Annotated in this window: 53 protein-coding genes and 1 riboswitch (2 of these 54 cut by a window edge); of the genes, 11 read left to right on the top strand and 42 right to left on the bottom strand. The window is 44.9% G+C overall.

Annotated elements, in window-relative coordinates; genetic code table 11:
• The 13 genes from guaA to ilvD form a co-directional block, all read right to left on the bottom strand.
• Nucleotides 1–814 carry the 5' portion of a glutamine-hydrolyzing GMP synthase gene (guaA, locus tag QOZ98_RS07955; RefSeq protein ID WP_308786950.1) on the bottom strand. Its footprint begins 725 nt before the window's first position, so the window shows 814 of its 1,539 coding nt (coding positions 1–814); its start codon is at nucleotides 812–814; the stop codon falls past the left edge of the window.
• A gap of 126 nt (nucleotides 815–940) precedes the next feature.
• Nucleotides 941–1,042, bottom strand: a riboswitch (purine riboswitch).
• A 32-nt stretch (nucleotides 1,043–1,074) separates the two neighbouring features.
• Nucleotides 1,075–3,261: a transglutaminase domain-containing protein gene (locus tag QOZ98_RS07950; RefSeq protein WP_308786938.1), complete on the bottom strand. Its 2,187-nt coding sequence runs from the start codon at nucleotides 3,259–3,261 to the stop codon at nucleotides 1,075–1,077.
• Nucleotides 3,258–4,472, bottom strand: coding sequence for a DUF58 domain-containing protein (locus QOZ98_RS07945; protein WP_308786937.1), 1,215 nt, complete (start codon nucleotides 4,470–4,472; stop codon nucleotides 3,258–3,260). Before QOZ98_RS07945 ends, QOZ98_RS07950 begins: the two co-directional genes overlap by 4 nt.
• The gene (locus QOZ98_RS07940) at nucleotides 4,469–5,419 is read right to left on the bottom strand and encodes an AAA family ATPase (RefSeq protein ID WP_142828420.1); all 951 of its coding nucleotides are present in this window, start codon (nucleotides 5,417–5,419) and stop codon (nucleotides 4,469–4,471) included. The genes QOZ98_RS07945 and QOZ98_RS07940 overlap by 4 nt, the downstream gene beginning before the upstream one ends.
• Before the next feature lie 161 nt (nucleotides 5,420–5,580).
• Nucleotides 5,581–6,408: an ammonia-dependent NAD(+) synthetase gene (gene nadE, locus QOZ98_RS07935; protein WP_308786936.1), complete on the bottom strand. Its 828-nt coding sequence runs from the start codon at nucleotides 6,406–6,408 to the stop codon at nucleotides 5,581–5,583.
• Nucleotides 6,409–6,420: 12 nt separating this feature from the next.
• Nucleotides 6,421–7,890, bottom strand: coding sequence for a nicotinate phosphoribosyltransferase (locus QOZ98_RS07930; protein ID WP_308786935.1), 1,470 nt, complete (start codon nucleotides 7,888–7,890; stop codon nucleotides 6,421–6,423).
• 579 nt (nucleotides 7,891–8,469) lie between these two features.
• Entirely contained in the window at nucleotides 8,470–9,912 is a 1,443-nt protein-coding gene (locus QOZ98_RS07925) for an aldehyde dehydrogenase family protein (RefSeq protein WP_308786934.1), read from the bottom strand.
• Between the two features lie 19 nt (nucleotides 9,913–9,931).
• Entirely contained in the window at nucleotides 9,932–10,687 is a 756-nt protein-coding gene (locus QOZ98_RS07920; protein ID WP_308786933.1) for an SDR family NAD(P)-dependent oxidoreductase, read from the bottom strand.
• Nucleotides 10,688–10,699: 12 nt separating this feature from the next.
• Nucleotides 10,700–11,773 (bottom strand): tartrate dehydrogenase, encoded by a 1,074-nt coding sequence (locus QOZ98_RS07915; RefSeq protein WP_308786932.1) that lies wholly within the window; start codon nucleotides 11,771–11,773, stop codon nucleotides 10,700–10,702.
• A gap of 18 nt (nucleotides 11,774–11,791) precedes the next feature.
• Nucleotides 11,792–13,060: a TRAP transporter large permease gene (locus QOZ98_RS07910; RefSeq protein WP_142828414.1), complete on the bottom strand. Its 1,269-nt coding sequence runs from the start codon at nucleotides 13,058–13,060 to the stop codon at nucleotides 11,792–11,794.
• A 2-nt stretch (nucleotides 13,061–13,062) separates the two neighbouring features.
• Nucleotides 13,063–13,533: a TRAP transporter small permease gene (locus tag QOZ98_RS07905; RefSeq protein ID WP_308786931.1), complete on the bottom strand. Its 471-nt coding sequence runs from the start codon at nucleotides 13,531–13,533 to the stop codon at nucleotides 13,063–13,065.
• A gap of 73 nt (nucleotides 13,534–13,606) precedes the next feature.
• Nucleotides 13,607–14,620 carry a TRAP transporter substrate-binding protein gene (locus QOZ98_RS07900; protein ID WP_308786930.1) on the bottom strand — a complete coding sequence of 338 codons (1,014 nt, stop codon included), beginning with the start codon at nucleotides 14,618–14,620 and terminating at the stop codon, nucleotides 13,607–13,609.
• Between the two features lie 341 nt (nucleotides 14,621–14,961).
• Entirely contained in the window at nucleotides 14,962–16,647 is a 1,686-nt protein-coding gene (gene ilvD, locus QOZ98_RS07895) for a dihydroxy-acid dehydratase (protein ID WP_308786929.1), read from the bottom strand.
• 317 nt (nucleotides 16,648–16,964) lie between these two features.
• Between ilvD and QOZ98_RS07890 the strand changes: the two genes are divergently transcribed.
• A complete protein-coding gene (locus tag QOZ98_RS07890) occupies nucleotides 16,965–17,465 on the top strand; it encodes a GNAT family N-acetyltransferase (protein WP_308786928.1) in 501 nt (166 codons plus the stop codon).
• Nucleotides 17,466–17,572: 107 nt separating this feature from the next.
• On the opposite strand, the gene QOZ98_RS07885 is transcribed toward QOZ98_RS07890, so the two are convergent.
• The 6 genes from QOZ98_RS07885 to QOZ98_RS07860 all read right to left on the bottom strand — a co-directional run bounded on the left by QOZ98_RS07885 (nucleotide 17,573) and on the right by QOZ98_RS07860 (nucleotide 26,142).
• Nucleotides 17,573–18,235, bottom strand: coding sequence for a GNAT family N-acetyltransferase (locus QOZ98_RS07885; protein WP_308786927.1), 663 nt, complete (start codon nucleotides 18,233–18,235; stop codon nucleotides 17,573–17,575).
• 179 nt (nucleotides 18,236–18,414) lie between these two features.
• Complete coding sequence (locus QOZ98_RS07880; RefSeq protein ID WP_308786926.1) at nucleotides 18,415–19,653, bottom strand: helix-turn-helix domain-containing protein; 1,239 nt, start codon at nucleotides 19,651–19,653, stop codon at nucleotides 18,415–18,417.
• 98 nt (nucleotides 19,654–19,751) lie between these two features.
• Entirely contained in the window at nucleotides 19,752–21,011 is a 1,260-nt protein-coding gene (locus tag QOZ98_RS07875; protein ID WP_308786925.1) for a S8 family peptidase, read from the bottom strand.
• Between the two features lie 281 nt (nucleotides 21,012–21,292).
• Nucleotides 21,293–22,921: a glycoside hydrolase family 13 protein gene (locus QOZ98_RS07870; protein WP_308786924.1), complete on the bottom strand. Its 1,629-nt coding sequence runs from the start codon at nucleotides 22,919–22,921 to the stop codon at nucleotides 21,293–21,295.
• 75 nt (nucleotides 22,922–22,996) lie between these two features.
• Nucleotides 22,997–23,956, bottom strand: a complete 960-nt coding sequence (locus tag QOZ98_RS07865) for an aldo/keto reductase (protein ID WP_308786923.1) — start codon at nucleotides 23,954–23,956, stop codon at nucleotides 22,997–22,999.
• Between the two features lie 164 nt (nucleotides 23,957–24,120).
• The gene (locus QOZ98_RS07860; protein ID WP_308786922.1) at nucleotides 24,121–26,142 is read right to left on the bottom strand and encodes a penicillin-binding transpeptidase domain-containing protein; all 2,022 of its coding nucleotides are present in this window, start codon (nucleotides 26,140–26,142) and stop codon (nucleotides 24,121–24,123) included.
• A gap of 174 nt (nucleotides 26,143–26,316) precedes the next feature.
• Here QOZ98_RS07860 and QOZ98_RS07855 point away from each other — a divergent pair, with 174 nt between their 5' ends.
• Nucleotides 26,317–27,594 carry a glucose-6-phosphate isomerase gene (locus QOZ98_RS07855; RefSeq protein WP_308786921.1) on the top strand — a complete coding sequence of 426 codons (1,278 nt, stop codon included), beginning with the start codon at nucleotides 26,317–26,319 and terminating at the stop codon, nucleotides 27,592–27,594.
• A 218-nt stretch (nucleotides 27,595–27,812) separates the two neighbouring features.
• Nucleotides 27,813–28,394 carry a biotin transporter BioY gene (locus QOZ98_RS07850; RefSeq protein WP_308786920.1) on the top strand — a complete coding sequence of 194 codons (582 nt, stop codon included), beginning with the start codon at nucleotides 27,813–27,815 and terminating at the stop codon, nucleotides 28,392–28,394.
• Nucleotides 28,395–28,431: 37 nt separating this feature from the next.
• Here QOZ98_RS07850 and QOZ98_RS07845 read toward each other — a convergent pair whose 3' ends face one another.
• On the bottom strand, nucleotides 28,432–28,878 hold the full coding sequence (locus tag QOZ98_RS07845) for a HEAT repeat domain-containing protein (protein WP_308786919.1): 447 nt from the start codon (nucleotides 28,876–28,878) through the stop codon (nucleotides 28,432–28,434).
• Between the two features lie 300 nt (nucleotides 28,879–29,178).
• Between QOZ98_RS07845 and QOZ98_RS07840 the strand changes: the two genes are divergently transcribed.
• Both QOZ98_RS07840 and QOZ98_RS07835 read left to right on the top strand, forming a co-directional pair.
• Complete coding sequence (locus QOZ98_RS07840) at nucleotides 29,179–29,607, top strand: excalibur calcium-binding domain-containing protein (protein ID WP_308786918.1); 429 nt, start codon at nucleotides 29,179–29,181, stop codon at nucleotides 29,605–29,607.
• A gap of 54 nt (nucleotides 29,608–29,661) precedes the next feature.
• Entirely contained in the window at nucleotides 29,662–30,336 is a 675-nt protein-coding gene (locus QOZ98_RS07835) for a class D sortase (protein ID WP_308786917.1), read from the top strand.
• A 50-nt stretch (nucleotides 30,337–30,386) separates the two neighbouring features.
• On the opposite strand, the gene QOZ98_RS07830 is transcribed toward QOZ98_RS07835, so the two are convergent.
• The 5 genes from QOZ98_RS07830 to QOZ98_RS07810 all read right to left on the bottom strand — a co-directional run bounded on the left by QOZ98_RS07830 (nucleotide 30,387) and on the right by QOZ98_RS07810 (nucleotide 34,990).
• Nucleotides 30,387–31,619: a cysteine desulfurase-like protein gene (locus tag QOZ98_RS07830; RefSeq protein WP_308786916.1), complete on the bottom strand. Its 1,233-nt coding sequence runs from the start codon at nucleotides 31,617–31,619 to the stop codon at nucleotides 30,387–30,389.
• A 63-nt stretch (nucleotides 31,620–31,682) separates the two neighbouring features.
• Nucleotides 31,683–31,871 (bottom strand): hypothetical protein, encoded by a 189-nt coding sequence (locus QOZ98_RS07825; RefSeq protein WP_308786915.1) that lies wholly within the window; start codon nucleotides 31,869–31,871, stop codon nucleotides 31,683–31,685.
• Nucleotides 31,872–31,875: 4 nt separating this feature from the next.
• Nucleotides 31,876–32,838 (bottom strand): TRM11 family SAM-dependent methyltransferase, encoded by a 963-nt coding sequence (locus tag QOZ98_RS07820; RefSeq protein ID WP_308786914.1) that lies wholly within the window; start codon nucleotides 32,836–32,838, stop codon nucleotides 31,876–31,878.
• A 69-nt stretch (nucleotides 32,839–32,907) separates the two neighbouring features.
• A complete protein-coding gene (locus QOZ98_RS07815; RefSeq protein WP_308786913.1) occupies nucleotides 32,908–33,846 on the bottom strand; it encodes a ketopantoate reductase family protein in 939 nt (312 codons plus the stop codon).
• Between the two features lie 85 nt (nucleotides 33,847–33,931).
• A complete protein-coding gene (locus QOZ98_RS07810) occupies nucleotides 33,932–34,990 on the bottom strand; it encodes a YkvI family membrane protein (RefSeq protein WP_308786912.1) in 1,059 nt (352 codons plus the stop codon).
• Nucleotides 34,991–35,201: 211 nt separating this feature from the next.
• Between QOZ98_RS07810 and QOZ98_RS07805 the strand changes: the two genes are divergently transcribed.
• Both QOZ98_RS07805 and QOZ98_RS07800 read left to right on the top strand, forming a co-directional pair.
• The gene (locus tag QOZ98_RS07805; protein WP_308786911.1) at nucleotides 35,202–35,753 is read left to right on the top strand and encodes a TVP38/TMEM64 family protein; all 552 of its coding nucleotides are present in this window, start codon (nucleotides 35,202–35,204) and stop codon (nucleotides 35,751–35,753) included.
• A gap of 144 nt (nucleotides 35,754–35,897) precedes the next feature.
• Entirely contained in the window at nucleotides 35,898–36,671 is a 774-nt protein-coding gene (locus QOZ98_RS07800; RefSeq protein ID WP_308786910.1) for an alpha/beta fold hydrolase, read from the top strand.
• A gap of 74 nt (nucleotides 36,672–36,745) precedes the next feature.
• Here QOZ98_RS07800 and QOZ98_RS07795 read toward each other — a convergent pair whose 3' ends face one another.
• Nucleotides 36,746–37,522 (bottom strand): 3-hydroxybutyrate dehydrogenase, encoded by a 777-nt coding sequence (locus tag QOZ98_RS07795; RefSeq protein ID WP_142828393.1) that lies wholly within the window; start codon nucleotides 37,520–37,522, stop codon nucleotides 36,746–36,748.
• A 21-nt stretch (nucleotides 37,523–37,543) separates the two neighbouring features.
• A complete protein-coding gene (locus tag QOZ98_RS07790; protein WP_308786909.1) occupies nucleotides 37,544–38,863 on the bottom strand; it encodes a GntP family permease in 1,320 nt (439 codons plus the stop codon).
• Between the two features lie 161 nt (nucleotides 38,864–39,024).
• Between QOZ98_RS07790 and QOZ98_RS07785 the strand changes: the two genes are divergently transcribed.
• On the top strand, nucleotides 39,025–39,906 hold the full coding sequence (locus QOZ98_RS07785; RefSeq protein ID WP_308786908.1) for a LysR family transcriptional regulator: 882 nt from the start codon (nucleotides 39,025–39,027) through the stop codon (nucleotides 39,904–39,906).
• 41 nt (nucleotides 39,907–39,947) lie between these two features.
• Here QOZ98_RS07785 and QOZ98_RS07780 read toward each other — a convergent pair whose 3' ends face one another.
• The 4 genes from QOZ98_RS07780 to QOZ98_RS07765 form a co-directional block, all read right to left on the bottom strand.
• Nucleotides 39,948–40,775: an undecaprenyl-diphosphate phosphatase gene (locus QOZ98_RS07780; protein ID WP_308786907.1), complete on the bottom strand. Its 828-nt coding sequence runs from the start codon at nucleotides 40,773–40,775 to the stop codon at nucleotides 39,948–39,950.
• Nucleotides 40,776–40,917: 142 nt separating this feature from the next.
• Nucleotides 40,918–41,571 (bottom strand): SDR family oxidoreductase, encoded by a 654-nt coding sequence (locus QOZ98_RS07775; RefSeq protein ID WP_308786906.1) that lies wholly within the window; start codon nucleotides 41,569–41,571, stop codon nucleotides 40,918–40,920.
• A gap of 45 nt (nucleotides 41,572–41,616) precedes the next feature.
• The gene (locus QOZ98_RS07770; protein WP_308786905.1) at nucleotides 41,617–43,044 is read right to left on the bottom strand and encodes an anion permease; all 1,428 of its coding nucleotides are present in this window, start codon (nucleotides 43,042–43,044) and stop codon (nucleotides 41,617–41,619) included.
• A 270-nt stretch (nucleotides 43,045–43,314) separates the two neighbouring features.
• Nucleotides 43,315–44,073, bottom strand: coding sequence for an SDR family oxidoreductase (locus tag QOZ98_RS07765; RefSeq protein ID WP_308786904.1), 759 nt, complete (start codon nucleotides 44,071–44,073; stop codon nucleotides 43,315–43,317).
• A 188-nt stretch (nucleotides 44,074–44,261) separates the two neighbouring features.
• Here QOZ98_RS07765 and QOZ98_RS07760 point away from each other — a divergent pair, with 188 nt between their 5' ends.
• Nucleotides 44,262–44,867 (top strand): TetR/AcrR family transcriptional regulator, encoded by a 606-nt coding sequence (locus QOZ98_RS07760; RefSeq protein ID WP_308786903.1) that lies wholly within the window; start codon nucleotides 44,262–44,264, stop codon nucleotides 44,865–44,867.
• A 54-nt stretch (nucleotides 44,868–44,921) separates the two neighbouring features.
• On the opposite strand, the gene QOZ98_RS07755 is transcribed toward QOZ98_RS07760, so the two are convergent.
• The 4 genes from QOZ98_RS07755 to QOZ98_RS07740 form a co-directional block, all read right to left on the bottom strand.
• Nucleotides 44,922–45,563 carry a class F sortase gene (locus QOZ98_RS07755; protein WP_308786902.1) on the bottom strand — a complete coding sequence of 214 codons (642 nt, stop codon included), beginning with the start codon at nucleotides 45,561–45,563 and terminating at the stop codon, nucleotides 44,922–44,924.
• The gene (locus tag QOZ98_RS07750; RefSeq protein ID WP_308786901.1) at nucleotides 45,535–46,335 is read right to left on the bottom strand and encodes a DUF4397 domain-containing protein; all 801 of its coding nucleotides are present in this window, start codon (nucleotides 46,333–46,335) and stop codon (nucleotides 45,535–45,537) included. Before QOZ98_RS07750 ends, QOZ98_RS07755 begins: the two co-directional genes overlap by 29 nt.
• Nucleotides 46,336–46,905: 570 nt before the next feature.
• Nucleotides 46,906–47,565 (bottom strand): reverse transcriptase-like protein, encoded by a 660-nt coding sequence (locus QOZ98_RS07745; protein ID WP_308786900.1) that lies wholly within the window; start codon nucleotides 47,563–47,565, stop codon nucleotides 46,906–46,908.
• A gap of 131 nt (nucleotides 47,566–47,696) precedes the next feature.
• The gene (locus tag QOZ98_RS07740) at nucleotides 47,697–48,353 is read right to left on the bottom strand and encodes a potassium channel family protein (protein ID WP_142828383.1); all 657 of its coding nucleotides are present in this window, start codon (nucleotides 48,351–48,353) and stop codon (nucleotides 47,697–47,699) included.
• Nucleotides 48,354–48,495: 142 nt separating this feature from the next.
• Here QOZ98_RS07740 and QOZ98_RS07735 point away from each other — a divergent pair, with 142 nt between their 5' ends.
• Entirely contained in the window at nucleotides 48,496–49,416 is a 921-nt protein-coding gene (locus QOZ98_RS07735; RefSeq protein WP_308786899.1) for a PhzF family phenazine biosynthesis protein, read from the top strand.
• A 140-nt stretch (nucleotides 49,417–49,556) separates the two neighbouring features.
• Here QOZ98_RS07735 and QOZ98_RS07730 read toward each other — a convergent pair whose 3' ends face one another.
• The 4 genes from QOZ98_RS07730 to xylA form a co-directional block, all read right to left on the bottom strand.
• Entirely contained in the window at nucleotides 49,557–50,558 is a 1,002-nt protein-coding gene (locus QOZ98_RS07730) for a Gfo/Idh/MocA family protein (RefSeq protein WP_308786898.1), read from the bottom strand.
• 82 nt (nucleotides 50,559–50,640) lie between these two features.
• Nucleotides 50,641–51,624, bottom strand: a complete 984-nt coding sequence (locus QOZ98_RS07725; protein WP_308786897.1) for an aldo/keto reductase — start codon at nucleotides 51,622–51,624, stop codon at nucleotides 50,641–50,643.
• Nucleotides 51,625–51,703: 79 nt separating this feature from the next.
• Entirely contained in the window at nucleotides 51,704–53,203 is a 1,500-nt protein-coding gene (xylB, locus tag QOZ98_RS07720) for a xylulokinase (protein WP_308786896.1), read from the bottom strand.
• A 30-nt stretch (nucleotides 53,204–53,233) separates the two neighbouring features.
• Nucleotides 53,234–54,556 carry a xylose isomerase gene (gene xylA, locus QOZ98_RS07715; RefSeq protein ID WP_308786895.1) on the bottom strand — a complete coding sequence of 441 codons (1,323 nt, stop codon included), beginning with the start codon at nucleotides 54,554–54,556 and terminating at the stop codon, nucleotides 53,234–53,236.
• A gap of 209 nt (nucleotides 54,557–54,765) precedes the next feature.
• Between xylA and QOZ98_RS07710 the strand changes: the two genes are divergently transcribed.
• A complete protein-coding gene (locus QOZ98_RS07710) occupies nucleotides 54,766–55,401 on the top strand; it encodes a YesL family protein (RefSeq protein ID WP_308786894.1) in 636 nt (211 codons plus the stop codon).
• Nucleotides 55,402–55,419: 18 nt separating this feature from the next.
• Here QOZ98_RS07710 and QOZ98_RS07705 read toward each other — a convergent pair whose 3' ends face one another.
• The 3 genes from QOZ98_RS07705 to QOZ98_RS07695 form a co-directional block, all read right to left on the bottom strand.
• Nucleotides 55,420–56,241, bottom strand: coding sequence for a carbohydrate ABC transporter permease (locus tag QOZ98_RS07705; protein WP_308786893.1), 822 nt, complete (start codon nucleotides 56,239–56,241; stop codon nucleotides 55,420–55,422).
• Nucleotides 56,242–56,254: 13 nt separating this feature from the next.
• A complete protein-coding gene (locus QOZ98_RS07700; protein WP_142828370.1) occupies nucleotides 56,255–57,133 on the bottom strand; it encodes a carbohydrate ABC transporter permease in 879 nt (292 codons plus the stop codon).
• Nucleotides 57,134–57,228: 95 nt separating this feature from the next.
• Nucleotides 57,229–57,671 carry the 3' portion of an extracellular solute-binding protein gene (locus QOZ98_RS07695; protein WP_308786892.1) on the bottom strand. Its footprint extends 859 nt past the window's final position, so the window shows 443 of its 1,302 coding nt (coding positions 860–1,302); its start codon lies off the right edge, out of view; the stop codon is at nucleotides 57,229–57,231.

The raw sequence follows: 57,671 nt of genomic DNA, 5'->3' as shown, positions 1-57,671 counted from the left end.
TGAATCCGTCGGCAAAAGTTTTCATGACGCTTTCCGCTTCACCTTTGCGAAGAAGACCGTGGTCCACGAACATGCATGTTAATTGATCGCCGATTGCTCTGTGGATCAATACAGCAACGACTGATGAATCTACTCCGCCGCTAAGTGCGCATAAAACTTTTTTGTCGCCAACTTCTTCACGGATTTTTTCAATTTCCAGCTCAATGTAATTTTCCATTGACCAGTCATCTGCCATGCCGCAAACGTCGTAGACGAACTTACGCAGCAAGTCGTTGCCGTAGATCGTGTGGCGAACTTCCGGGTGGAACTGAACGCCGTAAAATCCGCGGCTTTCGTCTGCCATCGAAGCGATTGGGCAGCCAGAACTTGTTCCAATGACATCAAAGCCAGGAGGTGCTGCCGTTACCAAGTCGCCGTGGCTCATCCAGACAACCTGCTCTTCCGGAAGGTCTTTGAAAAGCTTGCTTTCTTTAGTCAATTTCAGCTCGGCTTTCCCGTACTCGCGGTTTTGGGATTTCTCCACATTTCCTTTCAAGTGCAGCGCCATCAACTGCATGCCATAGCAAATCCCTAAAATCGGCAAGCCCATTTCAAAAATTGCATCATCGATGGAAAAAGCGTCTTTGTCGTATACCGAATTTGGACCGCCTGAGAAAATGATTCCTGTGGCATTCATGTCTTTGATTTCTTCGGCAGTGACGGTATGTGGATGAAGTTCACTGTATACGCCGATTTCACGGATGCGGCGGGTGATCAACTGATTGTACTGACTTCCGAAATCCAAAACGACGATTTTTTTCTGCTCTTTCAACATTGGACTAACTGGCAAAACCTTCACCTCTTCTATTCAATTCAGGCCTCAAAATAGCAAAAGAACGCGAAAATTGGACCTCGCGTTCTTCTGCTCTACATCAAAAAGGCGAATGCACATGTCAAAAAAGCATGCGTCATCCACCTTCATAGTCAAGTCATTTCCGGGGACTTGGTAGAGACATCCGATCCATATCACCGGACATATATGAGGGCACCTGTAATCTATAATTTTCTCAATTGTACAAGCTAAAAGCCGTAAAATCAACCGCTTGTCCGATTGATTAAATTTTCCCAACTTTCCCTTAACTCAGGCCAGTCAACCGATTCCTCGTCGCCCCCATAAACCGTGCGCTCGTAAGCCTCGGTCAATTTAGACATTTCCCTCGTGCCGAAAAACGAATCGATGTAAGCTGCATAAGATTTCAATGTCTGCCCTGGGCGCCTGTTGATGCCGTACAATTCCAGCTGCTTCAACAATCTCAGGTAAGCTTTTTCAAACCGAGCCGATCCTCCACTGCCTCTTCGGTAATAGGAGACCAGCAGCTTCGGCATCCATTTATGCCGGATTTTGAAAAGTATCGCTGCAGCAAGTACGAGTCCAGCTAACGTCCAGAGAATCTTCCAGCGATTCGCTGAAATGGAATCGGTAAACCGGTCCCAGAAAGAAGGGCCGGAAGCAATTGCCGCTTCTTCCTCTTCCGCAGTTTCCGGATCTTCCGCCAGTGGAAGTTCCTGTTCTTCAGGCTGTTCCGGATCGTCCGCATCCAGTTCTAAATCAAAATCGATCGCAGAAGCTCCGGTAAAACCGATAGTCGGTTCGAAAAGCATCCAGCCGACTCCAGGCATATAAGCCTCTACCCAAGAATGGGCATTATTATTTGTCACTTGATAAACATCGGTATCGCCGTCTGAATCGACCAGTTCTCCTTCATTAAATCCCTTGACCCAACGGGCGGGGATGTCCAAAGAACGCAACATGACCACCATTGAAGTCGAAAAATTATCACAATACCCTCTTTGTGTTTCGAATAAAAACTGGTCTACATAATCTTCGTCAGCCTCAGGCACTGGAATATCGGATTGGCTGTACTCAAATCCTGATGTGCTGAAATAGCGCTCGATTGCGCGTGTTTTGTCATAGACTGTTTCACTGCTTTCAGTAACTTCCGCCGCCAAATCACCCACACGTTCGGGCAGCCCATCCGGCAATTGCAAAAACCGGTCAAACTCGGCAGGCAGCTCCGCTAATTCTTCCGGGCTTGTATCGCGTAAAGCAGTCAGGCTATAGCTCGGCTCAGTAAAGCTGATTTCATAAGCTTCAGGTTCGAACTCTTCCCCATCTTGATAAGTTTCAAAGCGCTGATCCACAGTACTATACTGGTAGTCCAATGACTCTTCCATTGTAAAAGATTCGGTTCCATATGGATAAAGGACAAACGGGAATCCCTGTTCCATCGATAAGCGAGCCGATTCCAGTTCTTCTTCTTCATCCAAAACAAAATCTGTTTCAACAGTTTCACTGTTTCCGTAGACGAATGATTCACCTACGTTCTCGGTAAGTTCCCAGCCCTTTGTCGTATAATAATCTTTCGATTCGACCTTCCAATACTGGCCTTCCGACACTTCTGCTTGGAAAACGGCTGTATCGTCTCCGATAAAAGAACCACCCAGCCGCGAATCATCCACTCCGTAACCTATTCTGCCCACATTGCCTCCACTTCCGACACCCCCTTGTCCAGAGAACGAGGTGATAAACGGAACCGGATCCGGCCAAATCGGACCGGCTTTTGGCAGATACAATGCCAAAGCAGTTGAGCCCGCCACCAATAAAACGAGCGGCACGGCAAACATAGCCAGTTTATCCGTTCGCTCCAATATGCGATGCCCTTCCATCCAACGCGCCAAATGCAGCAGGCCCGCGAGAAGCAAGCCAATGACCATAATCCGAATGATGGCCGTTTCTCCCGAATACGGACTGAAAGTATCCAGTACCGCGATGAAGATGACAGTCAGCAAATAAAACAGGAAGATACTCAACCTGAAGCTCACCCAGTAATGGATCAAATAAATCGCCATCCACAACAAAACGAAAAACAGGACGGTGCGGAAAACATCCGTCGTTCCAGCCCAGTTCTGGGACATTAGGGCAGAGAAATTCAGACCGAAATCTGTCCAGAGAAAAGCAATGGCTTCACTCGTAAAAAACACATTGCCGGTATAGACATAAACGATAAACCATAAGATATACAAAGTTTTTAAAGGTCCGGAAAACCACCACGGAACCCGTAAAAAAGCCATTAATAACCCCGCAGCCACAAAAATCAAAAACAATGCTTTATGGCCCGTTGCCGTCAGCACAATAACAGGCGTCAGCCATTCAGCCAGCATAAAGAAAACCAGTGCATATAACACAGCCATAAACAATTTATTTTTCCTTATGGAAGTCATTGGCGATTCACCTCCGTAAACACTGTTGCAAAGTTCTCTGGACTCACCCGCTTGACTACAAATCCTTTCGAACGTGCAAACTGGTGAACTTCTTCATCTTCTTTAAGTAATGGTTCACCTTTATCGGCAACAACCAAACACATGCAATTGCTTAAATTTTTAGCGTTTTTTCTAATCGCCTGCACCATGTCCATTGTCAATTGGCAGGTCACATAAAGCAGACTGGAAGTGTTCATCTGCTGAAGCTCACGGCCAATCGCCTGATCAGCTGGCTTATCCAAATCGCTTTGCACTTTCGCCAAATGATACATCACCCGCTGCAGGTGTTCCTCCGTTTGGATCAGAGGAAAATAATTGGGATTTTGGCCAACAGACAGATAGGCCAGGCTCGAATTGGCCCGAACTACCGACTGCAGAATGGATGCAACCAGCTCTACCTGCAGCTCGAAATTTTTTGAAGCCTTTCGGTCATCCAACAAAAAAAGTTCTTGCGATTGGCGATCTTCAAATTCTTTCGTGCGCAAAGTCTGGGTGCGTGCATATGATTTCCAATGAATCCACGAGACGCGGTCGCCAGGCTGGTAATCCCTGATTCCACTTGCCATGGTGGTATCCTTCACCAGCGTAAAAGGAGCCGCCATTGAGCCTTGATCATAGCGCGACTCCATCGGCCGGTAGGTGATTTCTACAGTAGTCGGATAAACCAACACAATTTGCTGGACCGGCAACAGCCGGTTTTTTTTCACCCAGCCGAAAAAATCAGCGACTTCCAGGTGAATTCCTTCCAGTACATGTTCTCCTCTCGGCATCTGGTCGACCGCATAAGTCCAGGAATACCTTTTTCGGAATCCCGGAACAATCATTTTCTGCTGCTGGCCAGCCATTCTTTTGTTTAATGAAGGTGAAGTGGTTTGTTCTCTTAAAACGGTGTACAGCAATGGAAACGGGGTTTTCCGGTAAATAGTGGCTGTCGCTGAAAAACTTCCGCCTTTACGGACCTGCGCCGTATGAATTTCCCTGGAGGCTTCGACATCCTGCAACGGATAAAAAGTAAGCAGAACCGAATAGAGGATAAACGGCAGAGACATATAAAAAATAAACCAACTGACAAATCCTCCCTGGAACATGGCAAAAGAAAACGTTAAAAAAAGGATAAATAAAACGAGGAGCAGACGCCCCCATAAACTTATAATTTTTTTCAGTCGATTCATTGGCCAACTAGCCTTTGAACAGGCACGCGTGTTTTCGCTAAAATTCGTTCTGTAATTTCTTCTGCTGTTATGCCATCATAACGGGCTTCTGATCGAAGCATGATGCGATGGCCGAAAACGAACTTCGCCAAATACTGAACATCATCCGGTGTTACATAATCCCGGCCTCTTAACAAAGCATAGGCTTGCGAAGCTTTCATCAGTGCAATCGAACCACGCGGACTTACACCCAAATATACGTAGGAATCCTGTCGGGTCTGCCTGGACAAATCGACAATATAGCTGCGGATAGTTTCGTCCACCTTAATGGTTTTCACCTGCTCCTGAAGTTCCAGCAGCTCGTTGAGGGAAATTACTGAGGTCAATTCTTCAATTGGCGCTGCGGACCGTGCACGGTTCAGTACTTCCATTTCTTCTTTAGGCGTCGGATACCCCATTTTGATCTTCAATAAAAAGCGATCAAGCTGGGCTTCCGGCAGTGGGTAAGTGCCTTCGTATTCAATCGGATTTTGCGTTGCCATGACAAAGAATGGTTTAGGGATCTGCATCGTGACACCATCAATGGTGACCGAAGCTTCTTCCATTGCTTCAAGAAGAGAAGACTGCGTTTTTGGTGAGGTCCGGTTGATTTCATCAGCTAAAATGATATTGCCCATGATCGGCCCTGGGCGGAAGTGGAATTCCATGTCTTTCGGGTTATAGATGGAGACACCGACAACATCCGACGGCAGCAAATCCGGCGTAAACTGAATCCGTTTGAAATCGGCTCCTACTGATTTCGCCAAGGCACGGACCAGCATCGTTTTTCCGACACCTGGAACATCCTCAAGCAAAACATGTCCATGAGACAGCATCGCCACCATGCTCAACTCTACAATATTGCGCTTGCCGATAATCACTTTTTCAATATTATCAATTACTTGTTCCAACCGCTCTTTTGCATTCATCTATAGTTCCTCCAATACAAATCAGAAAATGTTTTGAATTATCACAATCTTATCGTAATCATAACGAATAATGGATAATAACTCAACTGCGCCGGTTTTTCCCTCTATCGCTTTGCCCATAAAAAAAGCAAGATCTCCCGAAGAGACCTTGCTTTTTCTTGTTATTTCCAGAAATCATCAAACACTGTAATAGGCAGCTGCCGCTTGTGCTGTGTTCTCAAATAATAGCCTTCCAGCTTCTCCTGAGCGTCTGCCGGAATTTTTTTGCCTTCCAAATAATCATCGATCATTTCGTATGTTACTCCGAGAGCTATTTCATCAGGAATCGCCGGTTTGTCTTCTTCCAGATCCGCAGTCGGTATTTTCATGTACAGATGTTCAGGAGCACCAAGTTCTTTTAACATAGCCCGTCCCTGGCGCTTGTTCAAGCGAAACAGCGGGGTCAAATCCGCTGCACCGTCCCCAAACTTCGTATAAAATCCGGTAATCGCCTCTGCCGCATGATCTGTTCCCAAAACAACGGCCTTATGCATGGCTGCCACTGAATATTGGGCCTTCATCCGCTCACGGGCCTTTTCGTTGCCTTTTGCAAAATCGGACAGCTCTATGCCGGCCTGTTCCAATGCCCGATCGCTCGCGTCAACAGCTTCTTTGATGTTGATCGTGTAAAGTTTAGTCGGCTGAATAAAATCCAGCGCGTCTTTGGCATCATGTTCGTCAAACTGCACTCCGTATGGCAAGCGGATGGCATAAAACCCGTACTCCTGACCAGCATTTTCTTCATTCAACTGATCGATTGCCATCTGGGCCATCTTGCCAAGCAATGTGGAATCCTGGCCGCCTGAAATTCCCAGTACAAATCCTTTTAAGAACGAATGGCGCTTGAGATACTCTTTTAAAAATGACACCGTGCGTTCAATTTCTTCTTTTGGTTGGATGGAAGGCTGCACTTTCAGTTCTTCAATAATCTGCTGTTGCAAAGTAGACATTCTGAATCCCCCTTAGTCTCGAATATAATCATGGACTGCCTGGCGCACTTCCTGGATGTTCTTCATTTTGTTGTCCCAGCATTTCTGGCTGAGGTCTACCGGATATTCTTCAGGATTCAGTGAGCGTTTATACTCATCCCATAACAGGTCCATGTTTTTTCTTGCATAAGCCTGCATTTCAGGCAAACTTGGGTTTTCGTAAACCACCTGTCCATCTTCAATAACTTTGTGATGAATATTGACTGCTTCAAAATTTGTCACGAATTTCGATACGAAGGTATGGACAGGATGGAACATTTTCAAACGCTCTTCAGAAGCAGGATCTTCATCATGCATCGCAATGTAATCACCTTCTGATTTCCCATTTTCCCTATCTATGATCCGGTAAACGCTTTTCAGTCCTGGAGTAGTGACTTTTTCTGCATTTCCTGAAATTTTTATGGTATCTTCCATTTCACCGTTTTCATTTTCAATTGCTACTAGCTTATATACTGCCCCCAGCGCAGGCTGATCATAGGCAGTAATCAGTTTCGTCCCAATCCCCCAGGAATCTACACGGGCTCCCTGAGCTTTCAAGTTTAAAATGGTGTATTCGTCCAGGTCGTTGGAAACCACTACTTCTGCATCCGGAAAACCTGCGGCATCCAGCATTTTCCGTGCTTCTTTGGATAAGAATGCAATATCACCGCTGTCCAACCGGATTCCGTGGAAATTGATTTGATCTCCCAGCTCCTGCGCCACTTTTATGGCAATCGGCAACCCCGATTTTAATGTATCGTATGTATCCACTAAAAAGACGCAGTCTTTATGGCGTTTCGCATAGGCATGGAAAGCCTCATATTCATCTTTGTAAGCCTGTACCATCGAATGGGCATGAGTCCCTGCTACCGGAATGCCGAACTTCTTGCCTGCCCGTGCATTGCTGGTCGCTTCAAGCCCGCCAATGTAAGCAGCACGCGTACCCCAAATGGCGGCGTCCATTTCCTGCGCACGCCTCGTTCCAAATTCCATGACACGCTCATCTTTTACAATTTGCTTGATGCGGCTTGCTTTGGTAGCAATTAAGGTTTGGTAGTTAACGATGTTCAATAAAGCAGTTTCGATTAATTGAGCTTCCACAAGAGGTGCTTCTACACGAATCAATGCTTCGTTTTGGAAGACCAGTTCACCTTCCATCACCGAATAAACATCTCCCGTAAATCGGACTGTCCGCAAATAATCAAGAAAATCCTGTTTATAACCAAGCTCTTCCTGAAGATAATCCAAATCACTGTCCGTAAATTTGAAGTTTTTCAAGTAATCCAGCACACGTTCCAATCCGGCAAAAAGGGCGTAGCCATTGCCAAAAGGCAATTTGCGGAAAAATAATTCAAATACCGCTTTCCGCTCGTGCATGCCATCTGCCCAATAAGCCTCCGACATATTGATTTGATATAAATCTGTATGTAATGCCAAACTGTCATCCGCATAATGCTTATCCATAAAGAGTCTCCTTCTTCCACCATCAGTAATGCCTACAATTATACACCAATAAAGGAAAGACAAAAAATAAAAGTCATCTTAGGCTATATTAGTTGTTCGGGCAGCTGGAAATCAGGAAAATCTGAAGCTCAGGTTTCTATCTGATTTGCGGGCTAGCGCCTAATCGGTCCAAAACGATCTATGTGCCGTTCCTTCTATACAACATCAAGCAGTTTTTCTATTCTACTCAAATCTCTTCATTGACATTTATCAAAGTCTGTGAGACACTTATCTAGTTAACACAAAGGTAACTGGTAAATTTTGATAATCTGGCATTCTACGATAATGTTTTTGAGAATACTTATTCACACTGGCGCGATTTAAGGATCGCAAGGACGTAAAAGAAGGTAGGGTTTACGTTGCTTAAGTTAGAAAGCAACCAGTGGAACAATGACCGCGGTACTGAAAGTAACACTTTCAATGGAAATGATTCCCCTGTCAAAAGGGTTGAAAAATTGAGTCAAAACAAATTATAGTTACCTTAAACAAACAAAGGGCTGTCCTCACATTGAGGATAGCCCTTTTCCAATGTCCAAATCTTTAATACTTCAGTGCCACATTCTTCAATATGGTGTAATTGCGCAAAGCTTCCAGCCCTTTTTCCCGTCCAAATCCACTTTTTTTGTATCCGCCAAATGGCATCTGCACTCCGCCGCCTGCACCGTAGTTGTTGATGAAAACCTGCCCGGCACGAATTTTGCTGGCTACCCGATGTGCCCGGGCTCCATCTTTTGTCCAAATCCCTGTCACCAGACCGTAATCCGTGCCATTGGCCAATTCAATCGCCTGCTGCTCTGTTTCAAATGAAAACGCGGCAACAACTGGCGCAAAAATTTCTTCCTGTGCCACATAGCTTTTTGGTGACAGTCCATCTATGACAGTGGGCTGGAAAAAGTAGCCGTTTTCAAGTCCGGCTGTTTCCTGGCGCTTGCCGCCTGTCAGGAAGGCGGCTCCTTCTTTATTGGCAACATCCATGAATTCCAGAATACGTGAAAATTGCTTTTCATTCAGAATCGGACCGAGGTCCAGGTCGTCTACCCCTTTGCCGATTTGAATCGCTTCCATTTTTGCCACGACTTTTTTCAAAAATTCCTCTTTGATGGAGTCTTGAATGAGCAGACGAGAACCGGCGGAACAGGTCTGGCCGGCATTTTGAATAATTGAACGCACCACCCAGTCCACTGCCTCTTCTTGATCGCAATCATCAAAAACAATATTTGGTGATTTCCCGCCAAGTTCCAGCGTTACCGGCTTGACGTTTTTTGCTGCTCCCATCATGACGGCAGAACCTGTTTGGACTGAACCGGTGAACGTAATGTGGTCAACATCCGGGTGCTCGGAAATCGCTGCTCCCGCTTCATAGCCATAGCCAGTCACCAGATTAAAGACACCTTTTGGCAAATCGGTTTGATCAAAGATCTCGGCCAGTTTGATGGCGGTCAATGGTGTGTCTTCCGCGGGTTTTGCGACAACAGTATTGCCTGTCGCAATTGCAGCGGCCGTAGAGCGGGATATGATTTGCAGCGGGTAGTTCCAAGGGACAATGTGCGCCGTTACGCCAATCGGTTCCCGCAGCGTGTAATCCAGTATTCCCGGCTGAACCGGTATGGTCTCACCAAAAATCTTATCGGCCATTCCTGCATAATATTCAAAGTAGAGGGCCGATGCCTCAACATCTTTTCGTGCCTGGGTCAACGGTTTACCGGTATCCAGCGTTTCCAGCAAAGCAATTTCTTCCGCATCTGCCCGTAAAGCATCTGCCACTTTATGTAAAATCCGCCCTCTTTCAATCGGCGGGAAAGACTGCCATTCCTCTGATTCAAATGTTGTGCGGGCAGCTTCGACTGCCGCATCTACATCTTCTTTTTTCCCTCTTGGAATTTCTGCCAGCACTTCACCAGTCCCCGGATTTTTTGTTTCAAACCAGTCATTTCCGATACTGCCTATCCACTTTCCATTTATATACATCTGCTGTTTTTTCACTTTTTGCGCCTCTTTTCAATTAGATTCCGCGTCCTCCGTCGACATTCACTACACTGCCCGTCATCATTTTTGCCAAGTCGGAACTGAGATACAATACACAATTGGCAATCGCCTCCGGAGTGATCAAGTCACCCAGCGGCACGCTTTTGCGGAATATATTTTCTTTGGCTTCGCCTTCATCACTGCCCGCTGCTGTAAATTCCCCCAGCATCTTCGTATCAGCTGGGCCAGGGTTGATCGCATTAACCCGAATATTGTAAGGCGCCAATTCAATGGCCAGCGCTTTTGTCAACGAAATCGTCGCGCCCTTAGAAGCTACATAGGCATTCAATCCCGGACGTGGGCGATCGACAGAAACAGAGGCGATATTGATGATTGAGCCGCTATTCTGCTGTTTCATATAAGGCACGACTGCACGTGAAGTTAAAAAAACGGCTGTTGAATTGATCGACATGATGCGTTCCCAATCCTTCAAGGACACATTTTCAATATCAGTAGCCGCCTGTGCAATCCCGGCGACGTTTGCCAATACATCGACCTGCCCGAACAGCTCGGCAGTTTTTTTAACTGCGTCTTCTACACTCTGTTCGTCCGTTAAATTGCCTTCGATGACCAGCAACTGGCCCGGGTATTGAGTTTCAAGTTCAGCTAGCCCATCGACTTGGATGTCGATGCCTGCCACTTTTGCTCCTTGTGCGAGAAATTGCTCAACGACCACTTTGCCCATTCCGCCGCCGGCACCGGTGACAATCGCTACTTTATTGTCTACGTTCATTCAAATCTCCTCCTATTTGGTTACGAGCTGTTTAAGCTTTTCTGCAATTGCTGATCCGACTTGCTGCGTCGTGGAATTGCCTCCGAGATCCGGTGTCAGCACCTTTCCTTCTTGGAGTACCTGTTCGATGGCTTCAACAATTGCTGTGGACAGGTCCGTACGCCCTAAATGATCCAGCATTAAAGCAGCTGACCATATTTGGGCGATCGGGTTGGCGATTCCTTTGCCTGCAATGTCCGGTGCCGAACCGTGAATAGCTTCGAACATGGAAGGGAATTCGCCTTCGGGGTTGATATTGCCGGATGGCGATACACCCAATCCCCCAACTAGTGCCGCTCCGAGATCCGTTAAAATATCTCCGAATAGATTTGAAGCAATTACCACTTCAAATGACTCCGGACGCATGACAAAATAAGCGGCCAGGGCATCGATGAAGTTGCTTTCGAGTTCGATATCGCCGTAATCTTTCGCCACCGCTTCGACCACCTCATCCCACAGCTTCATCGAATGGATGATGGCATTGGATTTAGTGGCACTGGTAACTTTGGATTTATTATTTTTTTTGGCGTATTCGAATGCATATTTGGCAATGCGCTCGACACCCTGTTTGGTGATGACTGTATTTTGTATCGCCATTTCCTGCGATTGCTGCTGGTATAGCCGGCCGCCAATATTCGAATATTCCCCTTCTGCATTTTCACGGAACACCATAAAGTCAATCGGCTGATCATTTTTCAATGGAGATTCAATGCCCGCCAAGCGTCTGATCGGACGCATATTAACGTATTGCTGAAAGTTTTTGCGGATCGGCATAATCAGCTCCCAGATAGTCACTTCATCCGGCACCCTTTTGTCTCCCACTGCACCAAACAGAATCGCATCAAATTCCCTGAGTTGCTCCAACCCATTTGAGGGCATAATATGCCCGTGTTTCAAGTAATACTCACTGCCCCATTCAAATTCTCTAAACTCAATATTGAAAGTGGCATCCTGCTGCTTTAACGCTTCCAAAACTTTCACTGCTTCTTTTGTGACGTCCGGTCCAATCCCGTCTCCGGGAAGCACCGCTATTTGATAAGCTGTCATAAACTCTCCTCCAATTATTTAATCTCCAAGAAGGAATAAACTGATTCCTGGAATAAACGAAATAATGAGTACATCAACAATCATAATCAGGATAAATGGAACAATCGCTTTCAGCAGACTTTCAAACTTCGTCCCTGCAATGTTCGCCGCAACAAATAAATTGACGCCGACTGGTGGTGTGATAAACCCAATTCCCAGATTGACAATCATGATAATGCCGAAATGCACAAGATCAATTCCAAGAGCGTTGGCAATTGGTACGAGAATTGGCGTTAAAATAATGATGGCTGCTGAAGTTTCCAGAAAAACACCACAAATTAGTAACAGCAAGTTGATGATTAATAAAGCTATGATCCAATTATCCGTCACACTAAGCATCAACTCGGTCAGTTCTGCGGGGATGCGCTGCCGCGTCAAATAGTAGCCGAATACGGAAGCCCCTGCGATTATGAACATGATGACTGCTGTCACTACAACAGAGGAAGAAAAAATCTTCGACAAATCTGCCAACTTGATTTCACGGTAAATAAAGACCCCGACGATTAATCCGTAAACTACTGCCACAACTGCAGCTTCTGTCGGTGTGAAAATCCCTCCGTAAATACCACCTAAAATGATCACTGGCATCATCAATGCCAAAAAAGCATCGAGAAATGCCTTAAAGAAATCTTTGAAGCCGAACTTTTCGCCTCCGCCATATCCTTCTTTCAAGGAAATCAGGTAAACCAGTAGGATCAGCGAAACCATAACGAACAAACCAGGTACGATTCCTGCGATAAATAATTCACTGACGGAAACCCCAGCTGCTACACCGTAAAGCACCAGCGGTACACTTGGTGGAATCATGATGCCGATGGTTCCGCCTGCTGCCTGGATGGCGGTCGCAAAACTTTTGTCATACCCTTTATTGACCATTGCCGGAATCATCAAAGCCCCTACTGCCGCAGTTGTAGCAGCAGCAGAACCCGAAATGGCGGCGAAAAAGGCGCAGGCAACGATCGACACAATGCCAAGCCCTCCTTTGACACGGCCAAAAATCACATTGGCCAGATGAATCAGACGCCGGGAAATCCCGCCGCTTTCCATCAATTTACCGGCAAGAATGAAAAAGGGAATAGCCATTAAAGGAAACGAGTCAACCGAATTGAACATCCGCTGAATAATGACGATCAAAGAAACGTTGCCATCGATAAAAAACACGAGAGTAGAAGCGAGACCAAGCGCCACTGCAATTGGAACATTAATTAAAAATAAAGCCATCAATAAAATAAACAGCACCAATGCCATCTTCAAACACCCCCGCTTTTAAAGTCTTTTGAAAATTGCGAGGCCATATTGATGATCAAAACCACTCCGCTTACTGGAATGATCATATAAATCATCCCCATTGGAATCCGCAGGACCGGTGACGTTTGAGACATTCCCTGCATTGCCAAGTCATAGCCTTCTATTACCATCAGCAGGAAAAAAAGCAAACTTGCGAACGTTGCTGCAATATACAGCGCTTTACGAACAGAAACGCCAAACAAATTAACAAAAAACTCCATACCGATATGAGCTTTTGTCGACATCGCATAAGCTGCACCTAAAAACGTCAGCCAAATCAAGCTGTATCGTGCCAATTCTTCGGTCCAGGCAAGCGGTGAATTCAGTATGAACCGGAAAATAACCTGAAGAAAAACAACCGTAACCAGCAGACCCATAATAATGTTCAAGACATGTTTAATGCCAAAATTCATATAGCCGATTAATTTGTTCATCGTCCTTCCCCCGATATAAAAAAGAGAGAATGATTTCTCTCTTTTTCAGATTTTCTTTAGTTGATCATTTGTTTTACTGAGCGTCCAAAATCTCATTTAATAGATCCTGGTGTTCAATTGTTTCATAGACAGGCTGTACAGCTTCTTGGAATGGCGCAGTATCAATATCTTCAATAATTTCCACACCGTTATCCTTCAGCGTCTGAATGGATTCTTCTTCCATCTCGACAATCAGGTCACGCTCTCTGGCTCCGGCTTTCTGGCCTTCTTCCATAACGATATCCCGCAACTCTTCCGGCAATTCATCGTAAGTCTGCTGGCTCATCATGTAAATAGCTACCGAATAAACATGTCCTGTTAAACTCATATATTTTTGGTTTGCATCATATAGACTGAACTGGTCCGCAACAATTGCTGGATTTTCCTGTGCATCTACCACGCCTTGCTGCAACGCGGTGATTGCTTCAGTCCAAGCCATTGGAGTCGGCTGTGCGCCCAATGCCTCAAATGCGGCTAAATGAATTTCGTTTTCCTGTGTTCTGATTTTCAGGCCTTCTAAATCTTCCGGTGTTTCAATTGGGCGAATGGCATTGGTGATGTGGCGATAGCCATTTTCTCCCCATGACAAACCGATAATTCCATTTTCTTCCATTTTAGCGAACAATTCATCACCAATGTCCCCTTCTAAAATCTCCACGGCCGATTCCCGGTCCTGGAAAAGGAATGGCACATCCAATACCCCTAATTCCGGAACAAAGTTCGTAACAGGAGCTGTTGAAGAAACGACCAAATCGACTGTTCCCAATCCCATGCCTTCTGTCAATTCACGTTCTGCCCCGATTTCACTGTTTGCAAAAACTTCAATTGTTACTTGCCCGTCAGTCCGCTCCTCAACAGCTTCCGCCATCTCTAAAAATCCAAGGTGGTAAGGATGGTCATCGGGCAATGAGTGCCCAGCCTGCAAAACATACGTTTCTCCCGATCCTTCTTCGCCTGATGATGAATCGCTGTCAGCTCCTCCGCAAGCCGTTAAGGCCAAAGTACCTGCTAACATTACTGAAACAAATCCAAACTTCTTTTTCGCCATCTTCGTTTCCCCCTTTTTGATATTGCTCCATTTGCCATCCCGACCGCACTGCATTATGAGATCTATCCGTTAGCAAAACGGATTTTTCCAACGTGCCTGTGCTGAGACAACTTTCGTAAAAAACTAATTTTCCTATATTAATTGGAACGATTTCCTGAATTCAATAGAACTTTAAATACGTCGTCTTTTAAAGCGTTTGCACAATAATCCTATGGTAAAAAAAGATTTAATATTCAGACTTTTCTAATTAAAATAGCTCAGCAGGATTGAAGAAAATCCTGCTGAATCATATTTTAAAAGTCTTTGTCACATAAAAACGAAATCCGCTAAGTTATAAATATTCAACGATTTAAATAATCGGTAACGGCACCTTTTGAAGAGCAGGAAACATTGTGCGCGTATTTCCCGAGCACACCTTTTCTATGAAGTGGCGGTGCTATCCATTGCTTGCGCCGTTCTTCCAATTCGGATTCAGAAACATCCATGGAAATTTCCTGAAGCTCTGAATCGATGGTAACGATATCGCCTTCTTTCAACAAGCCGATTGGCCCTCCGACCTGAGCTTCCGGAGCAATGTGCCCAACAACCAAGCCATGTGTTCCGCCTGAAAAACGGCCATCCGTCAAGAGTGCAACAGATGCATCCATGCCCTTGCCCACAAGAATTGCCGATACTGACAGCATTTCCGGCATTCCCGGACCGCCTTTTGGTCCAACATAGCGGATAACCAATACATCGCCTTCATTGATTTCATTGGCCATAACGGCTTCAGTTGCTTCTTTTTCGTTGTTATAGACGCGAGCTGGTCCCGTGTGGCGCTTTACTTTCACACCGGAAACTTTTGCGACTGCACCGCTTGGCGAAAGATTGCCTTTCAGGACGATCAACGGACCATCTTTGCGTTTTGGATTGTCGAAAGGCATGATGACTTTTTGCCCTTCTTGCAACGCTGGAGCTTCCTGCAGGTTTTCGGCTACCGTTTTGCCCGTGACTGTCATGCAGTCCCCGTGCAAGTAGCCTCCTTCAAGAAGCATTTTCATCACAGCTTGAACGCCGCCAACCCGGTGCAGATCCTGCATGACGTATTTTCCGCTCGGTTTTAAATCGGCCAAATGCGGCACTTTTTTCTGCAGACGGTTAAAGTCGTCAATCGTCAAATCCACTTCTGCAGCGTGGGCAATTGCCAACAGATGCAGGATGGCATTAGTCGATCCGCCAAGTGCCATGACTACAGTAATGGCATTTTCAAATGCCTCTTTGGTCATGATGTCTTTCGGGTAAATATCCAGTTCCAGTAGATTATGTACTGCTGCCCCAGCCTTTTCGCAATCTGCCAGCTTTTCCGCCGATACCGCGGGGTTGGACGAACTGCCAGGCAAACTCATTCCCATTGCTTCTGCAGCTGATGCCATTGTATTGGCTGTATACATGCCGCCGCAAGATCCGGCTCCCGGGCATGCGCCACATTCGATGCTGCGAAGCGTATCATTGTTGATATCACCGTTGTTATGCTGGCCAACGCCTTCAAAAACAGAAACGATGTCAATGTCCTGTCCATTGTGGCGGCCTGGGGCAATCGTCCCTCCGTAGACAAAAACAGCCGGCACTTCAGAGTTTGCGATGGCAATTAAACAACCCGGTATGTTCTTGTCACAGCCACCGATTGCCACCAAACCATCCAAGCTTTCTGCACCTACTACCGTTTCAATCGAATCGGCAATAACATCACGGCTTGAAAGGGAATATTTCATGCCATCCGTTCCCATCGAGATCCCATCGGAAACTGTGATGGTATTGAAAATAAAGGGTACACCGCCAGCTTCTCTGGCTCCTTTTTTGGCGCTGATTGCCAAGTCATCAATATGTATGTTACATGGCGTCACTTCACTCCACGTACTGGCGACACCAATCATCGGTTTTTTGAAATCTTCATCGGTCACGCCTACAGACCGCAGCATGGCACGATTGGGAGCTCTCATTGCCCCTTCACTAAATACCTTGCTGTTTATGCGCAAATCTTTTTTCATATTTATCCTATCCTTTCTTTTCTATATATTATAGAACACATTTGTCAGAATTCAATGAATTAAAAAATAATATTCCATTATTTTTTTAATCGTCATGCAATTTACATATGTATGCGTTTTCATGTGCCCCCACCTTTTTTCTTTCTTGTCGTATGCAATATATTTCTATATAATTACCTTGTCTAGAATAACATTTTCCGCATCAACTCTTTAAAATATCCTGTTGTGGCCTTTGGTAAAACCAGATATTTGGATTTACTTATTTTCCCGAGTGGCGCTGGCAATGCAGAAAACTTCAAGTAAAAGGAGATGGTCATTTGTTGATCCGTGAAGCTAAGAGGAATGAATTTCATTTATTGAAAGAGCAGCGCCTTGCCTCATACATGCCTTATCAGGAAGAGCTTTCGCAAAAACATTGGGGGTTGCTGAAAGCTAATTTAGCTTCCGACACTGACCAACAGCCAGGCGTTGAAGTGTTTGTTGCCGAAATCGGCGGAGAAATTGCCGGCAGCGTGGTGCTGTTTCCTGCCGAGTCCAAAGCATATGAATGGAAAGAAGAGACGATTGCGTATCCGGAAATCCGGTTATTGGCAGTCAGCCCTGATTTTCGTTCACGCGGAGTCGGCAAGGCATTGGTCGAACATTGCATTGACCTTTCCAAAATCCGCAAGCAAAAATTTGTCGGGCTTCATACCGGAAGCTTTATGCAAAATGCCATTGCACTTTACGAAAAAATGGGCTTTGAACGCGTTGCTTCACTCGACTTTATCCCTTTGGACGATGGCATTGTGGTCAAAGCTTTCCGTCTCAATCTATAAACATACAAAAACAAGCCGGAAAGTCTCAGGCTTGTTTTTTTCTTTCTATTCGTTTTTAGTTGCAAAACTGTATGATATGAAAACGGCTGCTTTTCCGATGCCTTATTTCACTTAAAAGGATTTTTCCATTCCATCAGCAGAGCATACCCTTCGGACTCCTCATCCTCCAGGTAATCAGCCACCACACTCACGGGAGTCCGGCCACAGCGCAGCAAAAAGGAAATGACCGGATCATTGATTTTCCCCGCTATTACTTGTGCTGCATATTGTTCGGCAGTTAGCCGTCCAGAATACTTATGGAATCCAGGCATCCTGCCTCCTCCAAGCAAACGCTCCAAGTCATTCTGCACGACCTGCTCATACATAGCTTGCATCAACAGCTGCCCCAACTTCAAGGACCGATATTTCGGCCGGACGCAGACGTCGACAATGTACAAGGTTTTGCCCACTGGATTGTGATTGCGGATAGAGCCATTGTCTGTAGCTTCCGCCCACGAATGTTCGGGATGAACCGGATCAAAATCAGTCAGCAGCGCCGTAATCGATCCAGCCATTTCTCCTTCGACCTCGATGCAAAGTGCGCCTTCCGGGTATAACTCCACGTGGTTCGTCAACTGCTTGTCACTCCACCAAAGCTCCGGGGGGAACGGGGGCGGAAAGCTTTCTTTTTGAATTTCGATCAATGCTGGAAAATCAGTTTTTTTGTATTGGCGGACTTCCACGAAGGTCGGCTTGCCTTCATTAAAAACATATTGCGTTTTTTTATACATTAAAAATCTTCCCCCTTTTTATTTTCTATCATACGTGAATCCAGACAATGAAAAAAGCTGCTCAAGAGCGAGCAGCTTTGTAGCCGGTTAAATCGGAGGCAATACATTCGGTCCGCCAAGCGCCACAATGGCCATGGCAGCAGCATATGCGATAGATGTAAAAACTATTTTCTTTTTCTTCATTTTGATTCACCGCCGTTCTCATCGCTGTATGTTTGATAAAAATAAGCTTCTTTCCACTGCTGCTGATTGCTGTAATGGGCTGCAAGTTCTGCAGCAGTTCTTTTTGTTTCCTTTATATAACCATGTTTTCTGAAAAATGGAAACATAATTTCCTCACAATAGGCCATAAGGTCCGGTTGGGAAAAATTTCTTTTTTCAAAATAATTGGCATAAATATGAAAATATTTATCTTCAAGTTTGCCGCTGATCGCTTTTAATTCATCAATCAATACTGAAGCATTCTGTCCTGTTTCAACCATAGACTCCAACAAACTGGTTAACACTGCTTTGTAGAAATAAGTATCTTCTTCCATGCTTTCTTTTAATACTTGAAGGATTTCCAAAGCTTCTCCATGTGCATTTTTCATTCGCAGCAGCTCTGTGTAATTATAGAGGGTTTGGTTGTGCAATGCTGTTTGTTTTGTCAGATGGGTGTTGCGGATCAGCACTTCGTATAGGCTTTCAGCCTGGACCAAAAGATTTCTTCGGGTATAGTTGATGGCCAAGAGCATTTGGGCGTGCAACAGCCGGATGTAATTATGGTGAAGCTGAAAGGAGCGTACTGCCAGCTCGGCAAAATGCCCCGAAAATTCATAGCGGTCAGCAAGGATCAGCATCCGTGCCTTTTGATAATAAAATTCCCCTTCGAATTTTTGGGGAATGCTTTGGATGCCAAGATCCAGACCGTTGAGCACTTCAAGAGACTTTGTATTGTCACCCATCATCGAACAATAAAGTGATTGAAAAAACTGATAAACCCAGTGCTCCGGTGCCAAAAAAGAGGCTTTCATGCGTTCCAGCAACTTTTTCTGCTGTCCTGCTTTGAGCAGATCGTTATCGTATATATAAAAGCGGAATTTATAGAGTTCGTACTGATTGACCAAATCGGTAGATTGAATATAATCATTTTCCAATTCCAGCAGCTGGTATATTTTCCGCATCGTTTCAAGATCATAATGCAGAGAACAGTCGATGAACTTTCCAATCATCCGCTCCAGCTGCTTATGTTTTTCCACCTCTTTGTTCAGTTGGACGCCCATCTTCATTAACAGCGCTTTGATGGTCGATTCATGCGGGCTGTAGGCATTGGATTCAATCTTGCTCAAATGGGAAATAGAGCAGATGCCATCTGCCAATTGAGATTGGGTTAAGCTGTTTTTTGTCCGATAATACTTAACGATAGAGCCAACATTCATAATTTCACCCTTTTTTACAGAATAAATAAAATATACCATAAAAAAACAACCCTGACATATTTGACAGGGTTGCCGCTTCCAGTGATTTCGTTAGCTATTTATTGAACACGTGCAAAGCCGAAACCGGATGCATAATCATCGCCATAGCCGGCACCTGATCCAGAAAGGATATCATATGCTTTTGCACGGTTTTGAAGATTAGCACGCACTTGGACATTGGTTGCACTTGGGTTTGTCGCCCATACTTTTGCAGCAAGTCCAGCTGCGTGCGGGGAAGCCATCGATGTTCCGCTGATGGTCGCATAGCCGCCTGTATACCAAGCTGAGTAAACGGCAGCACCAGGAGCTGAAATTTCAACATCGTATTTGCCGATTGCATAGTCCCCATCTGTGGAACTATAACCGCGAGAAGAAAAATCGGCTACACGGTATGTGCCATTTTGGATAACATTTTCAAGTGCGGCTACTGCCACTGCATTCTGCAATGCCCCAGGGAAGCCGATAGATCCCTGGTACGGACCCGAGTTTCCTGCTGCTGCAATGACCAAGACACCTTTGTTGTAAGCATAGTTGACAGCGTTTGTAATCAAGCTGCTCTCAGCTGAAGAGCCCAGAGACATGTTGATGACTACTTTCGTCTTTAATGCAGTTGCTTGGTCCGCAACGTGGCGAATGGCTGCTGCAATGTCATCAGAAGAACCCGATCCGTCATCTCCCAATACTTTATATGCCCAAAGGTCTGCTTGCGGAGCTACTCCATACAAACCTCCATTGCCGTTTGCAAGCGCTGATCCTGCAACATGTGTCCCGTGCCCCTGGCGATCTGTACAAGTGCCGTTTGTGATGCTCGCGCTAAGAGTAAAGTCTTTGCATTGTTCGACATTGTTCGCTAAGTCTGCATGGTTTACATTTACGCCAGTATCAAGTACCGCGATATTAATGCCTGCCCCTCCGGAAGATTGAGCAAGATTAGCATTGTTATAGATGGCTTTAATGCCCCATGGCGTAGATTGAGAAGCCGCCATTGTCGAATATTTCGCCAACGGTTCAGATGATGTTTCTTCGATACTGTATTCTGGGACTTTTTGTACTTTTATATTTTTATTTTTCTGCAGAGCTTCAAATTGTTTCTCGTTCATATCGGTGGTGAATCCTTCGCCTTTAAAATCCCATTGGACGCCATACTGGTTTTTGGCATTTTGCAGCGCTTTGTCATTTGCCGTATCAACCAATACCCGGAATTTCTCATTGCCATTCGCTTTTTCAGCCAGATCGCTGTTTGCGCTGACGCCCATTGCCGGTAGAAGCAAAGTAGCTGCCAACATGGCGGTCGTAATGAATTTTGCCGATTTCTTCATCGTTCAATCCCCTTTTCCATTATGGTTTATGGCGGCCTGGATCCAACTGCGGCGTCCCGCACTTTCACACGTTTCTGCTTGACGGCTCTGCCACATCTCTAAAGTTAGCAGAATTTTCATATTTCCGTAATTGGGAAATTTATTGAGATAATCAAACGTAAAAAACAAAAAGATCTTTTGTCTTGATTATATATACCCAAATCTAATATTGCTTCCAAATTAAAAAAGCCGCAAAACCATTCTGATTAAATGGCATTGCGGCTTGTTGCAGCTCATAAATATTAATAAATCTCTTTTTTCAAGAAGTAAACACATGCTTCATATGGCTGCAGGACACCTTTTTCACGTTCCTCATAATTTGTGAGAAGAAGTTCAGCATCGTAAGGGGTGTTCCATGTACACGGCCGTTCACTTAAATTCGAAGCAATAAGCATTTTCGTATAGCGGTCTTCCCGGACATAGGCATAGACATCCGGACATCCGGAATCAGCCAGCCTTGTCGTTCCATACACTAAAACCTTCCAATTTTGGCGCAAATGAATCATTTTCTTGTAATACGACCAGATCGATTTTGGATCATCTTTTTGTGCCTCGACATTCAGCCATTTATAATTCGGATTTACACCAAGCCACGGTTTGGCTTTGGAGAAACCGGCAAAATCCTGATTGTTCCATTGCATTGGCGTACGGGCATGATCCCGGCTGATTTTCTTGATGATTCTCATTAACTCCTCATGGGACACGCCTTCTTGGCGGTTGTAGCGGTACATATTTTTTGTTTCAATATCATTATACATTTCGATATCGTCGAACGGGGCGTTGGTCATGCCGATTTCCTGGCCTTGGTAAATAAAAGGGGTGCCTTGCATAAAAAAGTACATACACCCTAATGCAGTAGCGCTTTCAAACCAATAATCCCGGTCATTTCCCCAAATGGATACCGTTCTTGGACGGTCATGATTTTCAATGTAAAGTGAATTCCACGCAACACCGTGTGCAGCTTCCTGCCAGCGGTTTAAAACTTCCTTTAAATCCCTGACATCCAATCCCGGATCCAGGTGGCTGCCTGCCGCATCATGCGCTTCCAGATGGAAAATCATATTGAATTTTCCATCATGTTCGCTGATCCATTGTTCCATGTCCTTAGATTTGGCGCTGTTCGCTTCTCCTACAGTGACAATGTTATAGCCCGAAAAAGCCTGATCCCGCAATTCTGCCAGCATGTCCTGCAAGCCTTCCACATCCGTGAACTTTTCCCAAGCTGGAACATACGGCAGGTTTTTAGGGTTTGGCATATCGCTGTAGTCCTTTTTCAGGTGATTGATGGCATCCACACGGAAACCGTCAACGCCTTTGGCCAGCCACCAGCGGATCATTTCATATGCAGCCTCACGCATGTCTTTGTTTTCCCAATTCAAATCTACTTGATTTTTCGTAAAAATATGCAAATAATATTGGCCGGTCTTCGGGTCAAAGGTCCAGGCTGGTCCACCGAAAATACTTTCCCAATTGGTCTGGCGATCACTCCATACATACCAGTCGCGCTTTGGATTTTCTCTGGAGGAACGGGATTCCAAAAACCATGGATGCTGGTCGCTGGTATGGTTCAACACCAGGTCGATGATGAGCCTCATTCCCCGCTTATGCACTTCCCCTAACAGGCGATCAAAATCCTCCATCGTCCCCATTTCTTCCATGATCGCCTGATAATCGCTAATATCATACCCATTGTCAACATTTGGGGATTTGTACATCGGACAAATCCAGATAATAGTGATTCCCAGTTCATCCAAATAATCCAGTTTTTCTGTCACCCCGTTCAAATCACCAATGCCGTCGTTGTTGGAATCATTAAAACTTCTCGGGTAAATTTGATAGACCACTGCTTCTTTCCACCATGTCTCCTTCAAAGTGAACTCCCTCTTCCCTACACTGTAAATAACTATTATGCTATTAGTTTTCTAAACTGTTTTTATCCCTACCAATCAAATGTTTGATACTTGTGTTTTCAAGCCTTCTGTCCATTTCCAGCCGCTGATTTCTGCAGCATCCAACACATGGTGAGGTTTGCTGGCCCCTACAATTGCAGAAGTTACTGCCGGTTGATTAAGGGTCCATGCCAAAGCAAACTGTGATAGTTCATAGCCTTGGTCACCCAACAACCCCTTATAGGCTTCAACCTTTCTAAAATTGGAGTCAGTAAAATAATGCTGAATGAGCTCTTCTCCTTTAGCGGCGCGGCTGTCTTTTGGCATGTCGCTTTTTGACTTGTATTTCCCTGAAAGTACACCTCTAGCCATTGGACTGTAAACTAGCAACCCCATTTTTTCAGAAGCGCAATACGGCATGACTTCATTTTCCAATTCACGGGATAACAAATTATACTGAGATTGGCTCGATGCAAAATGTTCCAACCCCTTTAAGTCGCTGATTCCACGCGCTTTTGCCATTTGCCACGCCGCATAATTCGAACAGCCAATATAGCGGACCTTCCCCTGTCTTACTAAATCTGTTAAAGCGGATAAAGTTTCTTCCAATGGTGTGCTATCGTCAAAACGGTGCACCTGGTAAAGGTCGATCCAATCGGTCTGCAGCCGCCGCAAAGATTCTTCAGCCTGCTGGATGATATGATGCCTGGATAAGCCTTTATCGTTTTGCCCTTCGCCCATCGGCAACCCCACCTTGGTTGCCAATACCGCTGTATTTCGCTTACCTTTCAAATACCTGCCGACGATTTCTTCGCATTCCCCTGTACCATATTTGAAAGCCTCGTCCTGTCCCTTGCCATAAAAGTTTGCTGTATCAATCAGGTTAATTCCTTGCTCTAAGGCTACATCCATAATTTCATGGGATGCCTGTTCGTCAATCCAGCGTCCAAAAGCCATTGTACCTAAACTTATATTCGAAATTTTTAACCCGGTGCCTCCTAAGTTCTTGAATTCCATCCAATCCCCCCTATTGATTTCTCCCCTAATTCCCGCAACAATTCATTCTTCTTTCTATTCAATATTTCCATGGAAATTCCTGCTAGCCGCATTAGAAATTAAGCCATAAATCTACAAAAAACATCCACCGGCAAGGAGTGATTGCCGGTGGATGTCCGCTTTTACTATTCAGCCCCATATTCTTCAAACACTTGAGCCGCAAATCCAGCGACATAGTCACTGCCGTCGTTGTCTTCAATCGATTCGATCATCATGGCCAGAATAAAATCCGGGCTTTCCGAATCGTAGGCGACAAAAAAGCCATTCTCCTGCCCTTCATCGCCAATCGCACCTTTCAATTCAGCTGTGCCAGTTTTCCCGGCAATTTTCACGGATGGACTATTAGCAGACTGGGCATAGCCATCCACCACAACATTGCGCATGCCGCTGCGAAGAGTTTCTGCGCTTTCTGCGCTCAGCAATCCTTCTTTCCATACCTGGCTTTTTTCCTCATCCATAAACAGCAGCGGCTTGTACATGATGCCATCCGTCAAAAACGGCTCATACATGGAAGCCAGATGGAGAATATTGGTCAGCATCTGCCCTTGACCGAAGGAAGTATCGGCAAGCTGGCCTTCAGACCCTAACGCCCCTTCATTCGAAATCTGCGACGACTGCAGCTCCAAAGCAAAGGGAATTTCTTCTCCGAAGCCGTAGCTTTGTAAACCGGAGACTAAAGCTTCATTGCCCATTTGGAGCGCTTGGCGGGCAAAATAGATATTATCCGAGTACACCAATGCTTTGTTCAGATTAATTGGATTCGGTGCTTCCGGATGCAGGCGTGTTACCCGGTAATCTCCCCATGAACTATCTTTTTGCCATGTCGCACCGTCAATCTGCAAACCTTCGGCAGGATCAAGTGTTCCTGCTTCCATGCCGATTGCAGCTGTTACCGGCTTGATGGTAGAACCCGGTGCATAAGCCGCTCCAAACCGGTTGAATAAAGGATTCAAAGGGTCTTCGCTCAATTCCTTGAAACGGCTCTCGCTGATGCCGAGCATGTATTCGTTCGGGTCATAGGCTGGTGAACTGACCAATGCCAGGGTTTCCCCGGTTTCAGGATCAACTGCGGCACTGGTTCCCGCTTCACCTTCCATCGAATCAAAAGTTGATTTCTGAAGCTCTGCGTCAATTGTCAGAACAACCGTTTCACCGTTTTCGGCAGGGGTTTCAGCAATCGTCAACTCTTCTCCGTTGTCGCCTTGTTTTTTAATAAGAATTTTCAGGCCTTTCGTACCGTGAAGGCGGTCTTCAAGTGTTTGCTCAAGGCCTCTTCTGCCAATTGAATCGGTTGAAGTATAGCCCTGATCTTCAAGTTCTTCCAGTTTCTCAGCAGTGATCGGCCCGATATAGCCGCTTAAATGGCCCAATGCTTCTCCGTATGGATATTCGCGCATCGCAGTTTCCTGATAAGTGGCACCTGGAATCGCTTCTACTTTTTCCAGTAATTCCGTATCATTTTTAGCTGCCTTGGAAATAGGTACAAACTGATCTTCCTGGACCCAGCTTTGCCCCATTTTTTCATCGATTGCGGCAACTGAAATTTCCAGGATTTCCGCGAGCTCTTCTTTAGCGGACTCTTCGGTGAAGTTCCCAGGAACCACACCGATATTATAGCCTGTTCCATTGATGGCAATCGGCTGTTCGTTGCGGTCCAGAATTTCACCGCGTTCTGCATCTGTCGTTGAGACACGGACTTCGTCACCGGTTTCCAGCTGCTCGAAAATAAAAGAAGGGTCCCATTCAACAAACCAATCTTCCGTGTCTTCCTGCGTTTCAAACAGCAAAGTCATGGTTTTTTCAAATTCGACCGGTCCGGCCATCGTGTCCATCTTTACCTGTATTGGGAAGTCTGCCGGATTTTCGGTATCCCATTCAGCATCTTCTCCAGGCTCTGTATAAGTCACTTCGACATTTTCAATCGCCAAATCTTCATACAGCTTTTGCTGCCGCTCAACAAAGTCTTCCGAAGCATAAGCTTCTTTCGTTCCCTGATTTAAATAAGAACTGTACATCTCTGAAAACTCACCATTGTTCCACTGTTCTATGTACGCCTGCAGCCGCTCTTCCGGTGAAGCCTCTTGCTGGCAGCCTGCCAGCAATACCAGAAAAGCCAATGCCAGGACAATCGCTAACTTTTTCGCCATACCATAACCCCCAATTGTTTTCTTTATTTTACCAATAAACAGCCCGAAGTTGAAAGGATAACAGCTCTTTAGCAAAATAGCGTTGAGAAATCCGTGAATAATTTCCTCTGCAAAACATCCGCAATTGGCTGTTTTAATATGGTAAACTGATTAACAAAAGACAGGAGGGTGAATATGGTTAAAATTACATTTTCAGAATCAATTGGTGCGGTGCTAACACTTGAAAAAAGAGCACAATTAAAAGAAATACACGATAATCTATACAGCAAAAAAGGAAAAGGCTCAGACTTTCTTGGTTGGTTGGATTGGCCAAGCAAACTTGATGAGGAGTTTTTAAAGAAAGTTGAAAAAACGGCAGCACAAATCCGTGACACTGCGGATGTTTTAGTCGTTATCGGCATCGGTGGATCGTACCTCGGTTCTAAAGCGGTACTATCGGCATTAGACTCATACTTCAGCAAAGAATCTGGACTTGAAGTGGTCTTTGCAGGCCATCAGGTCAGCGGCGAATACTTGAAGCAGCTCCTCGCCCATCTTGACGGCAAGCGTGTCATGGTCAACGTCATTTCCAAATCCGGGAAAACAACTGAACCTGCCATCGCTTTCCGTTTCCTGAAGGATTATATGGAGAAGCGCTACGGCCAGGAAGCGGCAGAACGAATTATCGTCACAACGGACGCTGAAAAAGGCGCCTTGCTGACACTCGCTGAAGCCAATGGCTACCAGCGCTTTGTTGTCCCTGAAGATGTTGGCGGACGCTATTCTGTCTTCACTGCTGTTGGACTTGTGCCAATTGCAGCTGCCGGCTACTCTATCCGCGATTTGATTGCAGGAGCTTTGAATGCAGAAGAGCTATACAACAACACCGATGCGGATGAAAATCCAGCGCTGCAATACGCAGCAGTCCGCCATCAGCTTTATGTGGAAGGCTACACGACAGAAGTGATGGCGACGTTTGAACCGAAGCTGTCATTCGTTCAGGAATGGTGGAAGCAACTGTTCGGCGAAAGTGAAGGCAAAGAAGGCAAAGGAATCTTCCCAGCTTCTGTTTCCTTCACGACTGATCTCCATTCCATGGGGCAGTATATTCAGGACGGCAAACGCAACTTGTTTGAAACCTTCCTGCTGGTCCAAGAAGCAAATGAAGATTTGACGATTTTCGAAGCCGAAAACGATGGCGACGAATTAAATTATATGGCTGGCCTTTCGTTGCAGGAATTTAACCATGTGGCGTACAAAGGGACATCCAGTGCCCACTTGGACGGCGGCGTTCCTCAACTCAGCTTGACGATTCCCAAAATCGACGAATACAATATGGGCCACTTGCTGTATTTCTACATGCTCGCTTGTGCCTATAGTGCCTATCTGCTCGACATCAATCCGTTCGATCAGCCTGGCGTTGAAGATTACAAAAACAACATCTTCAAACTGTTGAATAAACCAGGATTTTAAAACATAGAAAAAGCTGGCCACACAATGGGTCAGCTTTTTTTTTGGAAATTTATGAATTAGAAGACCTTTTATCCAGAATGGCTGGCTCTAATTCCTGATCCAATCAATACAGGTATTTTGCACTCCCTGCGCTTGTGTTAACCAATTACAAAAATAGGTTGACTTAAATATTTTCGCTAAGTATACTCAATTTATATTGAAAATCAGGAGGAACCAGTATGACAACGACCACCACCAGATCGACCAATCATTCCCGCACCCTGCAATTGGTACATATCGCCATGTTCTCAGCCTTGATGGCCATTGGCGCAAACATCGCTTCATTTCTGATTATCGGAGGTGTGCCCATTACCTTGCAAACATTCTTCGCAATTTTAGCAGGCATTCTCCTTGGCAGCCGAATGGGTGCCGTGTCCATGATTGTTTATGCATTTATCGGCCTTGCCGGTGTTCCAGTCTTCGCAGGATTTTCCGGAGGGATGGATACCCTCATCAGCCCGACATTCGGATTTATCATCTCGTTTATCTTTATTGCCTATACTGCCGGATTGATCGTTGAGAAATGGCCTAGCAAAAAGGGCTTTATCGCTGCAGCTCTAGCCGGAACTGCCGTCAATTACTTTATTGGCATCAACTGGATGTATGCGGCCTATAAGCTATGGTTTGCAGCACCCGAAGGCTTCACGTACCAGATGGCTTGGGCATGGATGGCTGTCCCGCTTCCGAAAGATTTGATCTTGGCAGTACTCGCCGGTTTATTCGGCTACCGCTTACGCCCCATCATTCAAAAACACCTATAAAAAAAGGATGCCTCAGTGGCATCCTTTTTTATTGGCCTTATTTAGACGGAGCAGATTTCCACTGGTCTTCCAACCATTTTTCAAAATCTTCGCCTTTATCGCCTTTGTACGTATCGTAAATATCAACGCGCATTTTCTGCAGCTTCTCTTTGAATTCTTCATAAGTGTGATCTTTAGGCAAACTCTTTTTGATGCGAACCAGCACTTTGGAAGTATCTTTGATCAAATCAAATTTCTTCCGTTCCGGCATATGGACGTTTTCGCCAAGGTCTTTTAGTTTCGCATAAGCCGCTTCCTGCACCTGATAAACAGGGTCATGGTTCATGCGATGCGTCAAAATATCGATCGTTGGTTCGCTCTTCCACTTGCCAAGCTCTTCAACCGCAGCCAAACGCTCTTTCCAGTTTGCTGTCCGGTTCGCCGCTTTTTTCAATTCGTCGTAGTTCGGTGGTAAATTACTGGTGTCTTTGTTCGGTTGTTTCAAAAAATTCATTCTCCTTTATTCATCTCCCTTTGCGGGAAATGGTGTAATGCTCTCCGTTGACGGAACAAGTTCCTACCAGTATACCACCAACTGATGCAAAAGGAAAAAAGTCGATTATTCTGCCAGTCTATTAATTAACTCTAAAAAGCAGATTTACTACTACTATCCGGTATTTTCCATAAGTCTTATTACCTTTTTATCTAATATTTGATAAAATTATTAAAAATTAATTGAAAATTAAGTAAACTAAAGTTAAGATGGAAATGTGTTACATAATTTATTGGAAGAGGAGGAATATTTATGAAAAAAAAGCTTGTTGGTGTTGTCTTCGGTTCGTTTCTGGTATTAGGGTCTGCATTGAACGTAGGTGCAGTGGAAAACGACAGGGATTGTGGAGATTTTGCTGATGGTGAAGCCCAGGTCTTCTGGGATGAAAATGGATACAGCGCTGAAAATGATCCACATCGCCTGGACGCTGATAGCGATGGAGTACCTTGTGAAGGAGATTCCGAAACAACTGAAAGTGGTGTTGTAGAAGAAAATATCTCTGATGACTCTTCTGACGAAACAGTTGCTGAAGAAGAAGCAGCCACTGAAGAAGATGAAACAGAAGAAGGTGCTGCATTGCCGAACACGGCTTCAAATGGTCCATTGATGATGCTATTTGGTGCAGGACTTGCTGGTGTAGGTTCACTTCTATTGTTCCGCCGAAAAAATCAAAATGCTTAAAATAAAACCTGCCGGCTGGGAATTTCCTGCCGGTTCTCTTTGAGGTGAAGGCAGATGAAAAAATGGCTGGGAGTTCTTTTACTTGTTTCAGGATTGACAATTGGGCTTTATCACTTATTCGAGTGGCATACTGCTGCAAGCTCAGCACAAAGTTTAACGGAGGCAGAACTCCAAACGATCCAGGATTTTAAAGAGTATTCTGCAGCCGAGGTTCAGCAAGAGCCTATTGAAATAGCCGAAAAGGCGACTGCTATTCCCATTCCTGTAAAAAAACCGGTACCTGTATTGACCACCTCCATCCAACAGAAAGCTGGGGAAAAAACCGCAGATTTGCTTATTCCTAAAATTGGCCAAAAGTATCCGGTTTATTGGGGAGCCGACGAGGAAACTTTGGAAAAAGGCATCGGCTTATATGTCAGCGACTTAACAACAATTCCAGGCGGAAATGGCCACACTGTATTAAGCGGTCATCGTGATACAGTGTTTACCGGGTTGGCTCACCTTGAAGAAAAAGATGATTTAATGGTTCAATACGACGGAAAGACTTTTATGTATGAAATCACCAGCATTTGGATTACACATGAAGACGATAGAACCGTCATTGTTGAAAAAGATCAATCAACACTGACATTGACCACTTGTTATCCATTTGATTTTATCGGCTCTGCGCCTGATCGGTACATTGTACAAGCGGAATTAGTTTCAACTCATGAAACTGCTCCCAAATAAATAGGGCAACAGCCGATGAATCATCAGCCGCTGCCCTGTTTATTTTTTATTTATAGACTTTTTATAGCACCAATCAAACGCTCTACTTCTTCTTCCGTGCTGTAAGGCGCAAGCCCTGCCCGCACCCAGCCGCCGCTGTCGTTGAGGCCAAGCACATCACCAAGCGTGGAAGCATAAAAATGGCCGGCAGCGGCAAAAATGCTGTGTTCTTCCGCTAATCTCTTGCAGATTTCTGCCGGTTCAATGCCTTGAACCTGGAATGCGACTGTCGGCGTTTTTGGCACATTTGCGGCAGCCTGTGTAACCGTCACGCCTTCAATGGCTGACAGCCCTTCGCGCAGCCGATGGGCCAAGCTGTTTTCATAGACTTCAATCCTTTCCATTCCGGACAAAATACGCGCTCTGCGAGTTTCTCCTTGACCAAATCCTGCAAAAAACTCAATGGCTGGACGGATGCCCGCGATGCCTTCGTGGTTTTGCGTACCGGTCTCCAGTTTGTCAGGATAGTACGCAGGTGAAGTGGTCAGCTTATACGGTTCGAGCTGCTGGAAGACCTCTTCTTTGATAGCCGCAATGCCGATATGCGGCCCAAAAAACTTATAGGCAGAGCATAATAAAATATCAATTTGCAGCCTGTCCCGATCAATCGGCAAATGTGGAGCCGCGTGAACAGCATCTGCTACCAAAAGTGCACCGACTTTTTTCGCCCGCTCGGCGAAAGGCTGAAGATCAACTATTGTGCCGATGGCGTTGGAAGCCATTCCGACAGCGACAATCTTTGTCTTATCGTTAATCAGCTTGTCCAGATTGGTCAGATCCAAAGTTTTCGTCTCGGTGTCGACCTTGACCCAGCGAACTGTTAATCCCCGGTCTTCTGCCATCATGATCCACGGATCGACATTGGCTCGGTGATCCATTTCCGTAACAACGATTTCGTCGCCCACTTTAAAGTTTTTGCCAAGTGCGTTGGCTATGGCAATCGTCAAGGTCGTCATGTTGGCGCCGAATGCCACTTCTTTTGCCTGGACATTCAGAAAGTCGGCCACTGCAAGCCTTGCCTCCGAGATGGTTTCCTCAGTTTCCCAGCTTGATGGGAAGGACCCGTGGAGATTGGCGCCTCCTCTTTCCATATAGGCTGAAATGGCCTCGATCGCAGAACGGACAACTTGCGAACCGCCCGGGCCATCAAAATAAGCAACGGGTTTGTCTTTATACATTCTGGCCAAAGCCGGAAATTGCTCCCGTACTTCGGTGATAGGAAACGTTGTTTTCGTGGATTTCATTGTCTGCATCTCCTTTTCGAATAAGGTACTGTTACCGTATTCAATTTTCCGCTGGAATCTCCTTTATTTTTCAGCGATTTTTGGAATACGTTCCGTTGTGAGTGCAATACGATCCATTGTGGGGTAAATACGATTCATTGCACCTGAAATACAATCCGCAACAGCCAAATTACGATCCATTCCAACCAAAATACGATCCTGCCACCATTTGGCCACAAAAAAAGCACCGCAAATCGCGGCGCTCGTGTTCATTCGTTTAACCTGCTTTTTGGCATACCAGAATTTCACGCAGGAACAGCCCTTTTTTTGCCACGCAGCGATCCGTGACAACAAATCCTGCTTCTTCGATCATATGGTCCATTTTCTCGATGGTGACGACCAGGAGCTTTTCCGTAAATGGATGGGCGTCTTTTAAAATGGCCAATTGATCTGCAGGTGTTGCGTGCGTATATAAATTGTATGGCATGTCGATAATGGCTACGTCGTACTCGTCTTCAACTTCCGCAATCGGGCCCAGCGCCACTTCGCCCGCCAACCCGAAATGGGCAATGTTTTCACGGGATCCATCGACGACCAGCGGGTTGATGTCTCGGCCGACAATATCAATGCCCATCGACAGCGCTTCCACCAAAACTGTACCGATGCCGCAGCATGGATCGATGGCTTTGACGCCTTCGGGTTGTGGCACCGCAATGTTTGCAACTGCCCGGGCAACGCGCGTGCTGAGTGCCGTAGAATATTCCCGCGGCTTTTTCATGTGCTTGAACCAGACCGGCTCACTTTGCAGATAGCGCCCGAAATACCAGCGGCCCTCAAAAGGAATCAAACCGAATGTCACATCCGGTTGATGAACATCCGCTTCACCGGTAATTGCTGAACCAATTTGCCGCTCAACGTCCCGTTTCCCCAAATAGTCGACCTGGTCCAACTCAGACAGGCCATTGATCTTCAGAAAGATCACTTTGAATGTTGCATCGGCCATGTCCACTTCGCCAGTTTGTTCCAGGATGTCCTGTAATGTATCGCCTTCAAAATACAATTCGACTCGTTCCTTAATGAACGGGCTTCGGCTTGGGTCAATCGCCACCCCGCTCTTGACGATTTTTTCACTTGTGTCTTTTCCGAAAAAAGACCGCATTTCCAATTGGCATAATGCTTTTTCATCATTCGTATAGGCGTACGTATAAATATAGTCGCCTGTTGCAGTTAATCGATTCAATTCATCCCGTCCTTATCTGCCCTTTTGTTCAGGACAATATCCCTCAAGTATAGCAGAATCCATTAAAATTTAGTCGACTTGAAGATCATAATTCGCTTCGATGACTTTAATGATTCCTGTGATCAAATCATTGTACGGAGTCTCAATGCCATGCTTCTTGCCTAGCTTCGCTACAGCACCGTTAATCGCTTCAATTTCTGTTTTTCGTTTGTGCAGGACATCCATCAGCATTGAAGACTTATTTGCCCCGATGTCTTCCTGGCCCATCTTCAAGCACTTCGCGACAGTTGCTTCTGCATCTACAGAGATGCCTTCCGCTTTGGCTACCTGGACGGATTCAGTGACAACGCCCCGCAGTAAACATTTGCCTTCATCCGTATTCAGGATATCGCCATTTCTCAACCGCGTCAGCGCAGTCAGCGAATTATAAGCAACATTCACGAATAGCTTGTTCCAGATGACAGTTTGAACGTCTTCCGCCAACTCCGTTTCCAGACCCGATTGATTCAACAGCAAAATGAATTCCAGCAGCGTTTCCTGTGCATCCGCGTCTTCAGATCGGCCAATATAGTTTTTCCCCCAACCCCGATGAAGTATACGGCCGTTGCTTTCCACACTGGCGCCGCACCCCATTGTTCCGGCGACAACTGGATTATTGGGAAAGAGCTCAGCAATCACGTCCAAATTCCCAAGGCCGTTCTGCATGGTAACAAGCAGAGTTTCCAAGGAAAACGCACTTTTCACAGACTCCAATACCGCCTTGGTTGCATGCGCTTTTACTAGTACCAACACCAAGTCATAGGCATCTGTTATTGAAAGGTCCTGCACCACTTTTAACGGAACTGTCGTCTCCTGGTTATCGCGTTCAACAATCGCCAATCCGCTCTGATTGATCGTTTCCACATGCGGATTCCTTCTGTTGTATAGAAAAACTTCGGCTTGCTGAGCTTTTAGGCGCCCGCCGAACAAACTGCCCATTGCGCCGGCGCCTATAATCAGTATTTTCATCAAATCCCTCTTTCCCAGCTTTTATTAGCCTGAATATACCATAAAAAAACCAGCCTCCTCTATAGGACAGCTGGTTTTCCAAAGCTTATTTTTTTGCAGTTTTCCCGGTTTTGCGAATATCCGCGACCACCAGGGCACCTACCAATAAGAGGCCAAGGTAACCGACAACCGGATAGAACCAGTTGACGAGCGCCGTAAATCCAAGAAAGCTCAAGAGAAATGCTGCAGCTCCTGAAATGATGACAAAAATCCGGAAACGGCTTGTTCCCATCTCCACGAACCGGGCTGAAAACGACAGCAGCAGACTGACCGCTGTATTATAAATCATCGCGAAAATAACAATTGCCATGACTACACCTAATATTGGGGAGATATTATCAGCAAGTGCGAGCATCGGCAAATCCGAAGAGCCAACAACATCGACTTTAGCGAATATCGCCAAATAGCTCAAGAGAATCAAAAAGCCGAAACCAAGTCCGCCAATCAGACCGCCGCGGGCTGCGATTTTTTCATCCTTCTCCGCACCACCCATGACGAGTGACATGGATGCACCAAGCGCAATAGCGAGCGATACGTAATTGATGGCGGATAATAGCCAGTGAGGTGTCGAAGACAATTGTTCTCTAGCCACCGGCTCCAATTCCGCAAAACTTGAATCCATCGTCATTAAACTGTATGCAGTGATTCCAACGACCATCAAGACCAAAAACGGGGTTATGCTGCTGATGATGGTAATCACTTTCTTAACATTCAACATGATCGTAAGAATAACGAGGATAATCATGATGCTTCGCCCGAATGCTGGAGAAAGGTCGAATTGCTGGGAGAAAATCGATCCTGCTCCAGCAACCATAACTACCAAAATGCCGAACAAAGTCAATATGAGGGTGTAATCGATTATCTTGCCCAAAACCCTTCCACTTATCGCATACACTGCATCTTCATGCGAAATGGTTTGCATCCGGCTGCCGAGGCCCGTGAGCACCATTCCCAAATAACCGAACAATGCTGTTGCGACAAGGACCGCACCAAATCCCCAATAGCCAAAGCTTGTGAAATACTGCAGAATTTCTTGTCCGGAAGCAAAGCCAGCTCCCACTACAATTCCAATAAATGCACTTGCAATCTTTAAACTTTTTTTCATCATCTCTTCCTTCCATTTTTTTACAACCGATTTTTATCAGCTGCTGAAAAGGGACTTCCCCCCTTTTCTCGTTTTAAAACCACCTCTTCTTTTTCCCGTTACAGATAGATTTAAACTTAAATATCCGAAAAACCTACATCCTTCTTGCTTTTACAACAATTTTGGATTATCCTACCTTATTAGCAAACATATTTAGGGAGGTCGGGATCGTATGGAGCAATTCGATCAATCCCTCGAAGCATTCATGGATAGCGTCGGTTGGCTGGCACCATTTCTTTTTATTTTATTGCATTTAGTACGGCCGCTTTTGTTTCTCCCGGTTATTGCAGTTTGCGTTGCCGGAGGTTTCTTGTTCGGATTTTTTGAAGGCGCCTTTTTGTCATTTATCGGTCTGACTTTAATGAGCTGGGTATCCTATCTGCTGGTTAACAAATTCCCTAAATTCCAGGACAAAATGGCTCGCCTGAAAGACAAGATTTTTCCTGATCGTACCCTGTCGGTTTTCCAAGTGATGATTCTTCGTATTATGCCGTTTGTCCATTTCCATTTACTGTCCCTGTACTTGATGGAGATGACAAAAACATTGAAAGAATACATGATCATTTCTGCTCTGGGTCTTATCGCCCCTGCCATCCTCTATACTGCTTTTGGCCGGGCTATTACGGAATTTCCGTGGTACACCACCCTCAGTATGTTTATACTCCTGGCAGCTATCTTCAGTTTTATCGAAAAATGGCATAATTCCAAAGCCCAATCCAATTGATTTGCAAAGAGCAGCATCAGCAGTTAAGTTTTAGCACAACCATCCGTTGTGCTTTTTAATTTGTCCAAAAAGCTATAATCTTTTAGCCACAGGGTATGACAAATAGGAAAGCTTTAATCAGATTACTAAAAAAGGAGAATTACAATGCCCATTTTCAAACACCGGGAGATCGAATTATTTTACGAAGATATTGGTGAAGGACGTCCGCTTCTCCTGCTCCATGGATTGACCAGCAATTCAGCAATGTTTTATCGGGAGATCGATTTCTTCAAGAAAGAGCGCCGTGTTATTGCACTGGATTCACGCGGCCACGGCAATTCCAGCCGCCTCGAGCAGTACACCTTGCAAGACCATATAGAAGATGCCATCGCCCTCCTTTCTCATCTGAAAATAGAGGCCGTCGATGTGCTCGGCGTATCCATGGGCAGCTATATCGCACAAGGCGTCGCAATCCAGAATGCCGAAAAAGTCAAAAAGCTGATATTGGTTGCTACGAAATCATATGGGGAACAATCATCCATGGCGGAGCTTTTTGACCGCTACGCTAACAAGTTTGATGGGTTGAGCCTCCTTGAAAAGTTCAGTGCCTCTTCCAGTTATATTTACCATAACCAAAACCGGGTCGATGAATGGCTCAGCCAAACGGCTCAAAATAGCCGGCAATTGAACATGAAAGAGCAAGGCATCGCGGCAGATGCTTTGGAAAAATTCGACTTTCGCCAACAGCTTGCGAAGATTACTGCTGAAACATTGGTGATCAGCGGGACATTTGACGGCTTGAATTCCCCTGAAAAAGGTCGTGAAACAGCTGTTTTCATACCGGACGCCACCTTTATGGAATTCAAGCGCTCCGGACACGCCCCCAATGTCGAACAGCCCTACCTCTTTCTTGGAATTGCTGAAAATTTTCTGGAATAGATTTTCTTCGAAAAAAAGAATTCCTGCACAAAACCCGTCCAGCGCAAACGCTGGACGGGTTTATTTGAGCATTTTTATTGAGCTGTGTAGCCGCCGTCCAAAACGACGGCTTGCCCTGTTACACCTGATGCTTTATCACTTGCTAAAAACATCGTATAATCCGAAATTTCTTTTACCGCCAAAAGACGCTTTTGGGGAATCAACGGATACAGCACTTCTTCAAAAACTTTTTCGATCGGCACATTGCGGGTCTTTGCCAAATCATTCATCTGATTTTGGACCAGCGGGGTATCCACATAGCCCGGGCACATAGCGTTGACGGTAATGCCATGCTCCGCGCCTTCAAGTGCGGCTACTTTAGTCAAGCCGATGACGCCGTGTTTTGCGCTATTGTAAGCGGCTTTCCCGGCAAACCCAACCAGCCCATTGATGGACGCCATATTGATAATGCGTCCTGATCCTTGTTTTTTCATAATCGGGAATGCGTGCTTGGTCGCAATAAACGGCGCAATCAACATGATCCGAATCAATAACTCATACTTTTCAGTCGGAAATTCCTCGAGCGGTGCAATGAACTGCAATCCCGCATTATTAATCAGCACATCAAGCGATCCATAATGGGCAGTTGTCTGTTCGATAGCATTTTTGATATCCTCTTCACTTGTCACATCGCATTTAATGCCGATGCAGTCAAAGCCCTTGGACGTTAAAGTATCTGCAGCTGCCTTCACAGCTTCTTCATTGATGTCTGTCAATACAATCTTCGCGCCAGCTTCTGCAAAATCGGAACTGATTTCATAGCCGATTCCGCTGGCGGCGCCTGTTATTAAGACGACTTTATTTTCTACCATAGTATTTTCCTCCCAGTTTCATTAAATGCCAAGTCCTAATGAAAACAAAATGATTGCGATTACTGTTCCAATCAGCGGTACGATAACCGTAACTGCCCCTACAGCTCCATATGCGGCTTTATGCGTTTCACCACAAATCCCTTGAATCGTGGTAACTACATAGCCATTATGCGGCAACGAATCCAAAGCTCCTGAGGAGATTGAAATCGTCCGGTGCAACGCTTCAGCATTTACACCCAGATCCAAATAATACGGTGCCAGCAATGGCAAGGCAATGGCCTGTCCGCCAGAAGAAGAGCCGGTGATGCCGGCTATGACACTGACCGCGATAGCGCCGCCAATGAGTGGGCTTCCTGGAATGCTGGTCATGGCATCAACAGCTGTCTGGAAAGCTGGTGCTGCTTTGGCAACTCCCCCAAAGCCGACTACTGCTGCCGTATTGCCGATCGCAATCAATGCACCAATCGTTCCTTCTGACAACGCTTTGCCGAGATTCAGGAAGTACTTGCGGTTCAATAAATAAGTTGTAATGACACCACCCAATAAGGCAATGATCAGTGCAGAGGTCATTAATGAATCATGGAAAATAAATGAAATGACGAGAACTACAAGCAAAGGAATCAAGCCCATAATCGGGTTTGGAAGATCACGATTTTCTACAATAGGATCTGTGGAACGTGCCTCAAAGCGCTCTCCTTTGTTGACAGCTTTTTGAATCATACGCTTTAACCACCAGTAGCCGAAGACAGCCATAAAGACAGCCACTAAGATGCTGACTTCCCACCCTGCATAAGGAGTCGTGTTCAAATACTCAATCGGAATCCAGTTTTGGATTTCCGGCGAACCGGCAGAAGTCATGGTGAATGTTACCGAACCCAATGCCAAAGCGGCTGGGATAAACCGGCGCGGCAGATCTGCCTGTTTGAACAAGCTAAGTGCCATCGGGAAAACTGAGAATGCAACAACGAACAAGCTGACGCCGCCGTACGTCAATACCGCACAGGCAATGACAATTGCCAACACTGCTTTGGATAAACCGAACTTGCCAACCAGCCATCTCGATACGCTGTCAGCAGCTCCGCTGTCTTCCATTACTTTACCAAATATTGCTCCAAGCAGGAACATCGGGAACCACGATGTGATAAATCCAGAAAAACTGGTCATATAATTCGTTAGTAAATTCGCTTCCCCTTCTCCTACCAGTTGCGGAAACAATGGAATTCCACTGAAAACCGCTACAAACAATGCCGATAACGGACCTGCAATTAATAAGTTCATTCCTCTCATCGTCAAAACAATGAGCAGAACAAGTCCCCCAACCATTCCAATCATACTTAACATGTAAAATCCCCCTTTTTTGTAACCGCTTACTTAAAACCGTTAAATTAACTAAATATTTAGATCTCCTGTTGCTTTCATTAGTGTACAACTACAAGATAGATAGGTAAAATGAATAATAACTATGAGTTCTATAACAATTAGTTATAAGTAAGGAGAATGATATGGATATTCGCCAATTGACGTATTTTGTAGAAGTCGCCAAGCATCAAAGTTTCACAAAAGCCGCTCTTGCTCTTCATGTGACACAACCCACATTAAGCAAAATGGTCAAGAATTTGGAGGATGAAATGGATGTGGTGCTGCTGGACCGCTCTGCCCGCCAAATTGGTTTGACTGATGCTGGCGAAGTGGTATATGAGCAAGCCCAGAAAATCATCCATAGCCTTGATGATTTGTCTGCTTCCCTGTACGACATCATGAACTTGAAAAAAGGAAAAATAAAAATCGGACTGCCGCCTGTAATCAGCACCCTGTTTTTTCCAACCATCATCGCTGAATTTCAGCGCTCCTATCCGGATGTGACAATCATGCTGGCAGAGGATGGCGCTAAAACAGTTGAAAGAAAAGTATATGAAGGTGAAGTCGATTTGGGTTTCGTTATGCTGCCAGTTGACAAGGAAAAATACGATGTCGTCCCGTTTGTCGACCAGGAAATCAAGTTGCTGGTCCACGAATCACATCCGCTTGCCCATCATGATTTGATTGATTTGATTCAATTTAAAGACGATCCTTTCCTGCTGCTCAGCAAGGAGTTTACATTGAACAGCCGAACGGTCGAATTCTGCATCAGTGAAGGGTTCACTCCGAAAATCGCCTATGAAAGTTCGCAATGGGACTTTATTGTCGGTATGGTGGAGAAAAATTTGGGTGTCACGCTAATGCCCAAATTGATTTGCGACCGCGTTAAGGATGGTCCTTTTAAAATGATTTCACTAACGAATACCTTCCCATGGAGACTCGGCATCATCATGGCGAAAAATCGGTACGTCCCCTACGTTTCGCGTGAATTCATAGCATTGGTGGAGAAATTGCCGAAAGTTTGATGCAAAAAAGGAGCTTCCTCGCGGGAAGCTCCTTTTGTTTGCTATAGAAAAACTATGACTGCTAGTATAGCTGCCAGAACCAATCGGTAAATGGCAAATGGCATCAGTTTGATGCGGGAAATAAGTTTCAGGAAGAAACGGATGGAAATTAACGCGAAAACAAAGGCTGAGACAAAGCCGACAATATAGAAAGACAGATAGTCCAACGACAGCGTATCCCAGTTTTTCAAGACCGATACCAAGCTTGCTCCGAACATGATCGGAACCGCCATAATAAACGTAAAGTCTGCAGCAACCCGGTGATTTAAACCAAACAGAACTCCGCCTGATATGGTGGCGCCAGAACGGGAAAACCCTGGCCATAACGATAAACATTGCACAAGGCCGACTTTCAATGCCTGGATGTAGGTAATTTCATCCAACGAATTGACCGTTGGATTTTTTGGTCCGAACTTGTCTGCAGCAATCATTAAAATTGATCCGGCAACCAACGCATAGATAACCGTTTCGACACCGAACAAATGGTCATCAATCAAATCTTTAAACGCAAATCCAAGTACTACTGCCGGCAGCATACCGATGATCACATGCAAAAGGTTGAAGCTTGAATTCGCCTGCTGCCCTTCGATTTTATACAAGCCCACCAAACTGAACAGCCTTTTCCAAAATACCACGACTACTGCCAAGATCGATCCCAACTGAATGACGATTTTAAATGTGTTTGCTGGGTATTTCCCCAAAAACTCCTGTGACTTCAACCACATATCATCAACGATGATCAAATGGCCGGTAGAAGAAACCGGTGCAAACTCAGTCATACCTTCCACAAACCCTAAAATTAATGCCTTGAGTAAATCAAACCAATCCATATCTATTAATCCCGCTTTCCCTAGTAAAATAATTGCATATGCTTTTTTTTTGATAAAAGAATTTTTTTGTTCAACTAGAATAGAACGCTGCATAACTGGAAAAGGTTGCAGCGATTTTAGCTAAGGAAAGCATTTTTCACAGTTATTTTCCTGCTTTTGTTTTCACGGCTAAGCCAATTGCTTCTTGTCCTCGAACCACTTCCAATATCTGGCCTGCAGTTTCGGGATATTGTAGCAATTCAGCCAGCACAGCAGCTACATCTTCACGGGAAATGGTATCGTACATTAAAGTATATCCCAAGTTCACAGTGCCGGTGCCCGCTTGGTCCGTTAAAGTTCCCGGCCGCAAAATCGTCCAATCCAATCCGGTTTTCACCAAGTCAACTTCGGACTGACGTTTAATTTTCATATAATGCTCGAAGCCGGCTGCTGGTTCTTTATCGCGGCCCGCATCAGGAAAAGCCGATACCAGCAAAAAGCGGCGGATCCCTGCCAATTCGGCAGCTTTTGCAATTTTCACCAGTCCTTCGCCATCTATAGCGGTGGTCAGCTCTTCTCCTGCTCCACCGGCGCCGGCTGAAAATACTACGGCGTCGCAAGATTGTAGAAGCTGTGAAAAATCCTCGGCAGATGTCTCGATCAGATCAGCCAAGATAGTTTGAATGCCTTGTGCCTCCAATTGCTCGGCTTGTTCAGCTTTGCGAATAAAGCCTACAGGCTCATCTCCTCTATCGGCCAAGATGCGTCCTAATTTGCTGCCTACTTTTCCGTTTGCTCCAATGATTGCCACTTTCATATGCCGCACGCTCCTTTGTGTTCTTTAGTTTTTTCTGCAGTCGATCTACCAGAGACCCAATAGTTTCCACCATAATCCGCCTGCACCCATCCACACTACGATATGGATCAGTGAAATGATAAAGCCCAATTGCCACCATTTCTGCTGGCTGACATAGCCGCTTCCAAAAAAGACGGGGGCTGGACCGGCACCGTAATGCGTTAAACACCCGAACAAGTTGCTGAAAAAAGCCAAAATGAGCGCCGACAATAACGGCGGGGCTCCCGCTGCTACAATTACCGACAGGAAAGCTGCGTACATGGCACTGACGTGTGCGGTATTGCTGGCGAAAAAGTAATGCGAGTAAAAATAAACAATCGCCAAAATGATCAAAGTCGGCATCCATGACAACTGGTTTACGGAGTCCTGCATCAGTCCGCTAAACCACGGAATCATGCCCAGAACATTTAAGTAAGTCGCCATCATTACCAGCACAGCAAACCATACCAATGTATCCCAAGCGCCTTCTTCTTTCTTAATATCCGACCAGGTTAACACTTGTGTCAGCAACAAGACACTCAAGCCCACAAAAGCACTGGTAGTGGCACTGATTCCAAAGTTCTCTCCAAAAATCCAAAGAACAAGCAAAAGAACGAATACACCGATCATGTATTTTTCTTCACGCTTCAATGGTCCCATCTCTTTGAGTTTTTGTGTTGCTATGGCAGTAGCTTCTGGCGTTTCTTTCAATTCAGGCGGGTAAAGCTTGTAAATCACTAATGGAATTAGAATCAGGCTGATCAATCCCGGTACCAGTGCCGCTAATGCCCAGCCGCCCCATGTGATGGTTACTCCCGTAATATCCTGTGCGATTTGGACAGCTAAAGGATTGGCAGCCATCGCTGTTACAAACATAGCTGATGTAATCATATCTCCCTGAAAAGACACTTTGGTCAGAAACGCGCCGACTCTCCGCTCGGTTCCATCTTCTACTCTTGAATCATAGGTTTCGGACAGTGAACGGATGATTGGGAAAATGATTCCGCCTGCCCGTGCAGTATTTGACGGCATAGCCGGAGCCAGCACAAGGTCACTGAATAGCATCGAATAGGACAGCCCCAGTGTTTTCTTTCCGAACATCCGAACAAAAATGTAAGCAATACGCGTCCCCAATCCTGTTTTGATAAATCCACGCGAAATGAAGAAAGCAATGACGATCAACCAAATGGTCGTATTCTGAAAACCGCTGAGCGATTCTTCGAGCGTCAACGTATTTGTCAAAACGATCACCGTCAAGGCAAATATAGCGGTGCTGCCCATCGGAACCGGTTTGATCACCAGACTCACGATGGTTGCGACAAAAATACTGAACAATTGCCACGCTTCGGCTTCAAGTCCGGAAGGCGGCGGTATAAACCATAAAATAAGACCGATTGCTATAACGATAAACAATTCACGCCATTTTACCTCTCCCTGTTGTTTGGCAGCAGACATGTTATCTCTCCTTATATAGAAAACTCTTCAAAGCTCTCTTGTTGTTATGGCCTTAAAAAGACCTGCTTTATCTAAAAAAAGAAGAACTGGCATAGTAGACAATACCATGATTAAAGAAACGACTGCAATTTTTCATTCCTTATCTTTTGTATTTTTTTCTTTGTGCGCTTTTGGGTCCTTGCTTTCTTCCATACAGTTCCCCCTAACACACTGGTATAATCAAAAAAATCCGCTGCATAAATCTATGCAACGGAATTTCAATAAGTTTTTTTAATATGCAGTCCAGCCGGCATCAGCAGTTATCACTGTGCCATTCACAAAACTTGAATCGTCAGAAGCCAGGAACAACGCAACTTTAGCAATTTCCTCTGACTTGCCATTGCGCGGATTCAAAGCCAAACCAGCCTGTGTACGGCCCATTCCCATTTCGCTGATGGATGTCATCGACGAACTGATATTGGTTTCTACGCCGCCTGGTGCGATGGCATTGCAGCGAATGCCTTCTTTTGCATACATGAAACCGGTGTTTTTCGTAAACCCGACAACTGCATGCTTCGAAGCCGTGTAAGCAGCTCCTGCGCGAGCTCCATATAATCCACCCGCTGAGGCGATGTTAATAATGACGCCTTTGTTCTTCTCCAGGAAAATCGGCAATGCTTTGCGTGTTGAGCGCATGACACTCATGGTGTTAATGGAAAAAATGCGCTCCCATTTGGAGTCTTCTATTTCTCCAGCCGGCTCAAAATTATCCATGATGCCGGCGTTGTTGACCAGAATATCCAAAGTTCCATATTCACTTACCGCCAAATCAATCATTGCTTCGATTTCCTGCACGTCGCCAACATTGGTTTTAACAGCTTTTGCAACGCCACCATTTTCTGTGATGCCCGATGCCACATTTATTGCACCTTCTTCATTGATATCCGAAACGATCACTTTTGCACCTTCTTTAGCATAAAGCTCAGCAATAGCTTTTCCCATACCGGATGCTGCTCCTGTTACGATGGCTACTTTTCCTTCTAGTTTCATTTGGCAAATCTCCTCTTTTTTCAGTTATTTTGGCTTACGAGAGAACGCTCCCGTCTATACACTCCCAGTATATTGGCCTATACTCTAGTTATCAATCAACAAATTCCTTCCAAAATGTTGAAAAACGAACAGTGAGATTTGATTTTGTGCAATCCCGTAAAACAAATAACGAAAGCGAGGTCCTGCTGGTGAAAAAAGACCGAAGAATCGATAAATCGAAAAACGCTTTGAAAGATGCACTGATCTTGTTAATGGAAGAGAAAGAATTTAAAAGCATTACCATCACAGAAATTGTCCATTTGGCGAACCTGAATCGCGGAACGTTCTATAAGCATTATCCAACACAAGAAGAACTGTTGAATGAATTGATCGAAGACGTTTTATCAGACCTTGTCAGCTCTTACCGAGACCCTTACATAACAGTCCCGAATTTCGACGTTGGAAAATTATCGTCCTCTTCTGTGAAAATTTTTGATCACGTTGAACGCTATTCCCGCTTTTATACTATTATCGTAAATTCCAATGTACTTCCCGGTTTTCAGAATCGCATCTGCCAAGTGCTGAAAGAGTTGATCCAAAGCGATTTGATCAAGCTCATGCCAAATCCGGAGATTGACTGCAGCCTGCTCAGCAGTTATAACGCCTATGCTTTGTTTGGTTTGATCATCGAATGGGTAAATGGCGGATTTATATTTACACCTCATCAAATGGCAGATCAACTGATTAGCATCATATCCTACCAAAGTCCAAAAGGCACAGCGGAAACAGCCAAAGGGACCAACTCAACAGGTTAACATAGAAAGACGCTCGGACATCCCCTCAACAGGAACATCCGAGCGTCTTTTCAGTTATTCTTCTATAAGACTTGCATAGACGATCAATCGTTCTTCCCTTGTACCTCGTTCAAAATCATAGGTGCCTGAGCAAGTAATTAAAACCAGCTCGGGAGATGAGGTATAGCCAAAGACCTTTGTAACATCCGCCAAGTCCAGCGGTACCGATTCCATCGTATGGACTTTGAATTTCAACGTGCTGTCTTGGTCCTGCACCATTACTTCATCCCCTAATTGAAGTTTAGAAAGATCCCAGAAAATCGCTGGACCTTCTACCCCATCAACATGTCCGGCAATAACAGCACGGCCATTTTCGCCCGGCTCGTATCCTGGAGAAAACCAACTGACGTCTTCAATGTTATCAGGCACCGCCATTTCACCATTCTCTGTGGATCCCAAATGCTGGACTTGTGCTTCCAGACTAATTGCAGGAATCTTTAGAGATGTCGGCTGTATACCTGAACGTTTTAATCCGTTGATCGGATTTTCGGTTGGAACCGGCTGCTGGATATTGGCCGCAGCCGGTTCGTCCAGTTTAAATCCTACGTTTTCAGATCGAACGCTTACTTCATCTTCTACAGGCTGCTGGCAGCCGGCCAATAAGATAATGGCCAGCAACACCCAAAGCTTATTGTTGAAAACGTTTTTTCCAGACAAGAGTGCTGGCTCCGATTAGGACTAGGGCTCCACCCAATAACAACCACATAGCCTGTGATTGGTCAGGAGTTCCCAGACCCGTAGTCGGCATGCCATCCGGTGATCCCGCTGCTTCGTAATCGACAAGCGCAATCACTTCCAGTGAATCCACTGTGTTTACTGCAAAGACGCTATAAACCGTATCTGCAGCTAATTCAGTGCCTTCCAATGGCAAAACTTGTGTTCCATCCGGCAAGCGGATTTCCAAATCATACGTACCTGCATCCAGCTCTGCATAATCCGTAATTCCAGGGAATTCTGCTCCGCTGAACAATGCGTCCCCGCCGATTACACCTACATCAACTGCCGGTGCATCCGGAGACAAATGTCCAACACGGACTTTCGTTTGCCCTTCTGTTACTTCCATTGAATCTTCCACAACCACAAATTCAATCGATTCCAGCAAGTTGGCTGCAGCAACTGTATAGGCTTTACCGGCTTCTACAGCTAAATCCGCCTGCAGTACACCTTCACCCGCTGCATATTCTGTTCCGCTTGCAAAAACTTCTACATCATGTGTTCCGGCCGGTACTTCCAAATAGCCTGAGTCGGCTTTAAAAGGTACTTCTTCAAGTGTTAAGTCTCCATTGACATAAACATCGACAGCAGGTGCATCCGGCGAAGCATGAACCACTCTGACTTTAGCAGTATGGCTATCTGCCATAACTCCCGAGGCAAGCAGCGAAAACACAAGAGCCAATGCAACAGAGAATGAAACTAAAATTTTCTTCATTTTTCCCTCTCCTTCATGTGTGTAGTTTTTGCACAAGTATTGTACAACTTATTTATAACCTAGAACTTTCAATTTCGCAAGTAATAATCCGACTATTCTGATTTTTGAATACAAAGAACTATATATGTTGAACTAATGATTTTCGCCTGCTGATATCCCGAAAATCTGATTTGCTTTCGAGCCCGCAGGATGCGGGTCATGCAATAGGCGCGACAGGATGTCTTAGCAGCAACTGCAAAGGCTTGCGCCGAAATCCCGTGGGAGTTTCTGCTTATTTTCTTCATATCTTTTTTGAATACAGCGAAAATATTGGCTTACTTTCACTCCACTACATCTCTTAGCACTGGCGCGTCAAGGAGAAAAAGACAGGCGTCCTTTGCCTGGCTTCTTTGCAGGAGCACTCGTCTGTGCTCTACCCTAAGCGATGGCAAAAGTTGACTACTTTAATGCAACATAATAGAGAATGATTGTATTCAACTAAATCCTATCTTTTAACACTCCACTTTATAGGACATAAAAAGGCAGGATTTCCTTCTTTCTCTACGGCCGTATATTTACAGTTATTACTTTTTAAGCAATAACTTCAGCTGCAGCTGCTATTTTAATCCCATTCATTGCTTGTGTCGCCAGCTTATCGGCTTCTGCGTTGGCTTTACGCGGTATTGAATTATACTCTGGCTGAATGCCCATTTCAGCTATTTTCTTCTCAATCCGGCTGATCCAAGGAGTCAGCTGTTCTTCGGCTACCGGCCACTCATTGGTCATGCCATTTATGACAATGCGGGAATCTCCGAGAAAGCGGACCGGAAGATGATGGACCTCAAGGTACTCCAATTCCTGCAAACAAAAATATAGGGCTGCATATTCCGATTCGTTATTGGAAATGAGGCTATCAAAAGTTGTATTTGCCTTCAGACGATAGGATTTGCCATTTTGTTCATAATAGATGACACAGCCAAGACCCGCTTTGCGTGTCAGGCGTTCGTAACCGCCATCAAAATAAACCACTACATTATGTGGTTCGGTTTCAATTCCCTTCAAATAGGCTTTCATTTCCTTTACAGTCCAGCTGCTGTCGAACCCGTCTACAAAAAGAATATTTTTTGAACGCCCGGTGCGCTCCAAGTCTTCAGCAATCACCAAAGCCATTTCTGCCGGCATTTCTTCTGAAGAAAAAATAGTTTCTTGCCCTTTTGGAGTTTTGTAGCTCCACTCTATCCGGATTTTCAAGCCCCAGCCTCCATTCTCTGCAAAATGTCCAATTTCCCGTTCTTTTTATAAGCATTATTCCCGATGAATTCAGCATTAAACGGTTATTTCCAATAAAATAGCCGGCTCATAATGAGCCGGCTTTGTACTTTTTATAGCGCTTTATCTTCCAGACGCTTTAAGTCGTCTTTATGTCCCATGATAATCAGTACATCCCCTTGCTCGACCATGTCATCTACCGCTGGAGCAATATTGACATCTTCCAACCTTTTGATTGCCAGGACGATGCAATTGAAATCCACACGAATGTTAAGATCGACCAATGTTTTATTGGCCATTTTGCCGGAAGCCACCAGTTCGATAATGCTGTAATCATGTGAAAGGTCTATATAATCCACAATTTTTTCCGAGTCGACATGATGGGCAACTCGAATTCCCATTTCTTTTTCAGGCTGGATAACACGATCCGCACCGACTTTATGCAGAATTTTCTCATGCTGCAAATCGCGTGCCTTGACCCATACCTTTGGCAAACCAAGCTCTTTCAACATCAATGTACATAAGACGCTGGCTTGGAGGTTATCTCCGATTGCTACTACTGCATGTTCAAAATTCCGGACCCCTAAAGATTTCAATTGGTTTTCATCTGTCGCATCTGCGATAACGGTAAAAGCCGCATAATCTCTTAAGGCATCTACTTTTTCCGGATCTGTATCTATAGCCATGATTTCATGTCCCAGGCTATGCAGCTCTTTGCAGACACTGCTGCCAAAACGGCCTAATCCGATGACCACAATCTGTTTTTTCACACGCTTCCCTCTTTTCTATTTCACCTTCATCTTACTTTATTCTCAAAATGGCTCGATTGCAATTAAAGGTGTTGGACTTTTCTGCGGGTAACTGATACAAAGAAACTATCAAGTCTTACAATTCAAAAAAAGGAGGTTGTCTATGCAAACTTTGAAGTATACATTAGTCGACGTTTTCACTACTCAATCTTTTGGCGGCAATCCGCTGGCCGTATTTCATGACGGTTCAGGATTGGATTCGAAAACAATGCAGCAAATTGCCAACGAACTGAACTTATCGGAAACAGCATTCATCTGTCCTCCCAAGAGACAGCAAAATCAAATCAGTCTCCGGATTTTCACCCCACAGGTGGAATTGCCGATTGCCGGCCATCCCACGATTGGAACTGCTTTCGTCGTGGCTTATCTAAAAATGCTTCCTTCTCAGGACAAACTGACCAAATGGACCATCGAGGAGGGTTTGGGAGACATCGCTGTAACTGTCTATAAAGACGGAGAAAAAATCAGCAAAGTTGAAATGATCCAGCCTTTGCCTATTTTTGGTGAAATACTGACAGGGCAAGCACTTGTTGCTGATTTACTGTCGTTGCCGAAAAGTGAACTGGATACCCGCTTTCCTATTCAAACGGTCTCATCCGGCCTGCCCTTCCTGTTTGTCCCTCTCCGATCCCTGGCCGCTATGAGAGAAATAAACTTTCGCATGGATGTCTGGGAACGCCATTTCAGCGGCGATCGCGACCGCCAGCATATTTTTGCCTTTACAACAGAAACAGAACACGAAGAATCCACTGTACACTGCCGAATGTTCGCCCCTGCCATGGGCATACCGGAAGATCCGGCAACCGGCGCTGCCGGCGGTCCTCTTGGTGCATTCCTTGTTGAGCATGGTGTCATCAAAAACCGCGAAGATGGAAGCTATTCCATCCGCAGTGAACAAGGCATTGAAATGGGAAGGCCCAGTTTTATCGATATCTCCATTACCAAGAAAAAACAAAAATACGAAGAGGTTAAAATTGGCGGCACTGCGATTGTTATCGGGCAAGGCCAACTCTATGTTCCTTAAATTTTGTATACCTAAACTGATCTGAATCAAAAATAAGTTCAATCATTTTTCAGTTTCCTCAAAAAGCATAAAAATCACTAAAACATTAAAACAATTGCAGGCTTCTGACACCCTGCAATTGTTTTAATGTTTTTTAATGACTAATTTTTCGTTTCTACATCGATCTTCTGACCAGTTCTCAACGATTCGTAGCAAGCGTCAATTACCCGCATATTCTTGATGGTGGCATCGGCTGTAATGGCAGGTGATGAATCCATCAAAATCGCATTGGAAAAATTCTCGATTTCCAGCCGGTAAATATCCCCTTGCACTTTTTCTTCTCGTACTTCCCGTTCTTTTTGAACAAGGATGATCCCTGTATTGTCATTAATATCCGGACGGAAGGCAAAGGGCACTTTAATCGTTCCCCCAGTGCCGACCAGCTCGTATTCATTTCTGCTGATCATCTCGAAGCTGCAGTCGAACAAGGCGTGGACTCCATTGCTCATCTTCATATGGACGATTCCAGTCAAGTCGATTCCTGTAACCGGATCGATTTCTCCCTGCGCTACGACTTCTACCGGCTCGGCATCTGTCAGATAGCGGATTGCTTGTATAGCATAGCATCCAACATCATAGATGCTCCCACCGCCCATTGCCTGATCCATTCGGATATCGCTTGAGCGATTCTGCAAATAAAACGAATGGCTCGATTTCACCAACTTGATTTCACCAATTTCGCCTGAAGCGACAATTTCTTTTACACGTGCATGCTGGGGATGCAATTGATACATAAATGCCTCCATGAATTTAACGCCATGTTCAAGGCAGGCTGCAACCATTTCTTCTGTTTCGGCTTCGCTTAGGGCAAAGGGTTTCTCGCAAAGGACGTGTTTGCCTTTTTTTGCTGAACGAATCACCCATTCTTTATGCAAATGATTCGGAAGCGGGATATAGACTGCATCAATTTCCGGATCGTCCAGCAGTTCTTCATAACTTTCATAAGCCCTTGGTATATTTAATTCTTGAGCTGCTGCATGCACTTTGCTGGTTCGGCTGGCTATCGCCAAGATTTCAGCATTGTCAGCGCGCCCAATTGCTGGAATTACTTGTGTTCTGCCAATATGTGCTGTACTCAAAACACCCCAACGAATTTTTTGCATCCTGTTCTCCCCTTTTCGAAATCTTCGTTTATCAAACAAACCGCTAAGAAAGCAATGCTGCCTCTTAGCGGTAAGACTCTATTTAATAGACACCTCTTATTTCCGGATGCACTTTCTCTTTATAGAATTTCGCCAATTGAACCATCTCTTCAGGCGAAAAATTCTTTGCATCAAGTGCCTTCAAGTTGTCTTCTGCCTGCGACACATTTCGGAATCCCGGAATGACCGAAGTGATGGCTTCCTGCTGCAAGATCCATTTTAGAGCGGCTTGTGTACGATTTCCTCGTCCATCTGCAATCCATGCAAGCTGATCGCTTAATTCCACACCTTTTGAAAACTCTACCCCTGCAAACGTTTCTCCGACATTGAATGCCTCTCCGTCGCGGTTAAAGTTCCGGTGATCGTCTGACTCGAATTGCGAATCCACTTTGAATTTGCCGGTTAATAACCCACTTGCCAGCGGCACACGGGCCAGTATTCCGACATTCTTCTCCAATGCTTTCGGAAGGAGCTCTTCCAGCGGCTTTTGGCGGAATAAGTTGAAAATCACCTGCAGACTGCTGACATTCGGATTTTCGAGGCATAGGAGCCCTTCCTCTACTGTTTCCACACTGACGCCGTAAGAACGGATTTTTCCTTGTTCCTTCAGTCTATCCAGTACTTCGAAAACACTGCCGTCTTTCAGAATTTCCATTGGCGGACAGTGAATCTGGTATAAGTCAATTTGCTCACGCCCAAGACGCTTCAGGCTTGCTTCGGCATAGTTTGAAACCTGTTCCATTGAGTAGGTTTGCGGGTCATGAATATCTCCTGCCCGGCAAAACTTGGTGGCGATATGGATTTTGTCGTGCTTTCCTTTTGTCGCTTTGCCTAATAGTTCTTCGCTGTGCCCATCACCGTAGACATCTGCCGTATCAAAAAAGTTTACCCCTTTGTCCATGGCGTATTCCAATGCTTTCAGTGATTGTTCATCATTGGTGTTGCCCCATGAACCGCCGATTGCCCAAGTGCCAAAGCTCAATTCGCTTATTTTCATCTCTGTCTTGCCAAGTTGACGATAATTCACTATTGCTCACCTCTTTTTTAAATTTGGTTTTCTTTACAGAAAAAACCTCAACTATTTAGTTGAGGTTCTATGGAGTCGACTACTTGCGGAATTCCAAAAGCCTGATATTCAAATCTTTGGTTTTCCCGTAAACTTCTTGATAGATCGGAAACAGCTTTCTGTACGTCTGCACGTTTTCTTCCATCGGTAAATAGTGCTGTTCTTCCTGCAAAAATGCATCTGCGCATTCTTGCAGTGTTTGGAACCAAGAACAGCCGAAAGCTGCCAGCATTGCTGCTCCCATACCCGGTCCCTGCTCACTGGTGAGACGGATGATTTTGGCATCAAAAATATCGGCCTGCATTTGGAGCCACTCTTCATTTTGTGCGCCCCCGCCGATGGATACAATCGTATCGATCGTTTTGCCGCTTTCCCGGAAAATTGAGATTGATTCGTTTAGAGAAAACGTGATTCCTTCCAGAACTGCACGCGCAAAATCTTTCCGGCGATGTGAGCCGTCCATGCCGATAAAACTGCCGCGTATCGCAGCATCTGCATGTGGTGTTCTTTCCCCAACAACATAAGGTGTAAACACCAATCCATTCGATCCAGCAGGCACACTATGAATATCGGCCAACAGTTCATCGAAGGATGCTTCTGGAGCAAAGGCATCTTTAAACCAGGACAAGCTGTAGCCTGCTGCTAAAGTTACCCCCATTGTGTAAAAGGCACCGGGTGCTGCGTGGTTGAAATAATGAACCTTGCCATCAAAGTCCTTATCTCCTCTAGCCTCATAAGATAACACGACACCTGACGTTCCGATGCTGCAAAATGTTTTGCCTTCTTCTAAAATTCCCGCACCGATAGCTCCACAAGCATTATCTGCACCGCCTGCAAAAACACGGGTCGAGGGGGAAAGCCCCGAAACTTCAGCAAATTCTTTTGTGACAGTACCTACTTCATCATGTGAATCTACTAATGGAGGGCATATACTAACATCAAGTTCCAATAAATCGCAGATTTCCTGGCTCCATTGTTTGCTTGAGACGTCCAACAACAATGTTCCCGCAGCATCTGAAAACTCCATTTCCAGCTTGCCGGTCATCTTATAACGCAAATAGTCTTTTGGCAGGACAAAGGATTTCACCTTCCCAAAAAGCTCAGGCTCGTTTTTTTGAACCCACAGAATTTTCGGCAACGTAAATCCTTCCAATGCCGGATTTTTTGTGATCTCCAGCAAGCGTTCCTGTCCGACCACATCATAAATCTGTTGGCATTGGGCTGTTGTACGAGTGTCATTCCACAGAATAGCGGGGCGCAATACTTTGTTATCGCTGTCCAGCAAAACCAGTCCATGCATCTGCCCTGAAAAGCTGATGCCTTCGATGTCTTCTGCATTTTCGCCGAAAGCACTTAGCATTTCCTTTAACCCAGCGGCGGTCTGCTCTACCCAATGCTTCGGATCTTGTTCACTGTAGCCATTTTTTTCATGGATCAATGGATACGATTTTGAAATAGTTTTTGCCACATTTCCTTGCTGATCCACTAATAGGATTTTTACAGCACTTGTTCCCAAGTCGACGCCAATTACATATTTCATAAAGTCAGCTCTCCCAGCCTGAAAAATTTCTTATTTAGCGAAAGCTTGCAGCAAGTATTGGTTGATGGTCGCTTTGATCTGCTCAAGGCGTCCAGATTGTTGCTTAATGTCAGTAATGCCGAATGCGTAGTCTTCGAGTTGGTGGAAGTCTGTGTTGCCATTAACGATATCCAGTCCGATGCCGTTTGTATACGTTTCGTAGCGGTTGCTCACTACATTTTCAAGCACTTTATCGTCGATCAGCTGCTGAGCCACTTTCAAGCCGACAGCAAAAGCGTCCATTCCTGCGATGTGGGCATGGAACAAATCATCCTGTTCGAATGACCCTCTTCTTACTTTAGCATCGAAGTTCAAGCCGCCGCGGCCAAGTCCACCGTTTTGAAGAATTTCGTACATTGCCAAAGTTGTAGACCAAAGATCAGTTGGAAATTCATCGGTATCCCAGCCCAATAGCGGATCTCCCTGGTTGGCATCGACAGAACCGAGCATGTTGTTGATGCGTGCATAATGAAGCTCATGTTCGAAGGTATGGCCAGCCAGTGTGGCGTGGTTTGCTTCGATATTAAATTTAAATTTATCATCCAGCTTGTAGCTTTGCAAAAATGCATGTGCTGTAGCTACGTCGTAATCGTATTGATGCGTAGAAGGCTCTTTTGGCTTTGGTTCGATCAGGAATTGTGCGTCAAACCCGATTTCCTTCGCGTAGTCAGCTGCCATATGATAAAAGCGGCCTAAGTTATCCAGTTCCAGCTTCATGTCCGTATTCAATAAGGTTTCGTAACCTTCGCGGCCACCCCAGAATACATAGTTTTCAGCACCGAGTTCTTTGCCGATTTCAAGCCCTTTTTTCACTTTTGCTGCTGAATAAGCAAAAACGTCTGCATGGCTTGAAGTTGCCGCGCCATGGACAAAACGCGGATGCGTAAAGTTATTGGCTGTATTCCAAAGCAATTTTGCTTTGCTGTCTTTCATGTATTCCTTGATCATGCCAACGATTTCATCCAAGTTCTTGTTGGACTCACGTAAGTTGCTGCCCTCAGGCGCAATATCAACATCATGGAAACAGAAAAATGGCACATCCATTTTTTCATAAAACTCGAAAGATGCCTCAACTCGCGCTTTGGCTAAGTCCATTCCTTTTAAATGATCCCATGTCCGAACCATGCTTCCTGCACCGAACGGATCTGAACCGTCCATCGTGAATGTATGCCAATAGGACACAGCGTACCGCAATGTTTCCTCCATCGTTTTACCATTAATTTTCTCTTCAGGGTTATAGAATTTAAAAGCGAATGGATTTTTTGAAGATGCTCCTTCAAATTTTATCTTTTCAATACCTGTGAAATGCGCCATGTTCCATACCTCCAATGTAATTTTAGTTCCAATCATATGTACCAATATTTAGACTAATTGATGAAAAGGCTTTCATTAAGGATTATAGCAAGTTATAATTAGTTTGTCTATTGGTTAAACAAAGTATTTACAATCAGATGAATGAATTTTTCTATCCAGTAAGGTATGATTTTACAGATTACTGAAATATAGGATCGAGGCGATTATCAATGAACACGGCTAGCCGCTCTATTTATGTTGCGCTGGAATGGATTACACGATTGGCCTATCTTAACTTTCTTTGGGTACTATTTTCATTGCTTGGAGGCGTTCTCTTTGGATTTTATCCGGCCACTACTTCGATGTTTGCCGTATGCCGGGAATGGCTGAAAGGAAATACAGATCTTCCTCTATTTCAAACATTTTGGTCCTTCTATAAGAAAGATTTCGTAAAAAGCAACATTCTCGGTATTGCCGTTTCGATTCTTCTGTTGTTTATTGTGCTGGACATTTTCTATATCCAGTCAAGCCCCGATCAGCAACTGAACTGGACGTATATTCCCTTGTTTGCGTTTATGCTGATCTTTACGTTTTTCTTGTTTTACCTGTTTCCGGTCTTTGTGCATTACGACATTAAAATACCGCATGTCATCAAAAATGCATTGTTTCTCATGCTGGTCAATCCAGCATCAACTGCCGTTATTGTTCTTTGTCTGGTTTCGCTGTTCTTTATCATGACACTTCTCCCAGCTCTGGCGTTTATATTCGGCGGCAGCCTGTATGCTTTTATCACCATGTGGATGGCGATGCATGCTTTTAATAAAACCCATGAAAAAGCTTCACACCAAAGGGAATCTCTCCCTTAATGTGTGAAGCTTTTTTGTTTATCCTTTTACAGCACTTGATGAAATTCCTTCAACTACCTTATTGCTGAAGAAGATAAAGGCGATAATGATCGGCAGAACGCTGATAACCAGTGTTGCGCCAATCGCCCCCCAATCCGTCATGTATTGGCCGATAAAGTTTTGAATGCCGACTGTCAATGTTTTGTAGCCTTCCGAACTGATGAAGGTGTTGACAAAAACAAATTCATTCCAATTATAGATCATGTTGATAACGATAGTAGTGGCTAAAATTGGTGTCGTCATCGGCAAGATAATCTGGAAGAACATGCGATGGATAGAACAGCCATCGATCACAGCAGCTTCCTCGATTTCATGGGGCAAAGTGTAGTAGAAGCCAAGCAAAATCATCAATGTTATGGGCAGATTATAAGCGGTATAGGTAATGACTATTGAAATTGGATTATCGATCAAGTTGACGCTCAAGAACATGCTGTACAACGGAATCAATGCCGAGTGAATGGGAATCATCAACCCGACCATAAACAGGCCGAGCACCAAGCCGCTCAATTTCCATTTTAGCCTAGTGATGGCAAAAGCCGCCATACTCGCAAAAAGGACTGTCAAAATGATGGCAAGGACGGTGATCCAGACACTATTGAAAAAATACGTTCCAATACCGCCATTCCAGACTTTTTCATAATTCTCCCATCGGAATTCTGATGGCAAAGCAAACGGAGAACCTGCAAAAATTTCGTTATTATCTTTTAAAGAGAATAGGAAAAGCCAGACCAGCGGCAAGATCTGAAACAACCCAACAACTATCAGCGCCAGGTAAAGAAAAAAGTAACCAATGCGGCCCATTTTCGTGCCTCCTTTAATATTCGAGTTTATCTTTTGTCTCTGTCAGTTTCCGTACGATAAACGTAACGATCAAGGTGATGATCAACAGCAGGAAGCCGATGGCACTGCCGTAGCCGAAGTTGTAGTTGGAAAATGCGAGTTTGTACATATAGGATGCCATAACTTCACTGGCGCCATTTGGTCCGCCGGCAGTCATTACATAAATCAAATCGAAATACTTAAGAGAACCCACTATTGCCAGGACAATCGTTACGCTGACCACTTCTTTGATCAATGGCAGTTTGATGCGTGTCGCAATCTGAAAAGGCGTAGCCCCGTCGATTCTGGCCGCTTCTATCAGCGATTCCGGAATGTTTTTCAAGGCCGCATAATAGATCAGGATGTAGAAGCCGGCATATTGCCACAAAATCGGAACGAAAATGGCAAACAGTACAATAGAAGGATTTGCCAACCACAGCGGCGGATTTTCCACGCCGATGCTCATCAGGAAGACATTCAGGATGCCGTTTGATGGGTTGTAGATTTTTACCCACAATTGGGCAATTGCGACTGAAGACAGCAGCATAGGGATCAAGTAAATTTTACGCAGTAAATCTGCCCCTTTGATCTTGGAAGCCAATATAAAAGAAACAGTCAAATAAATGATTAAACTTAATGTGGAAAAGATCGCCAGTAAGAACGAATGGAACGCACTGTTCCAGAATAGCTTGTCTTGAATTCCAGTGATGTAATTTTCTAAACCGATAAAAGTTTTCTCTCCGATTCCATCCCAATCCATCAAGCCATAATAACCGGACAAGACCAGGGGAATGAAAACGAGGATTAGGAGCAGGAGGAGAGCAGGTGCAATATAAAAAGCGATATAGAACTTATTCGACATTACTTTATTCATACGATTCAACCCCATATCTTAGAAAATACAAGGGGACATTCCTTACTTAGGATATGCCCCCTCTTTTTAATTAGATTTTCCCTTTGGAACTCTATTTATTCTGATGAAAGGGCTTCTTCATGATTTTCAGCAAACTCTTCCGGAGTGATTTCATTTCCAAAAAGGGCCTGAACAGAATCCAAGTGAACTTGAGCCACATCCGGGCTCATCTGAACATCCGCAAATAATGTAATGTTTGTTGCCCCATTCAATTCATTTAGGATATCAACATACATTTCCGGCAAATCCAAAGTTTCAGCATCCACTTTAGTGGCAGGAATTACTCCCGCTTTCGTTACAGCTTCTTCTCCCCAAGCTTTTACAAAATAAGCTGCAAAATCTTTTGCTTCTTCTTTTACTTCCGATTCTTCAGCGACAAACAGTCCAACTCCAGGACCGCCGACAAAACTGCTCGGATCCCCTTGCCCTTCAACAGTCGGGAAGTTAAGATAGCCGATCGAATCTCTGAATTCCTGAGGAACACTTTCGTTAGTTGTAA

The organism is Planomicrobium stackebrandtii, from assembly GCF_030814955.1.
GTDB lineage: Bacteria > Bacillota > Bacilli > Bacillales_A > Planococcaceae > Planococcus > Planococcus stackebrandtii.
The sequence above is the reverse complement of the archived record's forward strand: the minus strand, read 5'-3'. Positions and strand labels throughout refer to the sequence as shown.

Coding starts and splice junctions, on each gene's coding strand:
- QOZ98_RS07950 (WP_308786938.1), bottom strand. CDS start 3,261: ATGACTTCCATAAGGAAAAATAAATTGTTTATGGCTGTGTTATATGCA.
- QOZ98_RS07945 (WP_308786937.1), bottom strand. CDS start 4,472: ATGAATCGACTGAAAAAAATTATAAGTTTATGGGGGCGTCTGCTCCTC.
- QOZ98_RS07940 (WP_142828420.1), bottom strand. CDS start 5,419: ATGAATGCAAAAGAGCGGTTGGAACAAGTAATTGATAATATTGAAAAA.
- nadE (WP_308786936.1), bottom strand. CDS start 6,408: ATGTCTACTTTGCAACAGCAGATTATTGAAGAACTGAAAGTGCAGCCT.
- QOZ98_RS07930 (WP_308786935.1), bottom strand. CDS start 7,890: ATGGATAAGCATTATGCGGATGACAGTTTGGCATTACATACAGATTTA.
- QOZ98_RS07920 (WP_308786933.1), bottom strand. CDS start 10,687: ATGAACGTAGACAATAAAGTAGCGATTGTCACCGGTGCCGGCGGCGGA.
- QOZ98_RS07915 (WP_308786932.1), bottom strand. CDS start 11,773: ATGACAGCTTATCAAATAGCGGTGCTTCCCGGAGACGGGATTGGACCG.
- QOZ98_RS07910 (WP_142828414.1), bottom strand. CDS start 13,060: ATGGCATTGGTGCTGTTTATTTTATTGATGGCTTTATTTTTAATTAAT.
- QOZ98_RS07905 (WP_308786931.1), bottom strand. CDS start 13,533: ATGAACAAATTAATCGGCTATATGAATTTTGGCATTAAACATGTCTTG.
- QOZ98_RS07900 (WP_308786930.1), bottom strand. CDS start 14,620: ATGGCGAAAAAGAAGTTTGGATTTGTTTCAGTAATGTTAGCAGGTACT.
- ilvD (WP_308786929.1), bottom strand. CDS start 16,647: ATGAAAAAAGATTTGCGCATAAACAGCAAGGTATTTAGTGAAGGGGCA.
- QOZ98_RS07885 (WP_308786927.1), bottom strand. CDS start 18,235: ATGTATAAAAAAACGCAATATGTTTTTAATGAAGGCAAGCCGACCTTC.
- QOZ98_RS07880 (WP_308786926.1), bottom strand. CDS start 19,653: ATGAATGTTGGCTCTATCGTTAAGTATTATCGGACAAAAAACAGCTTA.
- QOZ98_RS07875 (WP_308786925.1), bottom strand. CDS start 21,011: ATGAAGAAATCGGCAAAATTCATTACGACCGCCATGTTGGCAGCTACT.
- QOZ98_RS07865 (WP_308786923.1), bottom strand. CDS start 23,956: ATGGAATTCAAGAACTTAGGAGGCACCGGGTTAAAAATTTCGAATATA.
- QOZ98_RS07860 (WP_308786922.1), bottom strand. CDS start 26,142: ATGGCGAAAAAGTTAGCGATTGTCCTGGCATTGGCTTTTCTGGTATTG.
- QOZ98_RS07855 (WP_308786921.1), top strand. CDS start 26,317: ATGGTTAAAATTACATTTTCAGAATCAATTGGTGCGGTGCTAACACTT.
- QOZ98_RS07850 (WP_308786920.1), top strand. CDS start 27,813: ATGACAACGACCACCACCAGATCGACCAATCATTCCCGCACCCTGCAA.
- QOZ98_RS07840 (WP_308786918.1), top strand. CDS start 29,179: ATGAAAAAAAAGCTTGTTGGTGTTGTCTTCGGTTCGTTTCTGGTATTA.
- QOZ98_RS07835 (WP_308786917.1), top strand. CDS start 29,662: ATGAAAAAATGGCTGGGAGTTCTTTTACTTGTTTCAGGATTGACAATT.
- QOZ98_RS07830 (WP_308786916.1), bottom strand. CDS start 31,619: ATGAAATCCACGAAAACAACGTTTCCTATCACCGAAGTACGGGAGCAA.
- QOZ98_RS07825 (WP_308786915.1), bottom strand. CDS start 31,871: ATGAACACGAGCGCCGCGATTTGCGGTGCTTTTTTTGTGGCCAAATGG.
- QOZ98_RS07815 (WP_308786913.1), bottom strand. CDS start 33,846: ATGAAAATACTGATTATAGGCGCCGGCGCAATGGGCAGTTTGTTCGGC.
- QOZ98_RS07810 (WP_308786912.1), bottom strand. CDS start 34,990: ATGAAAAAAAGTTTAAAGATTGCAAGTGCATTTATTGGAATTGTAGTG.
- QOZ98_RS07805 (WP_308786911.1), top strand. CDS start 35,202: ATGGAGCAATTCGATCAATCCCTCGAAGCATTCATGGATAGCGTCGGT.
- QOZ98_RS07800 (WP_308786910.1), top strand. CDS start 35,898: ATGCCCATTTTCAAACACCGGGAGATCGAATTATTTTACGAAGATATT.
- QOZ98_RS07795 (WP_142828393.1), bottom strand. CDS start 37,522: ATGGTAGAAAATAAAGTCGTCTTAATAACAGGCGCCGCCAGCGGAATC.
- QOZ98_RS07790 (WP_308786909.1), bottom strand. CDS start 38,863: ATGTTAAGTATGATTGGAATGGTTGGGGGACTTGTTCTGCTCATTGTT.
- QOZ98_RS07785 (WP_308786908.1), top strand. CDS start 39,025: ATGGATATTCGCCAATTGACGTATTTTGTAGAAGTCGCCAAGCATCAA.
- QOZ98_RS07780 (WP_308786907.1), bottom strand. CDS start 40,775: ATGGATTGGTTTGATTTACTCAAGGCATTAATTTTAGGGTTTGTGGAA.
- QOZ98_RS07775 (WP_308786906.1), bottom strand. CDS start 41,571: ATGAAAGTGGCAATCATTGGAGCAAACGGAAAAGTAGGCAGCAAATTA.
- QOZ98_RS07770 (WP_308786905.1), bottom strand. CDS start 43,044: ATGTCTGCTGCCAAACAACAGGGAGAGGTAAAATGGCGTGAATTGTTT.
- QOZ98_RS07765 (WP_308786904.1), bottom strand. CDS start 44,073: ATGAAACTAGAAGGAAAAGTAGCCATCGTAACAGGAGCAGCATCCGGT.
- QOZ98_RS07750 (WP_308786901.1), bottom strand. CDS start 46,335: ATGAAGAAAATTTTAGTTTCATTCTCTGTTGCATTGGCTCTTGTGTTT.
- QOZ98_RS07735 (WP_308786899.1), top strand. CDS start 48,496: ATGCAAACTTTGAAGTATACATTAGTCGACGTTTTCACTACTCAATCT.
- QOZ98_RS07730 (WP_308786898.1), bottom strand. CDS start 50,558: ATGCAAAAAATTCGTTGGGGTGTTTTGAGTACAGCACATATTGGCAGA.
- xylB (WP_308786896.1), bottom strand. CDS start 53,203: ATGAAATATGTAATTGGCGTCGACTTGGGAACAAGTGCTGTAAAAATC.
- xylA (WP_308786895.1), bottom strand. CDS start 54,556: ATGGCGCATTTCACAGGTATTGAAAAGATAAAATTTGAAGGAGCATCT.
- QOZ98_RS07710 (WP_308786894.1), top strand. CDS start 54,766: ATGAACACGGCTAGCCGCTCTATTTATGTTGCGCTGGAATGGATTACA.
- QOZ98_RS07705 (WP_308786893.1), bottom strand. CDS start 56,241: ATGGGCCGCATTGGTTACTTTTTTCTTTACCTGGCGCTGATAGTTGTT.
- QOZ98_RS07700 (WP_142828370.1), bottom strand. CDS start 57,133: ATGAATAAAGTAATGTCGAATAAGTTCTATATCGCTTTTTATATTGCA.